Origin of the sequence: Alistipes sp. 56_sp_Nov_56_25, assembly GCF_001915285.1 — a bacterium.
Lineage (GTDB): Bacteria > Bacteroidota > Bacteroidia > Bacteroidales > Rikenellaceae > Alistipes > Alistipes shahii.
The window spans coordinates 1-56,110 of sequence record NZ_MNQF01000008.1; the positions used below are offsets into that span (position 1 = coordinate 1).

Annotated in this window: 55 protein-coding genes, 5 tRNA genes and 1 pseudogene (1 of these 61 cut by a window edge); 40 read left to right on the forward strand and 21 right to left on the reverse strand. The window is 58.2% G+C overall.

All coding sequences use genetic code 11. The features are described from left to right. Positions 1-157: 157 nt before the first annotated feature. The 15 genes from BHV64_RS04045 to hisG all read right to left on the reverse strand — a co-directional run bounded on the left by BHV64_RS04045 (position 158) and on the right by hisG (position 17,407). Entirely contained in the window at positions 158-748 is a 591-nt protein-coding gene (locus tag BHV64_RS04045) for an RNA polymerase sigma-70 factor (RefSeq protein WP_217727730.1), read from the reverse strand. A gap of 153 nt (positions 749-901) precedes the next feature. Next, positions 902-2,488, reverse strand: coding sequence for a PKD-like family lipoprotein (locus tag BHV64_RS04050; protein WP_138266201.1), 1,587 nt, complete (start codon positions 2,486-2,488; stop codon positions 902-904). 13 nt (positions 2,489-2,501) lie between these two features. Further along, entirely contained in the window at positions 2,502-3,299 is a 798-nt protein-coding gene (locus BHV64_RS04055) for a DUF4843 domain-containing protein (protein WP_147620896.1), read from the reverse strand. Positions 3,300-3,324: 25 nt separating this feature from the next. Next, positions 3,325-4,866, reverse strand: coding sequence for a RagB/SusD family nutrient uptake outer membrane protein (locus BHV64_RS04060; RefSeq protein WP_276770345.1), 1,542 nt, complete (start codon positions 4,864-4,866; stop codon positions 3,325-3,327). Between the two features lie 17 nt (positions 4,867-4,883). Continuing rightward, complete coding sequence (locus tag BHV64_RS04065) at positions 4,884-8,270, reverse strand: SusC/RagA family TonB-linked outer membrane protein (protein ID WP_240048045.1); 3,387 nt, start codon at positions 8,268-8,270, stop codon at positions 4,884-4,886. Positions 8,271-8,332: 62 nt separating this feature from the next. Continuing rightward, a complete protein-coding gene (locus BHV64_RS04070) occupies positions 8,333-9,514 on the reverse strand; it encodes a FecR family protein (RefSeq protein ID WP_288115580.1) in 1,182 nt (393 codons plus the stop codon). Positions 9,515-9,751: 237 nt separating this feature from the next. After that, positions 9,752-10,270 (reverse strand): sigma-70 family RNA polymerase sigma factor, encoded by a 519-nt coding sequence (locus tag BHV64_RS04075; RefSeq protein WP_288115581.1) that lies wholly within the window; start codon positions 10,268-10,270, stop codon positions 9,752-9,754. Between the two features lie 131 nt (positions 10,271-10,401). Beyond that, positions 10,402-11,022 carry a bifunctional phosphoribosyl-AMP cyclohydrolase/phosphoribosyl-ATP diphosphatase HisIE gene (gene hisIE / locus BHV64_RS04080; protein ID WP_015548084.1) on the reverse strand — a complete coding sequence of 207 codons (621 nt, stop codon included), beginning with the start codon at positions 11,020-11,022 and terminating at the stop codon, positions 10,402-10,404. 7 nt (positions 11,023-11,029) lie between these two features. After that, positions 11,030-11,782 (reverse strand): imidazole glycerol phosphate synthase subunit HisF, encoded by a 753-nt coding sequence (gene hisF / locus BHV64_RS04085; RefSeq protein WP_015548083.1) that lies wholly within the window; start codon positions 11,780-11,782, stop codon positions 11,030-11,032. Beyond that, a complete protein-coding gene (hisA, locus tag BHV64_RS04090; RefSeq protein WP_147620901.1) occupies positions 11,764-12,492 on the reverse strand; it encodes a 1-(5-phosphoribosyl)-5-[(5-phosphoribosylamino)methylideneamino]imidazole-4-carboxamide isomerase in 729 nt (242 codons plus the stop codon). The genes hisF and hisA overlap by 19 nt, the downstream gene beginning before the upstream one ends. Before the next feature lie 4 nt (positions 12,493-12,496). Further along, positions 12,497-13,093 carry an imidazole glycerol phosphate synthase subunit HisH gene (gene hisH / locus BHV64_RS04095; protein WP_217727728.1) on the reverse strand — a complete coding sequence of 199 codons (597 nt, stop codon included), beginning with the start codon at positions 13,091-13,093 and terminating at the stop codon, positions 12,497-12,499. Beyond that, positions 13,090-14,217 (reverse strand): bifunctional histidinol-phosphatase/imidazoleglycerol-phosphate dehydratase HisB, encoded by a 1,128-nt coding sequence (gene hisB, locus BHV64_RS04100; RefSeq protein WP_149887856.1) that lies wholly within the window; start codon positions 14,215-14,217, stop codon positions 13,090-13,092. Before hisB ends, hisH begins: the two co-directional genes overlap by 4 nt. Next, on the reverse strand, positions 14,214-15,248 hold the full coding sequence (hisC, locus tag BHV64_RS04105) for a histidinol-phosphate transaminase (RefSeq protein WP_217727727.1): 1,035 nt from the start codon (positions 15,246-15,248) through the stop codon (positions 14,214-14,216). The genes hisB and hisC overlap by 4 nt, the downstream gene beginning before the upstream one ends. Further along, a complete protein-coding gene (gene hisD / locus BHV64_RS04110) occupies positions 15,245-16,540 on the reverse strand; it encodes a histidinol dehydrogenase (RefSeq protein ID WP_015548079.1) in 1,296 nt (431 codons plus the stop codon). The genes hisC and hisD overlap by 4 nt, the downstream gene beginning before the upstream one ends. Before the next feature lie 15 nt (positions 16,541-16,555). Beyond that, complete coding sequence (hisG, locus tag BHV64_RS04115; RefSeq protein ID WP_015548078.1) at positions 16,556-17,407, reverse strand: ATP phosphoribosyltransferase; 852 nt, start codon at positions 17,405-17,407, stop codon at positions 16,556-16,558. Positions 17,408-17,927: 520 nt separating this feature from the next. Between hisG and BHV64_RS04120 the strand changes: the two genes are divergently transcribed. From BHV64_RS04120 to BHV64_RS04205, 19 genes are all read left to right on the forward strand, one after another. Then, positions 17,928-18,482 carry a helix-turn-helix domain-containing protein gene (locus BHV64_RS04120; RefSeq protein WP_022061378.1) on the forward strand — a complete coding sequence of 185 codons (555 nt, stop codon included), beginning with the start codon at positions 17,928-17,930 and terminating at the stop codon, positions 18,480-18,482. Positions 18,483-18,489: 7 nt separating this feature from the next. Next, entirely contained in the window at positions 18,490-20,148 is a 1,659-nt protein-coding gene (locus tag BHV64_RS04125) for an AMP-binding protein (protein ID WP_015548077.1), read from the forward strand. 194 nt (positions 20,149-20,342) lie between these two features. Then, a complete protein-coding gene (locus tag BHV64_RS04130) occupies positions 20,343-20,687 on the forward strand; it encodes an RNA polymerase sigma factor (RefSeq protein ID WP_288115582.1) in 345 nt (114 codons plus the stop codon). Next, on the forward strand, positions 20,684-20,941 hold the full coding sequence (locus BHV64_RS04135) for a sigma factor-like helix-turn-helix DNA-binding protein (RefSeq protein WP_022061380.1): 258 nt from the start codon (positions 20,684-20,686) through the stop codon (positions 20,939-20,941). Before BHV64_RS04130 ends, BHV64_RS04135 begins: the two co-directional genes overlap by 4 nt. Before the next feature lie 100 nt (positions 20,942-21,041). Further along, on the forward strand, positions 21,042-21,989 hold the full coding sequence (locus BHV64_RS04140) for a FecR family protein (protein ID WP_217727726.1): 948 nt from the start codon (positions 21,042-21,044) through the stop codon (positions 21,987-21,989). A 42-nt stretch (positions 21,990-22,031) separates the two neighbouring features. Next, the gene (locus BHV64_RS04145; RefSeq protein WP_254886401.1) at positions 22,032-25,373 is read left to right on the forward strand and encodes a SusC/RagA family TonB-linked outer membrane protein; all 3,342 of its coding nucleotides are present in this window, start codon (positions 22,032-22,034) and stop codon (positions 25,371-25,373) included. Between the two features lie 21 nt (positions 25,374-25,394). Further along, entirely contained in the window at positions 25,395-26,936 is a 1,542-nt protein-coding gene (locus BHV64_RS04150) for a RagB/SusD family nutrient uptake outer membrane protein (protein ID WP_288115583.1), read from the forward strand. A gap of 24 nt (positions 26,937-26,960) precedes the next feature. Beyond that, entirely contained in the window at positions 26,961-27,953 is a 993-nt protein-coding gene (locus BHV64_RS04155) for a DUF6528 family protein (RefSeq protein WP_015548073.1), read from the forward strand. Positions 27,954-27,972: 19 nt separating this feature from the next. After that, positions 27,973-29,268 carry an FISUMP domain-containing protein gene (locus tag BHV64_RS04160; RefSeq protein WP_015548072.1) on the forward strand — a complete coding sequence of 432 codons (1,296 nt, stop codon included), beginning with the start codon at positions 27,973-27,975 and terminating at the stop codon, positions 29,266-29,268. 9 nt (positions 29,269-29,277) lie between these two features. Then, positions 29,278-30,129 (forward strand): sugar phosphate isomerase/epimerase family protein, encoded by an 852-nt coding sequence (locus tag BHV64_RS04165; protein WP_015548071.1) that lies wholly within the window; start codon positions 29,278-29,280, stop codon positions 30,127-30,129. Positions 30,130-30,400: 271 nt separating this feature from the next. Further along, positions 30,401-31,621 carry a site-specific integrase gene (locus BHV64_RS04170; protein ID WP_178847104.1) on the forward strand — a complete coding sequence of 407 codons (1,221 nt, stop codon included), beginning with the start codon at positions 30,401-30,403 and terminating at the stop codon, positions 31,619-31,621. Between the two features lie 4 nt (positions 31,622-31,625). Continuing rightward, entirely contained in the window at positions 31,626-32,444 is an 819-nt protein-coding gene (locus BHV64_RS04175; protein WP_147620908.1) for a hypothetical protein, read from the forward strand. 227 nt (positions 32,445-32,671) lie between these two features. Then, positions 32,672-33,049 carry a DNA-binding protein gene (locus BHV64_RS04180; RefSeq protein ID WP_147620909.1) on the forward strand — a complete coding sequence of 126 codons (378 nt, stop codon included), beginning with the start codon at positions 32,672-32,674 and terminating at the stop codon, positions 33,047-33,049. Between the two features lie 10 nt (positions 33,050-33,059). After that, on the forward strand, positions 33,060-33,359 hold the full coding sequence (locus BHV64_RS04185; RefSeq protein WP_147620910.1) for a TrmB family transcriptional regulator: 300 nt from the start codon (positions 33,060-33,062) through the stop codon (positions 33,357-33,359). Further along, positions 33,352-33,588, forward strand: a complete 237-nt coding sequence (locus BHV64_RS13255) for a DUF6291 domain-containing protein (protein ID WP_353744041.1) — start codon at positions 33,352-33,354, stop codon at positions 33,586-33,588. The genes BHV64_RS04185 and BHV64_RS13255 overlap by 8 nt, the downstream gene beginning before the upstream one ends. After that, positions 33,585-34,268 carry a DUF6291 domain-containing protein gene (locus tag BHV64_RS04190; RefSeq protein ID WP_217727724.1) on the forward strand — a complete coding sequence of 228 codons (684 nt, stop codon included), beginning with the start codon at positions 33,585-33,587 and terminating at the stop codon, positions 34,266-34,268. Before BHV64_RS13255 ends, BHV64_RS04190 begins: the two co-directional genes overlap by 4 nt. Next, on the forward strand, positions 34,240-35,649 hold the full coding sequence (locus BHV64_RS04195; protein ID WP_217727723.1) for a replicative DNA helicase: 1,410 nt from the start codon (positions 34,240-34,242) through the stop codon (positions 35,647-35,649). The genes BHV64_RS04190 and BHV64_RS04195 overlap by 29 nt, the downstream gene beginning before the upstream one ends. Positions 35,650-35,872: 223 nt before the next feature. Continuing rightward, a complete protein-coding gene (locus BHV64_RS04200; RefSeq protein WP_288115584.1) occupies positions 35,873-38,146 on the forward strand; it encodes a hypothetical protein in 2,274 nt (757 codons plus the stop codon). A 20-nt stretch (positions 38,147-38,166) separates the two neighbouring features. Then, on the forward strand, positions 38,167-38,655 hold the full coding sequence (locus BHV64_RS04205; RefSeq protein ID WP_147620914.1) for a terminase small subunit: 489 nt from the start codon (positions 38,167-38,169) through the stop codon (positions 38,653-38,655). A gap of 181 nt (positions 38,656-38,836) precedes the next feature. Here the strand turns inward: BHV64_RS04205 and BHV64_RS04210 are convergent, their stop codons facing one another. Genes BHV64_RS04210 through BHV64_RS04225 form a run of 4 tightly spaced genes read right to left on the reverse strand, consistent with a single transcriptional unit; the run spans position 38,837 to position 41,268 of the window. Continuing rightward, on the reverse strand, positions 38,837-39,439 hold the full coding sequence (locus BHV64_RS04210) for an ORF6N domain-containing protein (RefSeq protein WP_147620915.1): 603 nt from the start codon (positions 39,437-39,439) through the stop codon (positions 38,837-38,839). A gap of 19 nt (positions 39,440-39,458) precedes the next feature. Continuing rightward, the gene (gene fic, locus BHV64_RS04215) at positions 39,459-40,013 is read right to left on the reverse strand and encodes a protein adenylyltransferase Fic (protein ID WP_147620916.1); all 555 of its coding nucleotides are present in this window, start codon (positions 40,011-40,013) and stop codon (positions 39,459-39,461) included. Further along, positions 40,010-41,011, reverse strand: a complete 1,002-nt coding sequence (locus tag BHV64_RS04220) for a virulence RhuM family protein (protein ID WP_195285851.1) — start codon at positions 41,009-41,011, stop codon at positions 40,010-40,012. The genes fic and BHV64_RS04220 overlap by 4 nt, the downstream gene beginning before the upstream one ends. 17 nt (positions 41,012-41,028) lie before the next feature. Further along, positions 41,029-41,268, reverse strand: coding sequence for a helix-turn-helix domain-containing protein (locus tag BHV64_RS04225; RefSeq protein WP_147620918.1), 240 nt, complete (start codon positions 41,266-41,268; stop codon positions 41,029-41,031). A 147-nt stretch (positions 41,269-41,415) separates the two neighbouring features. Between BHV64_RS04225 and BHV64_RS04230 the strand changes: the two genes are divergently transcribed. From BHV64_RS04230 to BHV64_RS04255, 6 genes are all read left to right on the forward strand, one after another. Continuing rightward, the gene (locus tag BHV64_RS04230) at positions 41,416-41,664 is read left to right on the forward strand and encodes a hypothetical protein (RefSeq protein WP_217727721.1); all 249 of its coding nucleotides are present in this window, start codon (positions 41,416-41,418) and stop codon (positions 41,662-41,664) included. A gap of 83 nt (positions 41,665-41,747) precedes the next feature. Then, complete coding sequence (locus BHV64_RS04235; protein ID WP_178499424.1) at positions 41,748-41,999, forward strand: hypothetical protein; 252 nt, start codon at positions 41,748-41,750, stop codon at positions 41,997-41,999. Positions 42,000-42,019: 20 nt separating this feature from the next. After that, positions 42,020-42,274 carry a hypothetical protein gene (locus BHV64_RS04240; protein ID WP_178499426.1) on the forward strand — a complete coding sequence of 85 codons (255 nt, stop codon included), beginning with the start codon at positions 42,020-42,022 and terminating at the stop codon, positions 42,272-42,274. Continuing rightward, positions 42,271-42,453 (forward strand): hypothetical protein, encoded by a 183-nt coding sequence (locus BHV64_RS04245; protein ID WP_147620921.1) that lies wholly within the window; start codon positions 42,271-42,273, stop codon positions 42,451-42,453. The genes BHV64_RS04240 and BHV64_RS04245 overlap by 4 nt, the downstream gene beginning before the upstream one ends. 12 nt (positions 42,454-42,465) lie before the next feature. Then, positions 42,466-42,768 (forward strand): hypothetical protein, encoded by a 303-nt coding sequence (locus tag BHV64_RS04250; RefSeq protein WP_147620922.1) that lies wholly within the window; start codon positions 42,466-42,468, stop codon positions 42,766-42,768. Further along, a complete protein-coding gene (locus BHV64_RS04255; RefSeq protein WP_195580089.1) occupies positions 42,765-43,112 on the forward strand; it encodes a hypothetical protein in 348 nt (115 codons plus the stop codon). Before BHV64_RS04250 ends, BHV64_RS04255 begins: the two co-directional genes overlap by 4 nt. A gap of 128 nt (positions 43,113-43,240) precedes the next feature. Here the strand turns inward: BHV64_RS04255 and BHV64_RS04260 are convergent. Further along, positions 43,241-43,314, reverse strand: a tRNA-Ile gene (locus BHV64_RS04260). A 169-nt stretch (positions 43,315-43,483) separates the two neighbouring features. On the opposite strand from BHV64_RS04260, the gene BHV64_RS04265 reads away from it, so the two are divergent. The 3 genes from BHV64_RS04265 (at position 43,484) to BHV64_RS04275 (ending at position 45,863) form a co-directional block, all read left to right on the forward strand. Continuing rightward, positions 43,484-43,750, forward strand: a complete 267-nt coding sequence (locus BHV64_RS04265) for a type B 50S ribosomal protein L31 (protein WP_015548070.1) — start codon at positions 43,484-43,486, stop codon at positions 43,748-43,750. Between the two features lie 176 nt (positions 43,751-43,926). Continuing rightward, positions 43,927-44,799: a hypothetical protein gene (locus BHV64_RS04270; RefSeq protein ID WP_288115585.1), complete on the forward strand. Its 873-nt coding sequence runs from the start codon at positions 43,927-43,929 to the stop codon at positions 44,797-44,799. Positions 44,800-44,948: 149 nt separating this feature from the next. Then, entirely contained in the window at positions 44,949-45,863 is a 915-nt protein-coding gene (locus BHV64_RS04275) for a helix-turn-helix domain-containing protein (RefSeq protein ID WP_022061388.1), read from the forward strand. Positions 45,864-46,034: 171 nt separating this feature from the next. Here the strand turns inward: BHV64_RS04275 and BHV64_RS04280 are convergent, their stop codons facing one another. Further along, complete coding sequence (locus tag BHV64_RS04280; RefSeq protein ID WP_217727858.1) at positions 46,035-46,556, reverse strand: GNAT family N-acetyltransferase; 522 nt, start codon at positions 46,554-46,556, stop codon at positions 46,035-46,037. Between the two features lie 428 nt (positions 46,557-46,984). On the opposite strand from BHV64_RS04280, the gene BHV64_RS04285 reads away from it, so the two are divergent. The 12 genes and pseudogenes from BHV64_RS04285 to rpoB all read left to right on the forward strand — a co-directional run. Then, positions 46,985-47,058 (forward strand) — tRNA-Thr (locus BHV64_RS04285). Between the two features lie 282 nt (positions 47,059-47,340). Then, positions 47,341-47,423 (forward strand) — tRNA-Tyr (locus BHV64_RS04290). A gap of 87 nt (positions 47,424-47,510) precedes the next feature. Beyond that, positions 47,511-47,586: transfer RNA gene (locus tag BHV64_RS04295), tRNA-Gly, on the forward strand. A gap of 130 nt (positions 47,587-47,716) precedes the next feature. Beyond that, on the forward strand, positions 47,717-48,904 hold the full coding sequence (tuf, locus tag BHV64_RS04300) for an elongation factor Tu (protein WP_015548066.1): 1,188 nt from the start codon (positions 47,717-47,719) through the stop codon (positions 48,902-48,904). Positions 48,905-49,035: 131 nt separating this feature from the next. After that, positions 49,036-49,109 (forward strand) — tRNA-Trp (locus tag BHV64_RS04305). Positions 49,110-49,127: 18 nt separating this feature from the next. Continuing rightward, positions 49,128-49,325, forward strand: a complete 198-nt coding sequence (secE, locus tag BHV64_RS04310; RefSeq protein ID WP_015548065.1) for a preprotein translocase subunit SecE — start codon at positions 49,128-49,130, stop codon at positions 49,323-49,325. A gap of 14 nt (positions 49,326-49,339) precedes the next feature. Then, the gene (nusG, locus tag BHV64_RS04315; protein WP_015548064.1) at positions 49,340-49,900 is read left to right on the forward strand and encodes a transcription termination/antitermination protein NusG; all 561 of its coding nucleotides are present in this window, start codon (positions 49,340-49,342) and stop codon (positions 49,898-49,900) included. A 16-nt stretch (positions 49,901-49,916) separates the two neighbouring features. Next, positions 49,917-50,353: pseudogene (gene rplK / locus BHV64_RS04320) on the forward strand (50S ribosomal protein L11). Between the two features lie 11 nt (positions 50,354-50,364). Further along, positions 50,365-51,063 carry a 50S ribosomal protein L1 gene (gene rplA, locus BHV64_RS04325; RefSeq protein ID WP_044054614.1) on the forward strand — a complete coding sequence of 233 codons (699 nt, stop codon included), beginning with the start codon at positions 50,365-50,367 and terminating at the stop codon, positions 51,061-51,063. Between the two features lie 17 nt (positions 51,064-51,080). Beyond that, complete coding sequence (gene rplJ / locus BHV64_RS04330; protein WP_015548062.1) at positions 51,081-51,605, forward strand: 50S ribosomal protein L10; 525 nt, start codon at positions 51,081-51,083, stop codon at positions 51,603-51,605. 43 nt (positions 51,606-51,648) lie between these two features. After that, on the forward strand, positions 51,649-52,026 hold the full coding sequence (gene rplL, locus BHV64_RS04335) for a 50S ribosomal protein L7/L12 (RefSeq protein ID WP_015548061.1): 378 nt from the start codon (positions 51,649-51,651) through the stop codon (positions 52,024-52,026). Between the two features lie 236 nt (positions 52,027-52,262). After that, positions 52,263-56,110: the 5' portion of a DNA-directed RNA polymerase subunit beta gene (gene rpoB / locus BHV64_RS04340; RefSeq protein ID WP_044054613.1), read on the forward strand. Its footprint extends 13 nt past the window's final position; the window shows 3,848 of its 3,861 coding nt (coding positions 1-3,848); the start codon lies at positions 52,263-52,265; its stop codon lies beyond the right edge, outside the window.

Here is a 56,110-nt window from a genome sequence, read left to right on the forward strand (position 1 = left end):
TGGGTCCTTCGAAATAGCGGACGGCGAGTTCTTTCAGGCTTTCGTTCATGGGGTCGGTTGTTGTACGCATACATACATACAACAATCGGGGCGGATTTTACCCCCCCCCGGTTCCGGAAAAAATCGCATATTTTTTGAAATTCGCCTCTGGAAGGCTTCAGGACGGCTGGTTCATCAGCCAGGCGAGGATCAGTATTTGCAGGTAAATGGATTGTTCGCGTTCGAGGGCTTCGGCGAAGATGCGCAGGGCGCGCTGGATGTGCCGCTCGACCGTATGCAGGGAGATGTGGAGCCGTTCGGCTATTTCCCGGTTCTTCAACCCCTGGAACCGGCTGAGCAAAAACACTTCGCGGCAGCGTGCGGGCAGCGAGTCCATGATGCGCTGTATCTGCTGTTCCAACTCCTGGTACAGGTAGGGATGCCCGTTTTCGGCGAAGGAGAAATCGTAGTTGTAAAGACGCTCCTCCCCGATTTTCGCCCGGGCCAGGCAGCTGATCGTGTATTGGTCGACGATGCTTTTGTGCTTCAGGTAATTGAGGCATCGGTTGCGGGTCATGGCGAACAGCAGCATGCGGGCCTCTTCGGGGTCGAGGGGGGCTTGCCGGTCCCACAGCGCCATGAAGCAGTCGTGAACCAGGTCCTGCGCCTCGATGGGGTTGTTGACGAAACGCAGCGCATAGGCCGTCAACCGGGGTTGGCAGTCGATGTAGAGCCGTTCGAAATCATACCGTTTGGATTCGCTGTGCATTTGTCGGGTCCGTCCTGATGCTTTTTTGTTTTGGGCGGTTTCCGCCGCTTTTCGGGGGTGAAACCGAGGCAAATATAATCAAAAAAGTAAAAAAATGCCGCAGACGCTCTGAAAATATCTGCGGCATGGGGCGTGTTTCGACGCCGGTGCGGGCTACTTGTAAAGCCCGGCGACGGTGAAGTCGAGTATCTTGCCGAAGCCGTCGAACACCAGCGCGTTCGGCTGGTCGAGCTGTCCGCTGCCGAAGTTGATCTGCGGCACGACGTGTATCTTGTCGTTCCCGTCGTCCTTCGAGGTGACCACCGTCACCGCGCGGCTGCTCCATGCCAGCGAGGCGTTGCTCGGAAGGGTCGACGAGCCGTCGTAGTTCTCCATGGCGTAGTAGCCTTGCAGGTAGAGGCGGGCCAGGGTGATGTGCTCGCCCGCAGGGGCCGTGAAGACGGGCGCCGGGTCGAAATTGACGCTGCCCGTCGTGAAGATCACCTTGTAGATGGCGCTGCGGGTGGCGATGTAGAGGATCGGGTCGAATCGCGAGAAGACGAAGCTCACGGCTTCGGCGATGAGGGCGTTGGCCTCCGCCGGGATTTCGTAGATCAGCTTGGCGGCGGGTGCGCCGGCCGAAGCGGAGTAGTTGCCGAAGGTGTAGAGCGCATGGTTGCCGTCGGCTTTCCGCATCAGCAGGGTGTGGGTGGCGTTGTCGATGCTGATGCCGCCCGCGATGCACCGCAGGCCGGGGGCGTTCCCCGGGTCGAAGGGCGACGAACCCACGCTGCCGCAGGCGTAGAACGTCTGGTTGTAGCCGTAGCAGAACTTGCCCTGTTCCCGGTCGTAGAAGATCGTGCTGGGTTTGCGGGTGCTGCCCGGAGCGGAGTGGGCCGAAACGACGCCGTTGTCGACGGTCATGGTTTCGGTTCCGCTGACGGGCGTCGAGATCCGGCCGCGGCTGAGCAGCGTTTCGTAAATGTCGCCGTCGTTGAGGATCATCGTGCACTGGTAGGTGTTGAGCAGGCTCCGGATGTCGAGCTTTCCGGGCAGGTAGACGAACGCATCCTCCTTATGGCCCAGGATTTCGTAATAATCGGTCTCCACGCGCATCAGGTCGTCGTCGGTCGACACCCAGAGGATGTTTTTCTTGTCGGTTTTGTCGTAGGTGTAGAGCATGTGGGTGACCGCCGAGGGGAACGGACTGCCGTTGCGCCGGCTGATCAGCTCCTTTTCGACGGTTCCCTGCTCCGCGCCCGAGTAGGTCTCGGTCAGCTGCGGGTGCATGATCAGTCCCAGGTCCGAGGTGGTTCCGTCCCGGGTGTAGGCCACCACAAGCCCTTCGTTGAATTGGGCCGTCACGATGAGCGTCCACTTGTACTGGTACTTCAGGTCGTGGGCGGTGTCGGTGACCGTCAGCAGGAACAGGTAGCCTTTCGAGGAGATCGGCAGGTCGATCACTTCGTGGAACTCGCGCGTCGTGGCGAGCGAAATCGCCTCCGAGTCGTTGTCGGTCTGACTCACCGTCCATTCGTAGGTAAGCTCCTCGGGATTCTCCCGGCCGTCTTTGGTGATGCGGATGCCCGTGATGTCGAGCCGTGCGTTGTGCACCACCGTCAGCTGCGAGGCGATGGCTTCCGGCACTTCGATCTCCACGGGCGGGATATGGGTGGTCTGCAACGTGCTTTTGTCGTCGTAGCACGACGCGGCGAGCAGGCCCCAGCCTGCCAGCAACAGATATAGGGTGTGTTTTCTCATGGTCGTTCGTCGTTTACTTGGTGCGGATCGTTACCTCCCGGCCCTTCATGGAGCCTGATTCGTGGATGCGTTTTTGCCCGGGGTTGGCGGCCTTCCATTCGTCGTACCAGGCCTGTGCCCTGGCGCGCCAGGCGTCGATGTAGTAGCTGTAATCGGGTCCCCAGTCGGGGAACACCTCCCAGCCGAAGATGTCCAGCAGCAGCTGGTGGCCGGCCTGGCTGTAAGCCTCCGTCGACGAGCTGCCCGAAGATGCCTCCGATTCGATGAAGGCGTTGTAGGTGGACCACTGCTTGGTCGTCGCGGGCCGCGGCAGCATGTTGTGCCACGAGACGTTGGCTTTCAGGTAGAGGTCCGGTCCCACCCGGAGGTCGGGCGAATCGGTCAGGCAGAGCGTCAGTTCGCGCTGCTGCGTGTCGAGTTCGGCCGATTTGGCGACCTCGATGCGGATGGCGCCGTAGGTCTTCCCGGCCGGAACCTCCGCGCCGAGGATTTCGTACTGCCCGGGCTGCGCCGTGGTTCCCTCTTCGAGAACGCGGACGCCGATTTTCCGGTCGGAGCCGGAGGCCCCGCCGATGAGTTTCACCGGGACCTCGATCACCGCCTCGGCGACCCCTTCGGGCTGCTGCTTGAAGGTCATCGAGGCGTAGAACGTGCTGTCGGAATTCGAGTATCCGGGATATTCGGCCGTTTCGTTGGGCGCAGCCCCCGGGAAGCAGACCCTTCCCTGCGACATGTCGTAGCGTGTCGGGTCGTCCTTTTCGCAGCCGGCCGCCGTCGCCGCGGCCAGCAGTATGCAGATCAGTTTTTTCATGCTTCTCAACAATTAATCGTTCGACTTACTGTACGCGTCCCGACTGTATTTCGAAATCGGGGTAGGGCAGCATGTAGACGGCGTCGTCGATGACCTTGCTGCCGCTCATCACGTCGCTCTGGCGGGGCAGTTTCTCGTAGCCCAGCCGCTTGTAGAAATAGAAGACCACGCCTTCGCAGATGAACTCCTTGCGGTACTCCTTTTCGAGCTGGGCCATCAGGCCCGCCTCGTCGAGGTCGGCATCCAGTTCTTCGTAGACCGCGCGGGCCTTGCGCACCTCCTGCAACAGGCTGCGGGCTTCGCCGAGGTCCTTGTCCGGACCGGAGATGCGGCACTCGGCGGCGATGTAGTACATCTCCGGCAGGCGGATCAGCGGCATCAGGTCCTTGTGGCGGTAGTCGGCGCCCGTCGAGGTCTGCTGATAGAGCTTCGAAGGGGTCTTGGTCCCCTCGGGCCAGTAGTTGGTGTTGTGGTAGAGCTGTTTGTAGCGGCAGTCGGAGATGCCGGCGCCCTTGATTTCGAAAAGATCGTCGGCGACCGAGTTCTTGATGCACAGCGTGCGGTACTGGCGGTCCTGTTCCGAATATTCGCGGTTGAGGTTGCTTGCGATCTTCTTGGCCATGTCCGTGACGCCGAGCGCGAAGATATGTTCGCTCGGGAAGCACATCTCGGTCGTGGGGGCCTTGGCGGAGTCGGTGAACGTGCGCAGCGTCAGCCCGCCGGCGATTCCGACCGATGCCGGGTCGTCGATCACTTCGAGGGCGGCCAGCAACGCGGTGTGTTTGTTTTCGTCGCTGCCTTCCCACATGCAGACGCGCGCCAGCAGGGCCTTGACGGCGAAGTAGTTCAGGTGCATGTAGCGGTAATCGTAGAATTTGTCGACGTTGGCTTCGGTATAGATGCTTTCGGGATACCTGGCCCGGATGGGGTCGATCTCCAGCAGGCGGGCGGCCTCCGTGAGGTCGGCGATCATGCGGCGGAGCGTCTCGGCGTAGGTCAGCTGCGGCGCCGCGTCCTTGTCGACGCTCGTCAGGTAGGGGACCGTGTGACGGCTCTCCAGGTCGGTGCGTCCGGCCAGGTCGCTGCACCCGAACAGGCGTATCAGGTCGAAGTGGATGTAGGCCCTCACGGCGAGCAGTTCGCCCTTGATGATGCGGTAGTTGACCGAGTCGAGTTCGTCCTTCCGGCGGTCGATGTGGTCGAGGGCGTCGTTGACGTTGGCGATCACCGAGTAGGATTTCTCCCAGACCTTTTCGATCACTTCGGTGGATTTCGTGGTTTTGTAGTTGTAGCGGTCGAGGTCGTAGTCGTCCGCGGCGGTGTTCTTGCGGGCGTCGTACTGGCGGCCCAGTATTTCGACCATGTGCCACGTCAGGTTTTCGCCGTAGAGGTCGGTTTCGCCCATGGCGAGGTAGCAGCCGATGAGCGTCTGCTGGAAGCCTTCGGCCGAGGAGTAGTGGGCCTCGGCGCGGATTTCCGACGGGGGCGTCACGTCGAGCCAGCTCTCGCACGAGACGGCTGCGAGGGCTGCGGCGGACAGAAGGAGGTATTTGATGCTGTTTTTCATGGCTTCGGTGGTTTGTGTTAGAAGGTTCCGGTCAGCTGGAACGACATGCTCCGTGCGAAGGGATAGGTCGTGCCGCGCTCGATGCGGATCGACGAGAGCGTGGCGATGTTGTTCATGTAAAAGGCCAGCTTGAGCCGCTTGAGGCGGATTTTGCTGATCAGCCGCGGGTTGAATTCGTAATAGAGGCTCAGCGACGAGAACGTCAGCTCGTTGTTGTCCTGCACGAAGCGCGTCGTGGCCCGGGTCTTTTCGTCGTGCTGCTTGCCGTTTTCGTCGGTGTAGGAGCCGAGTTTCTTGAACATGGCGTTCTGGCCCGGGGTCTGCCAGCGGCCGTAGAGCACGCGGCGGTCGACGTTGTAGTGGATGTCGACGTTTTCGACCTTGTTGACCAGCGTGGTGTTGTACCGCTGCCCGCCGCCGAGGAAGGTGCAGGTGGCGCTTAACCCGAAGCCCTTGTATTCGGCCGCGAAGCCGAAGTTGCCGCGGTACTTGGGGTCGCTGATGCCGGCCACGACCTGATCCTGCGCGTCGTACTCGTAGGTCAGCGTGCCGTCCTTCCTGACGTAGATTTCCTGACCCGTCGTGGGGTCGATGCCCAGCGACGGCACGGCCCAGATGGCGTTCATCGGCATTCCGTCCTGATAGATCAGCACGGGCGTCGAGTTGCTCTTGTCCTGCGCCTGGGCCATCATCTTTTCGTTGTAGGCCTTGAGGCTTTCGGAGAGGTTGATGATGATGTTCTTGTTATAGGCGATCGAGCCGAAGAGGTTGAAAAAGCCCTGTTTGCCCTGCCAGAGCGTATAGCTCAATTTGGCCTCGATGCCGCGGTTGCGGACCTTGCCCAGGTTGTCCTTCACGGTGTCGAAACCCGTGGAGGTGGGGATTGCCACGTCGGTGAGCATGTTCTCGGTCACCGAGTTGTAGTAGTCGAAGGCGATCGTTGCGCGGTGGACCGTAATGTCGGCGCCCACGTTGTAGTCCATGCGCTGTTCCCATTTGAGGGCGGGGTTGGGCATCTTCGAGAGGTAGGCGCCCGTCTGTCCGTGGTAGGTGGCCCCGGTGTAGTAGAGATAGGTGGCCAGCACTTCGTTGGTGTCGTAGTTCTGGTTGCCCGTCAGTCCGGCCGAGGCGCGGATCTTGAATTGTTTCAAAACGTCCTGATCGCGCAGGAAGGGTTCGTTGTGGAGGTTCCACGCCACGCCGGCGCTCCATGCCGACGACCAGCGGTTGTCGGCGCCGTAGAGCGACGAGGCGCTTTCGCGGAACGTGAGGTCGACGTTGTAGCGGTCGTCGTAGCTGTACGACGCGGTTCCCAGGAAACTGATTTCGCGCGTGATCGACGAGATGCCGACGGGCTTTTTGTCCTGGGCGTACTGCCGGGCGAAGGTGATGTCGGCCGTCTGGCTGTTGGGGAATCCCTCGGCGTAGTGCTGGTAGGCGCTGTACGTGTTTTCGGCGATCCGGCCGCCGGCGTTGACGTAGAGGTAGTGCCTGCCCCAGTTTTTGGCGTAGTTGGCGTAGATTTCGCCCGAAATGTCGCTGCTCTTGCCGTTGTCGAGCTGGTAGGAGCCTTTGCGCAGCTGCATGCTCGTGCTTTCGTAGGCCGAGGTGGCGAATTTCGAATGCTTGGCCGGATAGAATTCGTCGGCGTCGCTGCGCTTTACGGCGATGCCGAGGCGGGCGGTGAGTTTCAGCGCCTCGGTGGCCTGCCATTCGGCGTAGAAGTTGTCCGTCACGCTGGTGTAGGTCTCGCGGTCGAGCGTTCCGAGCGTGGCGTCGTACATCGGGTTGGCCACTTCGTCGTAGGCCCAGCGGGCGATCTGGCCCGTCTGGGGATCGACGGCGCTCCAGTAGGGATTCATCCGGGCGTAGTCCCCGAAATCGCCCCACGGTGAGTTGTCGCTCCTGGTGTTGCTGACGCTCAATATGTTGCGGAACAGGAAGCTTTTCTTGCGGTACGAAACGTTCACGTCGCCCGAGAGCACCGTGCGCTCCGAACCCTTCATCACGCCCGCCACGTTGTTGTACGAGAAGTCGATCATCGCCCGCAGTTTGCGGCTGTCGCCCAGTTCGACCGAGAGGGTGTGTTTGTGGCCGACGCCCGTGCGCAGGGGTTTTGCGAGCCAGTAGGTGTCCAGTCCGCCGAGCACCTGCGCTTTGAGTGCGTTGTAGCGTTTGGTGAGATCCACCTGCGTCTGGGGATTCGCCGAGGTGTAGACGCCCTCGATGCGCTCGGCCTCGAGCTTCTCCCAGGCGTTGCAGAGGTTGTAGCTCGTTAGGTCGGGCATCGACACCTCGATGCTTCCGGTGTAGGTCACCAGCTCCTGATTGCCGGCCAGGCGTTTGGTCTCGATGACGATGACGCCGTTGGCGGCCTTCGAGCCGTAGAGCGCCTTGGCCGCGGCGTCCTTGAGGATGGTGATGCTCTCGATACGGGTCATGTCCATGTCCATCACCTTCTCGGCCGTGGTTTCGAACCCGTCGAGGATGAACAGCGGCTGGTTGGGGCGGTTCTGGTAGTTGCCCTTGATACTGACGCCCGTGGATTCCGAGGGGAAGGTGGTGATACCGCGCAGCTGCATGTCCGGCAGCGTGTTGGGGTCGGAGCCCATCAGCGTGTTGTCCATGATGTAGAGCGATGGCTCGATGTTTTTCAGGCTCTCGAAGACGTTGCGGTTACTCACGCGGGCCAGCTGGCCCGACGTGATGGTCGTGGCCGAACCCGTGTAGCTCTCCTTCTTGCGGGTGAAGATGCCGGTCACCACGACGTTTTCGATCTCCTGTTCGTCCTGCACCAGCCTGACTAGTCTGGTCTGTGCCGAGGGAAGCGTTTGCGAGACGTAGCCGATGTAGGAGAAGATCAGGTTGTCGCGGCCCTCGGGCATGCGGATCGAGAATCCGCCGTCGGACCCCGACACGACTCCCGTGGCGGTCCCCTGGATCAGGATGTTCACGCCCACGAGCGGCGCGCCGGCCGTGTCCGTCACACGTCCGCTGACGACCTTGTCCGGGGCTTTCTGCGGGGCGGAGGCGTTCCCCCCCCCGCTTCGGCCACGGATCACGATCGTGTCGTCGTCGATCGAGTATTCGAGCCGCGTGCCGCGCAGCGCTTCGTCGAGCACTTCGCGCACCGGGGCGTCGGCCTTGCTGAAGGAGATGCCGCCGATTCCCCGCACGGCGTCGCTATTATAGAGGATGTAATATCCCGTCTGCTGTTTGATCCGTTGGAGAACTTCGGCCAGCGACGCGTTGCGGAACGATACGGAGATGCGTTCCCTGCGCTGCTGGTAGGCTTCGCTCGCCGTCGCCTGCCGGGGCGCGCCCCAGACGGAAATCGCCAGCAGCCACATGCACACGGCAAGCCATGGCCTTCGGTGCGATACTGATAGGTAAAGTTTCCTCATAATAGCTGTGTTTTAAGTGACACGAATGCCGCCCCGTCGGGCGGCTTCCCAACTAACCGGCATCAATCGTCGTCACGGTCGATGCAGAGCACGATCTTCCCCTCCTCGACATCGGCGCGTATCTGATCGGTGCGCGCCAGCAGACGGGCCATTTCGGCAAAGGTTTCGTAGCGTTTCACGACGCCCGTGTAGCGCACCTTGTCGGCGTCGACGCCCCGCGGGACGATCTCCACGCCGTACCAGCGCGAGAGTTTGCGGCATATCGAGGCGATCGTCTCGTCGTTGAAGGTGAACAGTCCCCGGGTCCAGGCGGCGTAATCTTCGGCGGCGACCTGCCGCACGTCGAAGATAGCCCCTTCGCGCCCCACGCGGGCCTGCTGGCCCGGCTGGAGCATTGCGCGGCGGTGTCCGCTCCGCACCTCGACGCTGCCCCTCACGAGCGTGGTCTCGATCGCGCCCTCGTCGGCGTAGGACGAGATGTTGAACGCCGTGCCGTAGACGCTTACGGAAACCGTGTCGGCGTGGACCACGAACCGCCGCGAGGCGTCGTGCGCCACGTCGAAGTAGGCTTCGCCCGTCACGGTCACCTCGCGCGGCCCGTCGCCGAAGCGGACCGGGAAGACGAGGCTCGACTCGGAGTTGAGCCATACCTGCGTGCCGTCCGAGAGGCGGAGCGAGAACTCCTTGCCGCGCGGTACGGTGACGGTGTTCGTCATCGGAATCTCCTGCTCGGCCTCCACCTTGTGGTAGGCCAGCTCCTCGCCGGCGATCTCGAGGCGCGTGCCGTCCTGTTCGACGAGCATCCGCCGCCCGCCCGCTTCGAGCGCGACGTTCTCGCCCGACGAAAGGGTCAGCACGGCGCCCCGCACCCCGGGCGTCAGCTGCTCGATGTAAGCCTGCCGTGCGAGCCGTTCGGCCCGGCGGCCGAGCGTCCACCAGCCGCCGCCGGCCAGCAGCGCCGCCATGGCGGCGACCGCCGCGTATTTCCGGGCCGTGGCAGCCAGCATGCGCATCCGGCGCTTGCGGGCCGCCTTGCGGATGTTGCCCCATACGCGCTGTTCGTCGTAGCCGTATATCCGGCCCAGCAGCGGAAGGTTCTCCGCCGACTCCTCCAGCAGTTCCGCCAACTCCCGGTTCTGCGGCGAGCGGTCGAGCCACTCCCGGAGGATCGCCAGTTCCTCTTCGGTGGCGGTTCCCTCGAGGCGGGCTTTGAGTATTTCTTTGATCTGGTTTTCGAAACTCATGTCGTTTTCCGTGTTTTCAGGTTGGTCGGTGTGGCCGGAAACAACGTTTCCTATGGAATAGACCGAAAAAACGAACGCCGGACATACAATGCCGGCGTTTTTTTGTGAAAAATTTGCAGGTGGGTTACGGATTGTAACACAAAAGCGGAATTGGGATTTCGTCCTTTCGGTGCGGTGGGGCGAAATCGGGTCGGATTAAAATCGGATTCGGGGGGGCGGACTCCGGCTGTCCGGGACCTAAAAAAGCGTGAGGAAGAACATCGATATTTTGCGCAGGGCTTTGAACGAGCGCGACATGTGGGTCTTCACGGTGTGGAGCGAGAGCGAAAGCAGGCGGGCCGTCTCGACGTAGCTTTTGTGCTCGATGCAGATCATCTTGAAGATGCGGCGTCCCTGTTCGGGCAGCGCTTCGATCCGGTGGTAGATGGCCGCAATCTGCTCGATCATAGCCTGTTCGTCGCCGGGGGCGTTCTCTTCGGCGGCCAGGCGCACCGTCTCCTTCGAGTTGATGTCGTAGAAGCGGTTCTTCATCCGGGCGTGCAGGTGGTCGAGCGCCGCGTTGCGCACGCAGCGGTAGAGATAGCTCTCCTTCTGGCGGATCTGGCTGAAATCGACGTCGAGCAGCGCGATGAAGACCTCCTGCACGATGTCCTCGGCTTCGTGGGCCGAACCGACGATGCGTTCGGCATAGAGTGTCGCCAGCCGGAAATGTTGGCGGAACAGGACTTCGTATTCGGATGTGATTACGGTTTTCATGCAGTCTTTGACGCTGATGCTGACGGTGTTCGATTGCAAAAATAAGCGCTTCGGGCGAAAAAAGCAAACAATTCGTTACATTCTTTCGCCCGAAGCGGCTTTTCCGGGTGTCGGAACGCTTCCGGGAGGGGTCAGGAGTGCCTGCGCGCCAACTCTTTTTCGAGGTCGGCGATCGAGCATCCGGTGGCTTCGAGCAGCACGAGCAGGTGGTAGACGAGGTCCGAAGCCTCGTAGATCATCGCCTCGCGGTTCTGGGCCACGGCCTCGATGACGGTCTCCACAGCCTCCTCGCCGACCTTCTGCGCGATCTTGTTCACGCCGCGGTTGAAGAGCTTCGAGGTGTAGGAGCCTTCGGGCATCTCGGCGTGACGTCCCCGGATGACGCTTTGCAGGTAGCGGATGAAACCTTCGGTTTCGGGCACGGCCTCTCCGAAGCAGGTTTTCGACCCCGTGTGGCAGGTCGGGCCGTGGGGGATGACGCGGATGAGCAGCGTGTCGCAGTCGCAGTCGGCGGCCACCGACACGATGTCGAGCCAGTTGCCGCTGGTCTCGCCCTTGGTCCAGAGACGCTGGCGCGAGCGGCTGTAAAACGTGACGCGGCCTTCGGCGAGGCTTTTTTCATAGGCTTCGCGGTTCATGTAGCCCAGCATGAGGACCTGGAGGGTGCGGTCGTCCTGAATGACGGCGGGGACGAGTCCGCCGGGGAGTTTTGCGGCGTCGAACGCCGAAAACGGTTTTCCTTCGATTTTCATAGTGGTTTTATAATCTGACGTTTATGTTGCGTTTCTTCAACTCCCGCTTCAATACGGGTATCGGAATCTCGTTGTAATGGAAGATGCTGGCGGCCAACGCCGCGTCGGCACGGCCGAGGGTCAGCACGTCGGCGATGTGGTCCGCCGTGCCCGCGCCGCCCGAGGCGATGATCGGGACGGGCAGTTCCGCCAGCCGCGCGAAGGTGTCGCACGGGTAGCCGTTCTTCGTGCCGTCGTGGTCCATCGAGGTGAAGAGGATTTCGCCCGCGCCGCGGTCGGCGGCCTCGGCGGCCCAGGCGAAGAGTTCGCGCTGGGTGGGGCGTCGGCCTCCGTGGGTCGTGACGACCCAGCGGCCGTCGACGGTCCGGGCGTCGATGGCCGCGACGACGAACTGCGAGCCGTATCTGGCGGCGATGGCGTCGATCAGCGCGGGGTTGGCCACGGCGGCGCTGTTGAGGGTGATCTTGTCGGCTCCGGCGTCGAGCAGCCTGGAGGCGTCGTCGACCGACGAAATGCCGCCTCCGACGGTGAACGGGATGTCGATGCGCGCGGCGATGCGCGCGACCAGCTCCGTGAAGGTGCGGCGTCCCTCCTCCGAGGCGCTGATGTCGAGGTAGACCAGTTCGTCGGCCCCTTCGGCGGCGTATTTCGCACCCAGCTCCACGGGGTCGCCGACCTGGCGCAGTCCCACGAAGTTGATGCCCTTGACGGTCTGTCCGTCGCGGATGTCGAGGCAGGGGATTATGCGTTTGGCAAGCATCGCGCGAGGTCTTTGAGGGTGATGCGCCCTTCGTAGAGGGCTTTGCCGACGATGACGCTCCGCAGGCCCTGCCGGTCTAACTCTTCGATGTCGGACATCGAAGAGATGCCGCCGCTGACGGTGATCTCCACCGTCGGGAAGCGGCCTTGCAGGTCGGCGTAGAAGGCTGCCGAGGGGCCGCAGAGCATGCCGTCGCGGGAGATGTCGGTGCAGATAACCTGCGTAAGCCCCTGCGGAATGAATCGCCCGATCAGCTCGGGGGCCGAGAGCGTCGAACTTTCCAGCCAGCCCTCGATGGCCACCGCGCCGTTGCGGACGTCGGCCCCGAGGATCAGCCGCCCGGGGTCGAACTCCGCGAGCCATGCGGCGAAAAGGTCGGGCCGGCGGACGGCGACGCTGCCGCAGATGGCGCGGCGCGCTCCGGCGTCGAAGACGCTGTGCAGGGCCTCGCGGCTCTTGATGCCTCCGCCGTACTGCACTTCGAGCGAGGTCCGCGCGGCGATGCGTTCCAGCACGGCGAGGTTGCGCGGCTCCGAGGCCTTCGCGCCGTCGAGGTCGACCATGTGCAGGCGGCGGATGCCCGCCTCCTCGAAGCGGAACGCCGCTTCGAGCGGGTCGCGGTAGTAGGTCTTCCGGCTGGCGTAGTCGCCCTGCGTGAGGCGCACGCACTGGCCGCCGATGATGTCCGTTGCGGGTATGATTTCGATCATGGTGTCAGAGGTTTAGAAAATTGAGTAAAATCCGCGCGCCCGCCGCACCGCTTTTTTCGGGGTGGAACTGCGTGCCGAAGAAGTTGCCGCTCCCGAGCGCCGCGCTGAACGGGCGACCGTAGTCGGTCGTGGCGATGGTTGCGGCGCAGGGTTCGGCGGCGAAGGAGTGGACGTAATATACATAGGTCTCCCCGGCCGTTTCGTCGAACAGCGGCGAGCGGAGCGAGGTGATCGTGTTCCAGCCCACGTGGGGGACTTTGAGCCGCGCGCCGTCGGCCGCCGTGGCCGGAAGCCGCAGGACCCGGGCCGGGAAGATGCCCATGCAGCGGGCGTCGCCCTCCTCGCTCGAAAGGCACATCAGCTGCATGCCGATGCAGATGCCCAGGACGGGCTGCGTGAGCGAGGGGATCACCGTGTCGAGTCCCCGCTCGCGGAGCTGCGACATGGCCGACGAGGCCTCGCCGACTCCCGGGAGGATCACTTTGTCGGCCCCGCGCAGCAGGGCGGGATCGGCCGTGAGCGTGAATTCGGCCCCTGCGCGGCGAAGGGCGTCGGCAACCGACCGCAGGTTGCCCGTGGCGTAATCGACGACGGCTATCATAGGACTCCTTTGCTGCTGGGGACGGTGTAATCGAACGGGATGTGCGCCACGGCCATGCGCAGGGCGCGGGCGAAGGCCTTGAAGACGGCCTCGGCCTTGTGGTGGTCGTTGTCGCCGCGGGCCGAGATTTGGAGGTTGCACCGCGCGGCGCATGCGAACGAGTGGAAGAAGTGGCGGAACATTTCGGTCGGAACGTCGCCAACCCGCTCGCGGCGGAACGAGGCGTCCCACTCGAAGTCGATGCGGCCCCCGAAGTCGAGCAGCGTCAGCGCCCGGCAGTCGTCCATCGGCAGGGCGAAGCCGTAGCGGGCGATCCCGGCCTTCGCGCCCAGCGCGCGGTCGACGGCCTCGCCCAGCGTGATGGCCACGTCCTCCATCGTGTGGTGTTCGTCGATGTCCAGATCGCCCCGCGCGTCGACGGCCAGCGCGACGCCGCCGTGGTGGGCGATCTGCGCGAGCATGTGGTCCAGAAAGCGCAGGCCCGTGGAGATTTGGCCGTTGAAATCCCCGCGGCCGTCGAGGTCGAGGCGGACGGTGATCTGCGTCTCGCGGGTCTCGCGCCGGATTTCGGCCCGGCGTTCGCCGCGGCGGATGAATTCGGCGATTTCGCTCCACGAGTCGGTGATCAGCGCACAGGCGTCGGCGGCGCCGGCTTCCTCCAGCGTCCGCAGCCCTTCGGCGGGGGGAGCGAGCAGGATGCCCCGCGCCCCGAGGTTGCGGGCCAGCAGGATGTCGGTCGCGCGGTCGCCGATGACGTAGCTCGCCGCGAGGTCGTATTCGCCGCCCGTGTAGCGGCCGAACATCCCTGTCCGGGGTTTGCGCGTGGGGGCGGCGTCGGCCTCGAACGTGCGGTCGATCAGCTGGTCGTCGAACGCGACGCCCTCGCCGCCGAGCGTCGCGAGCATTTTGTTATGCGCCGGCCAAAAGGTATCCTCGGGGAAGGACGGGGTGCCGAGCCCGTCCTGGTTGGTGGCCAGCACGAGGTCGAACCCGAGGCCCGTGAGCGCCTTCAGGGCGGAGATGGCTCCGGGTACGAACGCGAGTTTTTCGAGGCTGTCGATCTGTTCGTCGGCGGGTTCGGCGATGATCGTGCCGTCGCGGTCGATGAAGAGGGCTTTTTTCATAATCGGAAGTTTTTGACGGTTTCTATCATCCGGGCGTTCTCCGCGGGGGTTCCGACGGTGATGCGCAGGCATCCTTCGCAGCCCGGGATGCGCGAGCGGTTGCGGACGATGACCCCGGCCGAGATCAGCGCGTCGTACATGCGGTCGGGATCGGGGGTGCGGACCAGGATGAAATTGGCATCCGAAGGGTAGACCCGCTCGATGGCGGGGCAGGCCGCGAGCTGCGGCGCGAGCCGGTCGCGCTCGGCGCGGATTTCGGCCACCTGCGGGGCGATGTCTTCGGTGAGCCGTTCGGCGACGGCCTGCTGCGCGAGGCTGTTGATGTTGTAGGGATATTTCACGCGTGCGAAAAGTCCGGCGACGGCTTCCGACGCGAATGCCAGTCCGAGGCGAAGCCCCGCCATGCCCCACGCCTTCGAGAGGGTTTGCAGGACGATGAGGTTCCCGAATTCGCCGAGGCGTGCGAGGAATCCCGGCCCGGCGGCGAAGTCGATGTAGGCTTCGTCGAGGACGACCATGCCGTCGAATTCGCGGAGCAGCCGTTCGATGCCGGCCGCCGGGAAGGCGTTGCCCGTGGGGTTGTTCGGGGAGCAGAGCCACAGCAGACGGGTGCGCTCGTCGGCGGCCGCCAGCAGGGCGTCGGCCGGAAGCGAGAAGTCCGCGCCGAGCGCGACCTCGCGCATCTCGACGTCGTTGATGTCGGCGGCGACGCGGTACATGCCGTAGGTCGGGGCGATCGAAACGGCGTTGTCGACGCCCGGACGGCAGAAGATGCGGTAGCAGAGGTCGATGGCCTCGTCGCTGCCGTTGCCGATGAAGACCTGCTCTTCGCGCACGCCTTTCAGCGCGGCGATCTTCTGTTTGAGGAGCTTCTGATGCGGGTCGGGGTAGCGGTTGACACCGTTGTCGTAGGGGTTTTCGTTGGCGTCGAGCCACGTCGTGATCTCTCCGCCGGAAAACTCGTCGCGGGCCGTGGAGTAGGGTTTCAACGCCCGGATGTTGGGGCGCACCAGTTCTTCGAGCGGTTTCACAGCACACCTCCTTTCATGCGGACGCGCACGGCGGCGGCGTGCGCCCCGAGACCCTCGGCCTCGGCCATGGCGATGACGGTCGGGGAGAGGGTCGCAAGCCCCTTGCGCGAGAGTTCCTGATAGGTGATCTTGCGCAGGAACGAGTCGGTGTTCACGCCGCTGTAAGCCCGCGCCCAGCCGCCCGTGGGCAGCGTGTGGTTGGTTCCCGAGGCGTAATCCCCGGCGCTTTCGGGCGACCAGGGGCCGATGAAGACGCTTCCGGCGGCGGTGATCTGCGCCGCGACGTCCCAGGCGTCGCGCATCGAGATGATCAGGTGCTCGGGGGCGTAGGCGTTGGCGAAGCCGATCATCTTTTCGCGGCTGTCGAGGACCACGATGCGGCTCTGGCGCAGTGCCTCGCGGATGGTCTCGCCGCGGCGCAGTTGGAGCAGCTGTTCGCCGACGGCCCGCTGGGTGTCGCGGGCGAACTCCACCGACGGGCAGACCAGCACCGCCTGGCTGTCGCCTCCGTGTTCGGCCTGCGACAGCAGGTCGGCGGCGGCGAAGGCGGGCGACGCTTCGTCGTCGGCCAGCACCAGCACCTCCGAGGGCCCGGCGGGCAGGTCGACGGCCACGTCGTTGGCGCCGACCAGTTGCTTGGCCTTGGTGACATAGCGGTTGCCGGGACCGAAAATCTTGTCGACGCGCGGGATGCTCTCCGTGCCGTAGGCCATGGCCGCCACGGCCTGCGCCCCGCCGACGGAGAATATGCGGTCGACGCCGCACAGATCGGCGGCATAGAGGATTTCGGGGGCTATCGTGCCGTCGGGGCGCGCGGGGGTGCAGAGGATGACCTCCCCGCAGCCGGCGACGCGGGCCGGGACGGCCAGCATCAGCACCGTGGAGAAGAGCGGCGCCTTGCCGCCCGGGATGTAAAGGCCCACGCGGCGGATCGGCACGGCGCGCTGCACGCACCGGACGCCCGGCATCGTCTCGATGTCGACCTCGGGCGGCAGCTGGGCGCGGTGGAAGGTCTCGATGTTCGCTTTCGCGGCGGCGAGGGCCTCTTTCAGCGCGGCGGGGATGAGCGCGGCGGCTGCGGCGCGCACGTCGGCCGGAATTTCGAACGTCCGGGGATCGCGCCCCTCGACGCGGCGGGTGACTTCGCGCAGCGAGCGGTCGCCGCCGGATTTTACGTCGGCGAGGATTTCGGTCACCTGTCGCGTGATCTCCTCCTCTTCCCGGGTGAAGCGCTCGGTGAGGGCGGCCCACTCGGCGCGTTCGGGATTGTTGTGGATTTTCAGAATTTCCATGACGGTTCCGGATTTTTAGCGGATCATGTTTTCGAGTGCCAGGATCAGGATGCCTTCGGCCCCGATCTCCTTGAGCCGTTCGATGCGCTCCCACAACTGGTCCTGGGAGATGACGGCGTGGATCGAGCACCACCCCTCCTGCGCCAGCGGCAGCACCGTCGGGCTGCGCATGCCGGGGAGTATCCGGATGGCGTCGCCGAGCCGCTCCTTGGGGAGGTTCATCAGCACGTATTTCATGCCGCGGCTGTCGAGGATCGAGTTGAGGCGGAAGGTCAGCTGCTCCGTTTCGCGGCGCTTGTCGCTGTCAAGCCCCGGGCAGGCGATGAGCACCGCCTCGGAAAAGAGGACCTTCTCGACCTCGACCAGCCCGTTGGAGATGAGCGTGCCGCCCGAGGAGACGATGTCGAAGATGCCGTCGGCCATGCCTACCGCCGGGGCGATCTCCACGGAGCCTTCGATGGTGTGGATCTCGGCCTCGATCCCCTTCTCGGCGAAGTAGCGGGCGAGGATGTTGGGGTAGGAGGTGGCGACGCGCCGGCCGCGGAAGAACGCGAGGCCTTCGTAGGCGGTCGTTTTGGGTACGGCCAGCGAGAGGCGGCAGCCTCCGAACCCGAGGTCCATGATCTGCTCGACGGGGAAACCCTTCTCGGCGACCTCGTTCAGCCCCACGATGCCCAGGTCGGCGACCCCCATCGAGACGGCCTGCGGGATGTCGTCGTCGCGCAGGTAGAGGACTTCCAGCGGAAACCCTTCCGCGCGGGAGATGAGTTTGCGCTTGCTCTCGGCAACGCGGATGCCTGCTTCGGAAAGCAGGTCGATGCTCTGTTCGTTCAGTCGGCCCTTGGCCTGGATGGCTATTCGTAACATATTCGGTGTGTGTTTGATTGTTTGCTTCTTTCGGACACCCACCTGCGGTTCGGCACGCAAAAAAGCCCACCCGCAGGGGGTGAGCTTCATGTATTCTATAATAACCTCTTACATATACATAATCGACCTACCCCTCGGTAAAGTGGTGATGGTGATGATGGATATGGTTGAAAATCGTCATTCGTCCGGTTGTTGGAGGCAAATATAGGGTTTCTGCGGGAAAAAACAAAATCCGGCCCGGATTTTTTTGCATCCGGCGGAAAAACGGCGGTCGGGGAGGATGGCCGCCGCTCTCGTTTGGCGAAACGCTCCGCCGCCGGATTGATTACAGCCGCCGCAGGCGCGCGGAAGGGAAACGGAGCGCGAAGTTGCGGTTTTTAAGAGTTTTTAGTATATTTACGGCCTGCATCCAGTGAAAACGGCCCGTGCGGTGCGCAGGGGCCGTACGGGCGGCCTTCCGGATTGTAATCTGTTCGTCCGGGACCCGCAGCGCGGACCTTTCATTTAAAACGAAAAGACAATGTGTGACCCTATTCAGTCGATTGCGACCCGTTTGCGCGGGCTGCGCGAAGCGCTTGAACTGACCCAGGAGGAGGTGGCTGCGAGCTGCAACCTTCCGGTCGGACAGTACAGGGAGATGGAGAGCGGCACGGCCGATTTTTCGGTGAACGTGCTGCAAACCATATCCCGCCATTACGGGATCAGCCTCGATGTGCTGATGTTCGGCGAGGAGCCGAAGATGAACGCCTATTTCATCACCCGCGCCGGAAAGGGCGTGTCGGTCGAACGGCAGAAGGCCTACAAGTACGAGGCGTTGGCGGCGGGATTCCGCGACCGGAAGATCGACCCCTTCATCGTGACGGTCGAGCCGGCTGCGGACGACGCCCCGATGCACCTGAACTGCCATCCCGGGCAGGAGATGAACTACGTGCTGGAGGGCCGCCTGCTGATCGGGCTGAACGGCAAGGAGATCGTACTGAACACGGGCGACAGCCTCTATTTCGATTCGGGTCTGCCGCACGGGATGAAAGCCCTCGACGGCAAAACGGTGCGGTTTCTGGCCATAATAATGTAACGGCAGCATGGTAGAGCGATTTTTATCCCAGACCTCCTTCGTCTCGCAGGAGGATTACCGGAAGAACCTGCACATACGGGTTCCGGAGAATTTCAATTTCGGCTACGACGTGGTGGACGCATACGCCGCCGAGCAGCCCGGCAAGGAGGCGCTGCTGTGGACCGACGACCAGGGCGCCGAAATCCGGTTCACCTTTGCCGACATCAAGCGCGAAAGCGACCGCACGGCCTCGTATTTCCAGAGCCTCGGCATCGGAAAGGGCGATGTGGTGATGCTGATCCTCAAGCGCCGCTACGAGTTCTGGTTCTCGATTCTGGCGCTGCACAAACTGGGCGCGGTGGTGATCCCGGCAACCCACCTGCTGACCAAAAAGGACGTAGTCTACCGCTGCAATACGGCCGGGATCAAGGCCATCGTCGCGGCGGGCGAGCGGGTGATCACCGATCACATCGCGGCGGCCATGCCCGAAAGCCCCACGACCGAACTGCTCGTCAGCGTGGGGCCCGAGGTCCCCGAAGGGTTTCTCGATTTCCACGCCGGCATCGAAAAGGCGGCTCCTTTCGTGCGCCCGGAGCGGGTGAACGCCAACGACGACGTGATGATGATGTATTTCACCTCGGGGACGACCGGCGAGCCGAAGATGGTGGCCCACGACTTCACTTATCCGCTGGGGCATATCACCACGGGGCTGCTGTGGCACAACCTCCACGAAGGCAGCCTGCACCTGACGATCGCCGACACGGGGTGGGCCAAGGCCGCGTGGGGCAAACTCTACGGGCAGTGGCTGGCCGGGGCCTGCCTGTTCGTCTACGACCACGAGAAGTTCACGCCCGCGGACATGCTGCGCAAGATCGAGCAGTACCGCATCACGTCGCTGTGCGCGCCTCCGACGGTCTACCGCTTCCTGATTCGCGAGGATCTCACCAAATACGACCTCTCGTCGCTGGAGTACTGCACCACGGCGGGCGAGGCGCTGAACGGAGCCGTGTACGACACCTTCCTGCGTCTGACGGGCATCCGCCTGATGGAGGGCTTCGGGCAGACCGAGACGACGCTGACGCTGGCCACGTTCCCGTGGATGAAGTCCAAACCCGGGAGCATGGGCGTCCCCAATCCCCAGTACCGGATCGACCTGGTGACCCCCGACGGCCGTTCGGCCGAGGACGGCGAGCAGGGGCAGATCGTGATCCGCACCGACGGGGGCAAGCCCCTCGGTCTGTTCAAGGGTTACTACCTGAACGATGAGCTGACCCGCGAGGCGTGGCACGACGGGGTGTATTATACGGGTGACGTGGCGTGGCGCGACGAGGACGGCTACTACTGGTTCGTGGGGCGTGCCGACGACGTGATCAAGAGTTCGGGCTACCGCATCGGTCCGTTCGAGGTGGAGAGCGCCCTGATGACCCACCCGGCGGTGGTGGAGTGCGCCATTACGGGCGTTCCCGACGAGATCCGCGGCCAGGTCGTCAAGGCGACGATCGTGCTCGCCGAGGCCTACCGCGGGCAGGCCGGGGAGGCGTTGGTCAGGGAGTTGCAGGACCATGTGAAGCGCATCACGGCTCCTTATAAATACCCGCGCGTGATCGAGTTCGTGGAGTCGCTGCCCAAGACCATCAGCGGCAAGATCCGCCGCAAGGAGATCCGCAGCGGCGACGAAGGGAAATAATCCGGCCGCAGGCCGGCGGGGAGAGGGACCGTGCGGAGGGCGCGGTCCCTCTCTCTCTTTGCGGCTGCCGCTCCGGGGCCGCGTCGCGGGATTTTAACGGAACCGTATATTGCGGTTCTGAAAAAGTTTCCTAATTTTGTCTTGTGAAAGCCTGAACATGCCCGGACGTGGAGAAGAAAAAAGAACTTGAGAATTTGCTTGTTTCCGTAAGCGAGAACGACGATTACGCTTTCCGGGTTTTCTATGATCTCTATTACCGGAGCGTTTTCCGGTTCGCCTACTATTTTCTGCGCAACAGGGAGGCCTGCGGCGAGGTCGTGAGCAACGTCTTCGTCGCCGTCTGGAAGTCCCGCGTCGCGCTGCGGAGGATCGAAAACATCGACGCCTACCTCTACGTCGTCGCGCGCAACGAGGCGAACCGGTATCTGAAGGAGTCCCGTACGCGCCGCCGCTGCCTCTCGTTCGAGGAGATTCCCATCTCGCTGATCGACCGAAATTCCCCCCCCCCCACAGCGAAGACGCTCCCGATAGCCGGTTGATAGAGGCCGAAGTCGAGGAGCTGGTGCGCCGTCTCATAAACGATTTGCCCGAACGCTGCCGCACGGTGTTCCTGCTCAACCGGCAGGAGGGGCTGTCGTCGCGCGAGATCGCCGAGGCGCTGTCGCTCTCCGAGAGCACGGTGCGGGTCCAGATCAAGATCGCCGTCGACAGGATCGTGGCCGGCATACGCACGCATTATCCCGACCTGAAGCTGGTTTCCCTGCTGCTGTTCCTCTTCACGGCGCGTTTCTGACGCCTGCCGGAATGAAAAAAACGAAAAAAAGCCGCGGTTCCCTTAAACGGAACCGCGGCTTTCGCACTCTATATGTGTATACGACCAAAAAGGAGAAATCATGCAATATCAGCATACGAAGAGGGAGCCGGAGATGGCGGAACTGATCGAAGGTTCGGAGCGCGACCGCCGCAGGCTGGCGGAGCTGCTGGACGGCATCCGGGTGGGACCCGGAGTCGACGCCATGGCCGACGGAATGCGGGAGGCGGTGTGGGCCGACGTGCGCTCGCGCATCCGCCGCCGGGGAATCCGGATGCGGATCGTCCGCTACGCCGCGGCTGCGGCCGTGATGGCGGGCGTCGTCTGCAGCAGCTGGTTCATGGGCGGACGCCGGACCGAAAGCCGTCTGGTCGCCGCGGCGCAGCCGGTGAGCGTCTCGACGCCTCTGGGCGTGAAGTCCGACGTGGTGCTGCCCGACGGTTCGCGGGTGCGGCTCAACGGCGGCACGCGCATCGTCTATCCCGCGCTGTTCGGCGACGAACGCCGCGTGGAGGTCGACGGCGAGGCCTATTTCGAGGTCGAGCACGACGCCCGCAGGCCCTTCGTCGTCGTCACGGGACAGGTCGTCTCGACGGTGCTCGGAACGACTTTCAACGTGCACGCCTATTCCGAGGACGAGAATTACCAGATCACGCTGGCGACGGGCAGCCTGCTGGTGGACGGCGGTCCCGAGTCGCGGAGCGTGCGGCTGCGTCCCGGCGAGCAGGGATTCTTCGAGAGGACCTCCGGGCTGCTGTCGCTGCGCAGGGTGAACGTCGAGCAGGTGCTCTCGTGGCAGGAGGACAGGCTCTACTTCCGGGCCGAACCCCTGGCGTCGATCGCCCGGAGCCTCGAAAGGCAGTTCAACGTCGACATCACGATCCCCGACGAACGGCTGCGCAGGATCTGTTTCACGGGTGAGTTCGTCGACGGCGAGAACATCCACGAAATCATGCGGATCATCTCGGCCGACAGCCGCATCCTCTGCCGCAGCCGCAAGAACCATTTCGAGCTTTACAGAAACCGATAGAGATTCACGATTTTTTTCACTACAACCTAAATTTCAATCCTTATGAGTAACAATTCTACCAGCAGAAGGTCCTTCCGGGACCTTTTCGGCCAGCGGATGCTGTGCAGACTGAGCGGATTGCTGACCCTGTGTTGGTTCACGGTGGCGGCCCAGGCTCTTTACGCGCAGAATCCCGTGATTTCGTTGACGCTGAAGAACGCCACCGTGCGCGAGGTGATCGAAGCGGTCAAGACGCAGAGCGGCTACTCGTTCTGGTATCGGGAGAGCGAGATCGACCTCCGGAAGCGCGTTTCGGTCGAGGCGCACGATCAGAACGTCCTGAAACTGCTCGACGGCGTGCTCGCCGACCAGGGAATTCTGGCCAAACTCGAAGGCCGCCACATCGTGCTTTACAAATCCGACCCGGCAGGCCGGGGCCGGGAATACCAGCTGAAGGGCCGCGTCGAGACCGAGGCCGGCGATCCGATCGTGGGGGCGAACGTGCTGGTCGAGGGCACGACGAACGGCATGGTGACCAATTCGAAGGGCGAATTCGCCCTGAACGTGACTGCAGGCGCGCGGCTCAGCGTGTCGTTCATCGGTTACGACGCGGCGCAGGTCGAAGTGGGCAACCGGACGCATCTGACCGTGGTGCTGAAGGAGAATAACCAGCTCCTCGACGACGTGGTGGTGATCGGATACGGCGTGCAGAAGAAGGTCAACCTGACCGGCTCGATCGCCGTGCGCCAGATGTCGGAGATCGAGAACCAGCCCATGACGCACGCCTCGCAGGCGCTCTATTCGATGCCCGGCGTCTACATCAACCAGGCTTCGTCGAAGCCCGGCAGCGACGGCGCGACGATCCGCATACGCGGCGTCGGCACGATGAGCAGTTCCAGCCCCATGGTGCTGGTCGACGGCATGGAGTATTCGCTCAACGAGCTGAATCCCGGCGACATCGAGACGATCTCGGTGCTGAAGGACGCTTCGGCCTCGATCTACGGTTCCAAGGCCGCCAACGGCGTCATCCTCATCACCACGAAGCAGGCCAAGAAGGGCGCGCCGGTGGTGAAGCTGAGCGCCAACTTCGGCATTCAGTCGGCGACCTACGTGCCCGACGTGGTGACCGACCCGATTCAGTATATGAACATGCGCAACCAGGCCGAACTGAACGAAGGCAAGCTGACGGTGACCTACAACCGCGACGACATCCTCGAATACGAGGAGGGCATGAAGCACGACAAGTACATCTATCCCGCCTCCGACTGGTACGACCTCTGCTACCAGAACGGTTTTCTCCAGCAGTACAACGCCCGCGTTTCGGGCGGCACGGACAAGATCTCCTACTCGCTGGGCGGCGGTTACATGAACCAGCGCGGCATCATGGTCGCCAACGACGACGCGGAACGCTTCTCGTGGGACATGAAGATCAACGCGCAGGTGACCAAGCGCCTGAAGGTGGGCGTCAGCCTGCTGGGCAACCTGCGCTACAACACCGACCCGATCTACGGCGTATCGACGACGGTCAACGTCATCAACCGCGCCCTGCCGATCTTCGGCACGCAGCTGCCCGACGGCAAGTGGCTCTCGACGTGGCTCTCGACCCCCGGGCGCAACAACCCCGAGAATCCGCTCATGGAGCTGCACGAGGGCAACACCAAACGTCAGCTTCACCGCATTCTGGGGCGCATCAACATCGGCTACGACCTGCCGTGGGGCATCAAGTACAACGCCAACCTGGGCTACGTGAAGGTCGACCACTATTCGAAGGATTTCAAGCACGCGATGTACACCTACAATCCCAAAACCCTCGAGCGGAAGGACTTCAGCGCCTACGTCTCGGCCAAGGACTGGGACAACAACGCGATCAACTACACTTTCTACAACACCCTTTCGTGGGGCAAGAGCTTCGGCGGCAACCACAACTTCAACGTGATGGTCGGCACGGAGTACAAGCGTTACGACGGCAAGAACTTCCAGGCCAAGAAACGCGACTACTTCAACAACCAGCTCACCGCCCTGTCGGTCGGCGCCACGATGGAGGATATTTCGGGCGGATCGTCGCTCGAACTGCTCTTCTCCTACTTCGGGCGAATCACCTACGACTACAAGGAGAAATACCTGATCGACGTGACGGCGCGTTACGACGGCTCGTCGAAATTCGCCAAGGGCAACCGATGGGCCTTCTTCCCCGCCGTGTCGGTCGGGTGGCGCATCGACAAGGAGAATTTCATGCAGAACGTCCGGGCGGTCGACGTGCTCAAGCTCCGCGGCTCGGTCGGCGAGATGGGCAACCAGGCCATCGGCAACTACGAGTACCTGATGGCCGTGCTGGCGAACAAGAGCTACAATTACAGCTTCGGCGACGTGCTGTCGGGCGGCGCGGCGATCAAGGATTTCGTCGACGAGAACATCTCGTGGGAGACCACCCGCACCTACAACCTCGGACTGGATTTCGAGGCCTTCGACCACCGCCTGCTGTTCAGCGTCGACCTCTATAAGAAACGCACCGAAGGCATCCTGCGCGACGTGAAGATTTCGGCGCAGATCGGCAACCTGAACGGCCCGAAGCAGAACATCGGCGTGGTGGCCAACGACGGCGTCGAGCTGAACCTCCAGTGGCGGAGCGCGGTCAAGAATTTCCATTACAGCCTCGGCGGCAACTTCTGCTACAACAAGAACATCGTCGTCGACCTCGACGGGCAGGAGTACATCAAGACCTTCAACATCATCCGCGAGGGCGAACCCATCGACGCGTGGTATCTCTACCAGGCCGACGGCTTCTACAACAGTTATGAGGAGATCGCCAATTCGGTGACCGTCGGCAGCGGCGTGAAGCCCGGGTACATCCGCTACAAGAATCTCAACAACGACGACAAGATCGACGACGACGACCGCGCCGTCTGCGGCAACCTCACGCCGAGCATCACCTACGCCTTCAACTTCTCGCTGGGATGGAAGGGACTCGAACTTTCGGCGCAGTTCCAGGGCGTCGCCGACGTGAAGACCTATCTTTCGGGCAACCTCGCAGCCCCGTTCTGGAACGGAGCGGGCGTGCTGAAGGAGTGGGCGACCGACGCGTGGACCCCCGAGAACCACAACTCCCGCCTGCCGATCCTCCACACCGCCACGGGCGCGCCCGAGATGCACGACTACAAGAACACGCAGTGGCTCTACGATGCGTCGTACCTGCGCTGCAAGCAGCTGCAACTCTCGTACACCCTCCCCAAGAGGTGGATTTCGAAGCTCGGAATGAGCCAGTGCCAGATCTTCGTCAACGGCGAGAACCTCTTCACGATCTCCCCGCTGAAGATGTTCGACCCCGAGATCGACCTTTCGTCGACCAACCTGATGCAGTATCCTTCGCTGCGGACGATCAACTTCGGCTTCAACATTACTTTCTAATCGCTTCAAATACGGAAAAACATGAAAAAAACAGTAATCGGATTGATGCTTTGCGGTGCGGCGGCGCTGGCCTCCTGCAACCTCGACACCATTCCCACCGACAAATATACGGTCGAGACGTTCTGGGAAACCGAAGAAGGAACCGAGGCCGCCATGACCGGCTGTTACAACATACTGACCAACAGTGCGCTGTTCGGAGACTCGGCGCCGCTGCTCGAAGAGACCTGCACGCCCAACGCCTATAATTACAACAACGCGGGCGGATACAACGTCATCGCCCAGGGGACCCACACGGCCAACAGCTCGGGCATCATCGCCAACCGCTGGAAAAAGTGCTACGAGGGCATCGGACGCTGCAACACCCATCTCAACCGCCTGCTTGCCGCCGCCGTGGCCGACGACCGCAGGGTGCAGATGGAGGGCGAGGCCAAGTTCCTCCGCGCGCTCTATTACTACATGCTGGTGACCTATTACAACGGCGTGCCGCTGATCCTCGAAGAGCCTGTCTATGCGCACGGTTCGCTGCCCCGCGCCTCGCGCGAGGAGGTGGTGCGGGCGATTCTCGACGATCTGAACGACATCATCGACCGCGAACTGCTCGACTGGCAGTGGACCAAAGCCGCCGACCAGGGGCGCGCCACGCGCGGCGCGGCGATGGCCCTCAAGGCCCGTCTGCTGCTTTTCGAGGCCAGCAAGCTGGTCAACCCCTCGAACGACGCCGCGAAATGGCAGGCTGCGGCCGATGCGGCCAAAGCCGTGATCGAAAAGGAGGCCCAGGCGGGCTACGACCTGTTCGGCGACTACCGGAAACTCTTCCTGCCGGCGAACGAGCACAGCTGCGAGTGCGTCTTCAACATCGAATTTTCGAAGACCAAGAACACGGCCGTCAATTCGTTCAACGTTTACAGCGTCCAGTACCGCAACAACGCACCGTTGCTCGATCTGGTGATGGACTACCGGACGACGACCGACGGTGCGGCCACGATGGGCAAGTACGACAACCTCGACCCGCGTTTCGCGGCGACGAATTTCTATCCCGGGAGCACGTTCCTCGGCAAGGCCAACTGCCCGGCCGGGGAGGTGTGCCAGTTCACGGGCTTCGCACACAGGAAACTCACGATCTACGACGCGCAGAAGCGCGATTCGGACGACAGCAACGGCGAGACCAACTACATGTTCATCCGCTACGCCGACGTGCTGCTGATGTTCGCCGAGGCGCAGAACGAGGTCGACGCCACGCCCTCCGATGCCGTTTACGACGCCGTGAACCGCGTGCGCGGCCGCGTCGGCATGCCCACCTACGCCTACGGTTCGAAGAGCCAGTCCGAGATGCGCGAGATCATCCGCCACGAGCGCCGCGTCGAATTCGCCGGTGAGGGGCTTTATTACAACGACATCCGCCGCTGGATGACCGCCGAGCTGGTGATGAACGCCGTGATTCAGGACTATGCGGGCACGGACATCGCCGTCCGGGCGTTCGACCCCGACCGCGACTACTGGTGGCCCGTTCCGGCGGACCAGATCCTGCTGAACAAGAAACTCGAACAAAATCCCAATTATTAATCCGACAACCGCTAACTGGCAATTATGAAAAAATATCTGTGGATACTGGCCGCCGCATTCCTCCTTCAGGCTTGCAGCAAAGACGAGGAGGAGGGACCTTACGTTCCCTGGCGGCCGGGCGACGACAAGGAGGAGACGATCGACCTGGACAAGGCCACGAAGGTGATGATTCTGACCGAGCAGGCCAAGAACCGGATCGTGATGATCGACCAGCCGACGGGAAAGGTCGCCTGGGAGTGGACGGCCGCCGACAGCGGGCTTTCGGCTGCGGAACAGGCGTGGTTCGATCTGCCCGACGAGGCCAAACCGGTCTACAACCGTACGTGCGTGCTCGTCACGGCTTCGGGCGGCGGCGTGGCGCTGATCCGCATTGCGGACAAGAAGGCGATGTTCTACGCCAAGCCGGGCGGAAACCCCCACTCGGCCGAGGTGCTGCCCGACGGGAATGTCGTCGTGGCGTCGAGCACGGGCAACCTGTTGAGCGTCTACGTGTACAATGGCGCCGACAGCTACGTTTCCAGACCCGCCTTCACCATGCCGGTCCATTCGGCCCACAACGTGGTCTGGGACCGGAAGCGCGGCTGCCTCTGGACGGCGACGGGCGCCCAGCTGCTCAAGCTCGCCTACAACGGGAAGCGTACGGCTCCGGAACTGACGCAGGTGCGCTCTTACGATATGGCGGCGGGGAATACCGATGCCCACGACCTGGCGCCCGTCTGCGGGGAGGATGCGATGTATGTATCGACGAATCAGCATGTCTACAAGTTCGACTGTGCGGCGGAGAAGTTCCTCGACGTGGAGATCTTCCAGCAGAACACCATCAAGAGCATTTCGACGGGGCCGGAGGGGTATTCCACGATCGTCATGCGCCCCACGTCGGGCGGGAGCAACTGGTGGTCGGCCGAGGTGTGCGACATGAAGGGCAACCGGCTGTTCAACCGCGCGGGCTACCAGATTTACAAGGCCCGCTGGTATGTGGAGAATCCGTTCGGGTATCCCGAGGTTCACACTTTGTAAAACTTAAAATGCAAAAACGATGAAAAACATCCGAAAATACATGATGGCCGCGGCATGCATGACCGCCGCTGCGGCGCTGGTCGCCTGCACCGAGGCCGTGAAACGCGACACCGAGGAGGAAATCCAGGAGATGACCGTTCCCAAGAAACCCGGGCCGATCACGAAGGTGCCGGCAACGCTCACCTGCAACGGCGGCGAAGAGTTCACCTTCTCGGTTTCGAAGGTTCAGTGGGCCGAGACCTACGAATGGACGATCGCCGAGCAGGAGAAGTCGAAAATCTCGATCATCGACGGTCAGGGAACCAACGTCATCACCGTCAGGGTGGTCAACGACGACGTGGTGATTCCCGCCCAGTCGGTGTCGGTGGTGGCCAAAAACGAACTGGGTGCGAGCAAGGTGCGCGAGTATTTCGCGGCGATCACCGTGTCGGTCCCCATCGAGCTGCCGGGCTATACGATCAAGAAGTACGGCAAACGCTGGTGGATGACCGAGAACTGCCACGAAGCGGGCGAGGACGGCAACCTGGGCGTTGCGCCCGACCTGACGGCTTTCTCGGTTGCGGGGTTGGAGGCGTCGCATTTGCAGCGGTTGAACGACGCAAAGGGCCGTTACTACACCTGGTATGAGGCGATGACCGGCATATCGGGCTGTACGGCGGAGCAGTGTCCCTATGTGCAGAATTACGAAGGGGTGGACGACGTGGGCAACGCCTTCAAACTCGACGGTACGGAGGAGGGCGAGTTCGGCGTCCAGATACGCGGCTGCTGTCCCGAAGGCTGGCACGTGGCCAACGCCAACGACTGGTGGGACATGCTGATGGCTATCAAAAGCGAGTATGCCATTCCCGACGATTTCGCGCAGGGCGGATACACCTTCTCCGGCGGCCACGACGGGAAACCCGAGAATGCCATTACGAAGGCCGGATTCTACAAGTCGGGCTGCACGGTCAAGAATACGGGCAACGTCGGCGCATGGCTGCGCGGCGGCAACGGCCGTATCGTTGACGGCGGTATTTGGAATCAGGCGAATATGACGCTCACGGACGCCGGGGAACCCCTCCTGCAATTCGTCGACGGGGCCGAAAGCATCGGTTTCGGCTGGTATCCGCTGGGCTATCAGAAGGCCGACGGCAGTTTCAACAGCGGCGCGCTGGGCAAATGGGGCTACGTGTGGTTCATCGGGCAGACCAACGCCTCGACGGCCCGTTCGCTGGTCATCAGCGGTACGAGTCTGAACCTTCAGACCAAGACCAATCAGGAGGCGGCCAAGGATATTTATCTGAACGTCCGCTGCGTGAAAAACTACACCAAATAACCGGAAGCGATGAAAAAAAGAATTCTGTTTACGGCAGCGGCGCTGGTGTGCGCCGCCAACCTGACGGCCCAGTGTCTCGGCGTCGGAAGCTCGACCAGCAGCATGAGCCCCGAGGAGATGGCCGCCGCCGCGAAGGCCGGCGTGGAGTATGTCGAAATCGGCATCAGCGGCCGCGGGACCGTGGCTGAAATCCGCGAGAAGGCGCTGCACGCCAAACGCATGGCCGACGAGGCCGGTCTGAAGGTCTGGTCGTGCCACCTCCCGTTCTCCCGCAAGCTGGACATCTCGGTGCTGAACGACAGCGCCCGCATGGCCAACCTCGAATTCCTGACCGAAATGATCGCGATCTGCGGCGAAGTGGGACCGGAGAAACTGGTGCTGCATCCCAGTTCCGAACCGATTGCGGACGGGGAGCGCGAGCAGCGTATCCGGAACAGCATCGCTTCGATCGGCATATTGCGCAGGGAGGCGGCGCGGATCGGCGCGCAGCTGTGCATCGAGGATCTGCCCCGCACGTGCCTCGGGCGGAACTCGGCCGAGTTGCTGCGCATCATCGCCCCTTATCCCGAGGTGAAAATCTGTTTCGACACGAACCACCTGCTTTCGGAGGACCTGCTGCACTTCGTCGAGGCGTGCGGCGACCGGATTGCGACCGTCCATGTCTCGGATTACGACATGGTCGATGAACGCCATTGGCTTCCGGGCAAGGGCAAGATCGACTGGCCCGCGCTGTACGGGGCGCTGATGAAGGCCGGTTACAAGGGCGTCTTCATGTACGAGCTGAAACGCGGCGAGGGATCGTTCGGCGAAATGGTCGCCATCTACGAAAAGCTGGCCTCCGACGCGGCGAAGCTGGAATAACGCCGCTCCCGAAGAGTGCGAAAAAAGAGGTTACGGCAATTCGTAACCTCTTTTTCTGTGGGCCCAGAGGGGCATGATCCCACGACCTTCGGATTATGAGTCGTAATTTGTCGATTTTTAGCTGTTTTTGGTAATTTCTATATTGTTTTGTAAATGCTTGTATTTCAATGGCAAATATAGCTATTTTATTTCACTTGGTTTTTGTTGGTTTCGATTAAATCCGTATATTTGTGTCTAAATTGTGTGTCTAAAATCAAAATTTATACACAAAATGAACTACTCGAAAGACGGTGTGACGGTGGCCGCAATGTTCGATTCAGCCCATCCGAAAAAGTCCGGGAAGTGCTCCGTAAAAATCCGTGTTACCTACAATCGAGTGCGTCACTATTATCCGACCGGGAAAGATTTGATGCCGGCGGAGTGGGACGCCCTGCCAACAACAAAAGCCCGTGCACTTGTGGAGATACGCAAGGACATCGAAAGCAGCTACCAGATAGTGCGGACGGCTGTTGAGGACTTATTAATGCGCGGTATCTTTTCATTGGAAAATCTTAACAATCGACTAAAACGAGCTGGTGGCGATACGCTTAATATTGCTTTTGAGGGTAAAATAGCCGAAATGAAAGCACAGGAACGCATCGGGAATATGATGGCCTATCGGGTTGTTATGAAGGGGATAGAACGATTTGCCGGACCTCGTGTTCCTTTGTCGGGTGTTTCGGTGGATTGGATTCGTCGTTACGAAAAGTTCCTGCTTAAAGAGGGTAAAAGCCGTACTACCGTCGGAATACATATGCGACATATACGGGCAATACTCAACGACATGAAGCGGTGCGGAAAGATTTTAGAGGCGCAATACCCATTCGGCCGGGGGCGGTATGAGATACAAGCCGGAGAGGGCCGCAAATTGGCCCTCACGCTGGAGCAAATAGGGCAGATAGCCAATTATGAGGACGGAACCGAGGCAACGGCCAAATACCGCGATTATTGGCTGTTCCTCTACTTGTGCAACGGGATCAACGTTGCCGATTTCGTAAAGTTGAGGTATCGGGACATCGTGAACGGTGAAATATGCTTTGTCCGGCAAAAGACCGAGCGGACGACCAAGACCCGCAAGGAAATCCGGGTCGTTGTCACGGAGCGGATGCAGGCAATAATTAACCGATGGGGCAACCCCTCCCGGCCCGACAGCTTCATTTTTCCGATTCTCGACGGACAGGAGGATGCAATGCGGCGGAAGTGTAAAACGATGTATTTCACCCGTGCGATCAATAAGCGTATGAAGGAGGTGGGCGAACAGCTCGGGATCGGCAATATCTCGACCTATACGGCCCGGCATTCGTTCGCTACGGTGTTGAAGCGGGCAGGAGCGAATATCGCCTATATCTCGGAATCGCTGGGGCATCAGGACCTCAAAACAACGGAAAATTACCTGGCCAGCTTCGAACGGGAGGAACGGCAGAAGAATGCGGAATTATTAACGAAATTTTAGGGATATGGATAAGCTGCAACAGTATTATGAATCGTTACCTCTATGCACGGGCAATACCCCGGGAAACGTGATGTTTAGTGTTTATAACGACATCGACAATTTAGACAGTCTTACGCGGTGGTTTGATTTGCCCGATGATGAAGCGTATAATAAAGTCCCTAATTTGACATTCCAAAGGACCGGACTCCCCGACGCATTCGCGGGGTATCCGTGTATTGCCGTCCTGTTTTTCGAAAATAGGGCGGGCGATGATCCATTTTTCAGAGAGCACCGGGCAACGTTCCGGCAAATGTATTTAGACGGCTATGCACAAGGGGAGGCGGAGGGCAGGCAGTTTTTGGACCGGATGGCCGCATACGGAACACAATCCATTGCAGACCGACGGGCAGGGCTGCTAAAAATGTTCGGAAAATGCCGGGCAAAATATAGAAATACGGCCATATTCGACGCGTCACTTTTGCTCAAAATGGGACACTATGCGGGTTATATGTTTACAATCGCCGACGCGTTGGTGGCTATGGCTCTACTTATTAAACCGGGGAATAAGGCCGGACGGAAAAAAGCGAGTATTTCGGAGATAATAGCCGGAGATAGTGCGGCTGTGATTAGTCGTGTACGGGCCGCAATTAATGCGGCATCGGGGGATAAAGCGCAGGCGGTCGTGGATGAGATACGCCAAATGCAGCGTGACGGGCTTATAATCGACGGCAGTTTGGACAAAAAGGTGAAATCGCTATATGATTTCTTAAAAGCAGCAATCAATAATATGCCCGCATATAGCAACGTTATTGATCGTTTTTTGCTCAAGGACCAAAAGGGTTAAATTCATAATCGCCACCATACGAAAGCATGCTTTACGGCATTCTTTTTTTTGTTTTGTGTGTGAAAGACTATGCGTTGTAAGTGTTTGGTAATCAATGTTGCAAAATATGAATAAATATGAATAAATAATTATTTCATAACAATAGGCCCCCGCATTTCCCACCTTTGCAATGCGGTTACGGAATAGTCCGGACGCAACATTTTTTTAACAATTAAATTATTCTTGTTATGATGCAAGAGACAGTAACAGCGGGAACGAGCAAAATTATTTTGACGTCCCGCGAAGAATTGGAGGGGTGCATTTACGCAGCGGTGCGCACCATTATCCCGGAGCTGGCGAACTATAAAGCCCCGGCGGAGGAAGCGGCGGACGCACTAACGCTCGAAGCTGCAATTAATTTCTTGGAGGGGCTGGGATACCCTACTACGCCCAGTAATCTGTATAATTTGGCCTATTACAAACGAATTCCTTATCGGAAAGTGCGGCGGCGTCTGTTGTTCAGCCGTAAAGAGTTGACGGTTTGGGTTCAGAACCAAATCGAGGACCCGGCCAAACGTCACCGCGAAGCCGCCGAGGCTATCGCCGAGAGTGCCAACCGTAAATAGTTCCGGAGGTATGAATCAGAAACAGCACGCCCCCGGCGCTCAAGGCAAGCACGCAGGGGCATTCTATCAAGTCCTGTACAAAGGTAGGGAATTTTATCTAAACAACAACGAATTTCGGGTCTTTTCGCTGCTGGTCTGCGGCGGTCAATGGGCAACGTTCGACATCGCCGAGCGGCTGAATATCCCCGACCCGCGCAGTACGATCCGCTATATCCGCAAAATGGGGATCGATGTTGCCGATGTCTGGGTGCATGAAAACAAGATGCGGTTTAAGCGCTATTACATTCACGGAGGGCACGGCGATGAGTAGGCGTAATAGTTTTGTTTTTTACCGTTCCTTTCGGGCTGCGATGGAGGGGCTTTTACCCAACGAATACCAGCTGTTTATGAATGCGATAGTAATGTATGGACTTGATCGTACATTGCCGGATTTACCGCCCGATCTATCCCGCATTTTCTATGATTATTGCTACCCTCAACTTGAGGCGGATTGGGTTAAATGGGAGCGTAGGCAATCTCGGAAAGGAGGTACCCGATGAGCCGCGATACGATGGTCTATTACCGTTCATTCCGTGAATCTTTACGCGAATTGCCGCCGGACTTGTACAAGGTCGTATCGGAGACGATATTCGATTACGCCTTTGAAGGCATTGCGCCTGGTCCGGATAGCAATGCGGTTGCAAAAGCGCTATTTATTGCGATTAAGCCTGTAATTGATAATGCGCATAACCGATACGATGCTTGTGTGGAGAATGGGCGAAAAGGTGGAGCGCCCAAAGGAAGCCGGAACAATCCAAGCGGAAAAGCTATCCAACCTAACCAAAGACCTAACCAGTACCCTAACCAAGAACCTAACCTTTATAAGGATAAGGATGTAGATAAGGATAAAGATATAGAGAGTAAAGGGGGTGCAGGGGGAAGCGGAAAATCGAATGTCGGTAACACCCCCAAAGGTACCAGCGCGGACAAGCCGCGCAAAGTCGCAGCCAAACGCGCGGCGTTTGTTGCTCCCTCTCTCCAAGAGGTCAAAAATTATATTTCCGAAAAGGGATATACGGTCGATGCTCAACGCTTCATCGATTTCTATGAGGCGAAAGGCTGGATGATTGGTAAAAACAAGATGAAAGATTGGCGGGCAGCTGTTCGAACGTGGATGCGCCGACCAGACGAACCCCAAAAACAAACTACCTATGAGATGCGAACAACAAATTTCCTATAACCGCCTGGAGGCCGTTGAGGTGCTCCCGGAATCGCCCGAACTCGAAAAGGCTGTTTTGGGTGCTTTGATTCTTGAACCGGACCAACTGGCCGATGTTGCAGAGATCGCCGAAATTTCGGCATTCCAGACCCCGATACACGGCAAAATCTACGGCATGATGCTCTCGATGCTCGCGGAAGGCGTCAAAATCGACCTCTACACGCTTACGCAGCGCTGTAAAACCGTTGAGGGGTTAGGCAACCCGGCGGCCTACCTGGCAAAGCTCACGCAGGCCGTCGGCTCGGGGGTAAATGTCCTCGACCACGCCCGGCAGCTCAAAGACACGGAGACCCGCCGCCGGTTGTGTCTATTCGGCCATGAACTCGCAGTACGGGCGGCCTCCGATCCCTCGGGCGTTTTGGATTGGGCGACAACAGAAATAACCGCCATAGCCGCCGCAACGGTCCACGCCAACGATATTACGCCATTGTCGGATGTCGTGCGGGCCACCCTCGACGACTTGGAACGACGCCAACAGGCCCGACAAGTGGGCGAGTGCATCGGCATTCCTACGGGCTTACAACGGCTCGACGTGCTGACGGGCGGCTGGAGGGGCGGCCAGCTCGTGGTATTGGCTGGCCGTCCAGGGATGGGCAAAAGTGCCGCAATGCTACATTTTGCCCGGACCGCCGCCGTTGCTGGGGTTCCGGTGTGCGTGTTTTCGCTGGAGATGCCCGATACACAGTTGGCCGGGCGAATGTTGGTAGGAGGTTCGGGAGTTAACTCCGGATCGTTCCGAACGGGCGATATAGACGCCGACAGCTGGCGCAGGCTCGAACAAGCCGCCGCGGAACTTTCCGCGCTGCCTGTCTACTTCAGTGATTGTGCTAATATTACGATGGGGACTATACGCTCGCAATGTAAGGCTATGGCCCGCCGGGGGCGGTGCGGGATGGTCATTATCGACTATCTGCAACTGCTCGACACGGCAAGCCGGAACACGAACAGCACCCGCGAGCGGGAGATCGCCGCCGCCAGCCGTTCGGCCAAACTGCTCGCGAAGGAACTCGATGTGCCCGTCATTTTGTTGTCGCAGTTGTCGCGCAAAATAGAGGAACGAACCGATAAAACCCCGATGCTTTCGGACCTCCGGGAATCTGGCGCCATCGAGCAGGACGCCGATATGGTGCTATTTATCGACCGCCCGGCAATGTACGGCCGGGCCGAGATAGACGCGGGGCGATACGGGACCATTCCGGCCGAGGGCGTCGGGCTGCTGCATATCGCCAAGAACCGGGAGGGGGCGACAGGGTGCGTGATTTTCCGGCACAACGAAAGTATTACACGGATTGCGGACTATGAAAGCACGGCGAACCCCTCAACGGACGGCGAACCGTTTTAAGAGTGTTTGCGATTTAAGCGCATGAAAATACCTAAAGAAAAACGAAGGGGTGGCCAGCGGGACGACAGCACGCTGACAGTAGGATTGAATAAGAAAGAACTTGTAGAGTTGCTGGAGCGTACCCGGCGCAGGTGCGAAGAGTACGAACGGAAGCAAGAGGAGCTAATACTTAAACGCTCCGGAATTTTAATTGTTAAATCAAATATTAGAAAAATAACTACATATGACGACCTACGAACTTTATATCAATGATATTTTGTGCGACCTGTCGAGTGACGAAGTCGTAACCCTGCTCTATCAAAGCCCAATATTTTCGAGCCTCGACAGCATCCAGTCGAACCGTTCCTACAATATTGCGCTGCCGCCTACGCCTGCCAATATGCGGGCTATAGGTCAGGCAGCCCGCCCGGATGCGGATGCTGACGCTCCGTATGTACGACTTCCGGCGGCGTTGTATCAGGACGGGGTGCCGCTGTTCACGCAGGGTTTCGCCGTGGTTACGGATATTGCGGATACGATCAATGTAACGCTTACGTGGGGCAATGCGGATAACTTTCAGCCTCTGTTTGACGCGAACCTGCGGGATTTGGGGGCGCAGTTGGAGGAAGCCGGAGCGGACCACATTGATTGGAACGAAAACACGACCATTTTAGAAGGAAATACGACCAATGAATACCCCGGTGTAGCGTTTTGGGGCGTGAATTTCGGAATGGGACTGTCGAACCCCAAGTATTTGCACCCGTCCGTGCAGGTGAAAACAATTCTTTCGGCTATCGAAAAGTATAACGGGATCACTATCGACGGCAAGGAGCGGCTGGCGTACAGCAAAAACCTCGGACCTATTATTCCGCTTGTATCAAAAAATGGGGATGAAATATCGAATGAGGCAGAAGCATTGCGATTTACGGCTAATAGCACAAATTTTAAGAATCAAATATACGGTGTATTAGGCCGGGGTAATATAATCAAAGACCCGCATGAGATAGCATATGGATCTTGTACTACAAAATTTAATAAAACGGATTTATCAGTACATATTACGATTAAACCGAGTAATGGAACAGGAGCATATGGATATTTTACACATAGGCCGCCAGAATGGGGAGATCCCAAGGAGATGCATATAATGCTTACTGAATTGGATGGTAATTCCGAAATAGTAAAATCCACAATATTAGGTACATCATACAATGTAGAACTGGTTGGCTCTACTGGTGATGGAGTTAATGTATATAGATTCAATTTTGTGCCGCTTGATATAACTTATCCGTTAATAGAAAACACCGAAATTTTACTTCATTATGAAGATCCAGCAGGTGAAATATATATATCAAACCCATATTCAACTCCATTAACAGTAAATATTTGGGCAAATTGGACCGATTGTGCGTTCCCTACAAGATTCCCCGTCGCCCCCAATCTCCCCGACATTTCCCAGGGCGATTTTATCCTCGCCCTGATGTCCATGAACGGTCTGTTCGCCTATGCGGACAAGGACAGCCCTAACACGATCAAGCTGATAAGCATCGATGACATAATCGCCAATGTTCAGAATAACGACATCATCGACTGGAGCGACCGGGTAATACTGAACGATTTTCACCGGGTGGATATGCCCGACGCATCGATTTTCACCATCGATGACCTCGCCCAAAGCAACATCCTCGACTACGACAACGACGACGATGTAAAGACCGACACATACGGAACCATCACGATCCGAAACGAGAACATCGAGAAAGAAACGGAACTTGTGTCGCTGCCTTTCTCGGCGTCGGAGAACGCAACTACAAACGAGGTGAATTGTGCATTGGTGCCGATCTACGAGGATCACAGTACAGAAGACAAGGAGAATATCACTTATTCGGAGTGTTCGCCACGGATATTATCGGGGCGTGGAGCGTTTATGTCGGGCATTGCCCGCTGCATCGGGGTATTCGATCCGTGGATGAGGTTCGGCGGCGAGGAAGGTATCGTAAAGACCCGATATTCGTCCTATCAGAAAGTCGTTGACCGCCTGCGAATCATCACCATTCGGGCAAAACTCACGGCTCTCGATCTCTACAACCTCGACTACACGAAGCCGGTGTATATAGCCCAATTCGGGCAGATATTCGCCATATATTCGGTAGAAACAGGCGAAAACGACATCTGCGACTGCCAACTGCTGAAACTGAAAGTGGACGGAGTGGTGGCAGCAACGTATTATCTGCGCTTGGACGGCAAGAATGAAGACAGCCAATGGGTTGCAGAAGCGGACGGCATTAACGGCACAGCGTATGCCATAACATCGAACGGAACGCCCTATATCGTCGATTACGATTCCCGCCTTTATGTCGATCTGTACGAGGAGGACGGCGATCTGTATCTGTCTATCTACGCCCCCGAAAACGCCGGAACAGAGGAAATTAATTACAACCCTGTCATTCTGGGAATTCAGGAGAACGACGCCGTGCGCCGGCAGGTGGCAGTATCCCAGAAAGCAAAGTCGGCCTAATTTATTAACCATTAATCTATATGAAGAATGAAATAAAGCGTACGGGAACAGCCCGCAAAGTGGGCCGCCCTCGTGCATATACCCCCGAAGCCCTTGAAGCCAAGTTTGAGGAATACGTCGAATGGGTGAAAGCGAATCCGGTTTACATCAACAAGGTTTCAGCAGGGGAAATAATTCCCGTTCCAACACAGCGTCCCCTGACATTGGTGGGATTCTGCCAATTTGCGAAGATCAGCAGGCAAAATTTCTATGAATATGAGTCAAGGGAGGAATTTTCTGACATCCTTACGTGCGTGCGCGAGGCTATCGAGGCGGACCAGCTGGAGGGCGCATTATGTGGACAGTACGATTCGGGAATCGTTGCCCGGGTTCTGCATCTTGCCGACCGTCAGGATGTGACCACCAACGGCAAGGAGATAACGACCGCAACGCAGCCTATTTCCGTGGTCCTCGACCCCGAAGCGGCCAAGATCATCCAGTCCATCGGCAGGCGGACAGTAAAGGAATGACGGGGCACGCTGCGTGTGATGATGCACGCCACCGAATAACGACGAAATGACGAGAGCCGGGAATTACTCCGGCTCTCTTTGTCTTTTATCGAGCGTATTTGCGTTCTGGAATGCCTAAATTTCGACGATCTCCTAACGGGTGAAGCATATACCCTCCAAAGAGCAAGCGTCGCCAAATCGGCTATTTCTTTGTTGTCGGCTTGAACCCTATCGGCTGGGAGGGCTTGCGGGCTTGTGGCACTTTGATCGACAATGCTGCGATAGCCTGATAGATATTGTCGAGTTCCTGGCGCATATCCTCCGACAGATCGCTGACCGCTTCGGCATTGTCTGCATCAGCCCGCTCCAGTAGTGCCAGTTTTGCCCGAATTTCGGCCAATTCTGCCGTGATTTGGGTTGTGGTGGTAATGTAGTTGCGCATTGCTACAAAAGCCCGCATAATGGCCCTATTTACCCGTATAGCCGTCTCGCTACGCAGGACGCTCGAAAGCATTGCGACACCCATTTCCGTAAAAGCAAATGGCATATAGCGACGACCACCCCAATTTGAGGACGCATTTTGTGATGTTAGACTTGAGGTCGCAATTTGCGTCCTCAAAATTTCATATTCTTTTTCCGAGAGTACAAACATAAAATCGTCGCCCTCGAAACGCTCGATATTGCGCCTTACGGCCTCTTTCAGCCGCTTTGTCTCCACTTGGTAGAGTTCGGCCAGGTCGAAGTCCAGCATTACCCGCTGGCCTCGTATTTCGTAAATCTTGCTTTGGATGGGTTGCAGTTCCATAAGTCGGTATTGTTAAGATTTATCCCTCGTATCCTTCGTAATAGTACGACTGTTCGATTCCCTTGAAAATAACTTCCCGATCATCCGTGCGGTCGGTTAATGCCTGGCCGAGCAGGGCCCGTAATTCCAGATCATTGATCGGGCTGCGTTCCATAGCCTGCAAATACAAATCCTTATCCACCTTCCGCCAATCCACAACCTGCTGGAGGCGCTTTTTCAGCATCATGTCGAGCCAGATGCGAGTGGCCCGACCGTTGCCCTCCATGAACGGGTGTGCGATGTTCATTTCGACATATTTTGCGATGATCTCCTCGAAGGTCGTTTCCGGCATCTGCTCGATCACCGGGAGGATCGCACCCAGATAAAGGCAATTTGCAAAGCGAAAGCCCCCCTTTGCGATGTTCAGCGTCCGAATCTTTCCGGCAAAGTCATACAACCCACCGAACAGATAGCGGTGAATCTCACAAAGCCCGGCCACGGTTCCGACCTCTATACGGTCGATGTCCCCCGATTCGAAAAGGGCGTGCGCTTGTTTGAGGCTTTGGGCGTCTATTTGATAGGTTTTAGAATTCATATAGGACGGTTTTTTATTTCGTTTTCCAGTTCTTTCAGTTGTTCCATATCCTCACGGTCTGCCTCAATAGCTTCTTTGCGTTTGCGGCGTGCATTGAATTCTTCGTAAACCTGATAAGCGAATTTGTCTTTGTGCTCTTTACGGACCATTCCAGCGTTAGATAACAAGCGTTGGTCGTTGGAAAGCAGAATTTTATCGACGTTTTCACGCCAAAAATTCATTGTGAGGTCTTTTCGGTTTTTGGCTCTGAATTCAGCTGTTTCTAAGAAGATAACGACTAGTCGATTCAAAGAATCCAATTCGTCGTGTGTCAAATAATTTTTGGCAATAATGACATCTTGTTTGCGCACTACCGCCCCTTTCCAAGAAGTCAGCCCCATATTCGGAGCATCTGCATCGGCTCGTGTCATTACGATCTCCGCGGATGTCTGACCCGTTACAGCATACAATAGTTTGTTTTGGGTTTCGGCATAAAACATTTGCGTCGCTTTGTCTGTTTTGTCATAGTCATTACTCAGGGCAAACAGGTCGCGCACCTTTTGATAAAATCGCTTTTCCGAGGCTCGAATATCGCGAATACGGGCGAGAAGTTCGTCGAAATGATCCGGGCGGCCGTCGGGATTTTTCAATCGCTCATCGTCAATTACGAACCCTTTACGCAGGTATTCGGCAAGATTGCGGTTTGCCCATTGGCGGAACTGCACGCCGCGGATAGATCGAACGCGAAACCCTACCGCTAAAATCATTTCCAATGAATAGAATTTAACTTGGTAGGGCTTGCCATCTGTGGCAGTTGTTAAGTAATTCTTAATAACTGAATCGGCGGTTAATTCTTTGTCTTTTAGTATGTTGTTTATGTGCTGGCTAATGTTGGGGACCGAGGTGGCAAAAAGTTCGGCCAACTGCATTTGATTGAGCCAGACCGATCCGTCGCGGGCCAGTAATGAAACACTACTTTTTCCGTCGGCTGAATTGTATAGTATCAATTCTTGTTCCATGATGCAGATGTTTGAGGTTATTCCCCTTTTTCTACTTTGATAAGTTTGCCGCAATGCGGGCAGGTGATTGTGTTTGTCGGTTGAGGGGCGAAAAAATCACCCACGTTACAACCAATAGCGGCGGCAATACGCTCAAGCACTTCTACACTTGGATTCCCATTAATATGCTGGCTAAGTCCGACGGGCGTAATTCCCATTTTTTCGGCCACTTCTTTAACAGTTAGGCCGTTAGCCTTTATTGTTCTCTTTATATCCATAGCTTTAAATCTTTGGTACTGGTACAAATGTAGCTATAACTTTATTTTTCTGCAAAAATAATAGTAAAAACTTTATTTTTTATTTGCATAATTAAATTTATAGCTTTATATTTGCATCAAGAAATAAAACCAATAACTATAAATGTTATGACAACCACCCGCACCCGCTACAACAAATCGAAGATCATGCGCAACGCCTGGTATCTGAAACGTGCCAACGCTTCGATGACCTTTTCGGCCTGCCTGCGCAAGGCTTGGCGTAACGAGAAGCTGGCGGTCATGACGGCGATAATCGAGAACCGCCTGATGGAGGAATCGAAGGTTGCGGAATGGCATCCGCTGGCAAATGTTCCGGCCGACTACTACGGCAACAGCAGAACGTATTACGGAGACTAACGATAACCGGGGGCGTACCGCCCCTCAACACCTATTACGGAAATTGAAAAATAGCGAGATTCTCGCAAAACCTCGATAAAACAATGAATGAACAATTAACCCGGTCCGACATTCGGACAATGGCCCGCAAGGCGGCCGATTACATCACCTTCAACTGCGACGGCGTAAGCGAAGGTTTCGAAATTACCCACAAGGGGTACACGATATTCGTTGACTATTCGGCCCGGTTGTGCAACGACGAGATGAGCGAATTTACAGAAGTCCCCGCCGTATGGGACCGGGCGGGCCGGGAGTGTCCGGAGATCGCCGAAGCCTTGCAATTAATGTTGAACTAACCGATTAAAACTATAAAATCATGACTATCGAAGATTTGAAAAACGTAAAATTAAGCCCGATGACCGCCGGATACCTGGCTATCTATATCAAATTATCGGACCTCTGCGGCGAGGCGGCGGAAGTTACCGAAATGGATTACGGCGGCTCGGCGGTCAATGAGGTGAACAGTGAATTTGACAGCGCATTAGGCAAAGCGCAAGACGAGGTAATGAAGTTGGCCGTGATGTCCATGACGGAAAATTTATGTACGTTGTCCAACAATACCGAACTATGATCTACGAACTGACATACGGCGGCTATCGGTTGGGGACATTCCCCACCGAGGCCGAGGCTGTCCGCCGGGCAGGGTATCTTCCGAAGGGGCGCTATACCGTCCGGGAATGGGAAAAGGATGGCGAATTTTCGACGTTCGACCCTTCGATGAATAAATGCTACTGTTTCACCAATAAATAAAATTTTAACGCTATGGACTACAACAGACAGACAATTGCAAACGAAATCGCCAGCTTCAAATACACGATGAAGCAAACAAACGACGATATATCCCCCGCCGAAATAATTGACGGGCTTATGCAGTGGGTAGAGCAATACACAAACGTGCTGCACGAAATATCCGTCGCCGAGACCCTCGACGATTTGAAAGAGTTGAAACAAAACGCAGCGTGCCCCGACATCCGCCCCGATGTTGCGATATGGGCGTTGCGCAGGATTGTGCGGGTAATAATGGCTGCGGATTGTTTGTATCAGCGCCTATGCCGGGAATCTTGAAGCACAAAATAACCTTCGATTGCGAGACCTCTCAACTTCATTCGGGAACGATTATTTGCCCCAGCCGTCAATCCGGGCGGCTGGGTTTGCTGTTGCTGGCCCTGCTGGCCTTTTGGAGGCACAACGGTATTATCGACATTGCGCCGTATTATCCCGCTACGAGGAATTTTCCGACATCCTTACGTGCGTGCGTGAACAACCGGCGGAAATTCCCGTCCGTTGAATACAAAGCCGGGCCGCAGTTTGCCTATGTATTAACTCAGCAAGGCGAATTTTTGCGCGTCTATACGCGCGTGCGAGGTTGCCGGGAGTTTTTCGCCGTCTGTGCGCGCGTAAACGCGTAAAGCCAAACCTTTCGGATGGGGTCAATCGAGGTTTAACAGCATTAAAAATCGGCAAAGTTGTGTATAAATTGTGTGTAAATGAAAAACAAATCAGCCATCTACCTGTGTGTAAATGGCTGATTTTCAAGTGGGCCCAGAGGGGCATGATCCCACGACCTTCGGATTATGAGTCCGCTGCTCTGACCAACTGAGCTATGGGCCCGGTCCTGCGCCCCGGGGGCGCTTTCGTGGCGCAAAGATAGAAAAAGTATTCAGATTGCGCAACCCCGAGGTGCTTCGGGTGCGAAAAAATTTGCACGCGGGCTTGTTTGTTGCGAATTAATTCGTACCTTTGTCGCGCTTAAGCATTAATTAAAAACAAAAACAACGAAATGAAAAAGGGTATTCATCCGGAGAATTATCGTTTGGTGGCGTTCAAGGACATGTCCAACGACGTCGTGTTTTTGTGTCGGTCCGCCGTTTCGACAAAAGAGACCATCGAAGTGAACGGCGAAACCTATCCCGTGTATAAGATGGAAATTTCCAACACCTCGCACCCGTTCTACACGGGTAAGATGAAGTTGGTTGACACCGCTGGTCGCGTCGATAAGTTTATGAGCCGTTACGCAAAACGCTACGATAAGAAGAATGCGAAGTAAAACTGCTTGCGCATTTACGAAATAACGGGCTGCAACCGAGGGTTGCGGCCCGTTGTTTTTCATTCCCCGCAGGGAATTTCCGGTCTTTGTGAAAAAATCCGTACAAGATTTTATTTTTATGCATATATTTGCGCCTGAAGGCAAACAAGACCGTAAACCCTTAAAGAGTCGGAGCCATGAAAAACAAGATGAAGCATATAGCAACCGCCGCGGCGCTGGGCGTCGTTGCACTCCTTGCCTCCTGCGTGAGCAGGCAGGTTGCCGTCGAGGTCGAGAGCCGGAGCGATTCGCTGGAGTTGGTCGTCAGCGCGAAGGACTCGCTGATCAATGCCGTGTTCGCGGACATCAACGCCATCTCGGAGAACCTCGCGCTGATCAAGTCGCGCGAGAACCTGATCACCGTGGCCGGGGAGTCGGAGGGAGGCCGCCGTCCCGTCGAGGAGATCGACAACGACATCAAGGCCATCGACCGGCTGCTGCGGGAGAACCGCGCGAAGATCGAGTCGCTGCAACGTTCGGCGGCCCAGCTGCGCAAGGCCAATCTGCGTATCGACGGTCTGGAGAAGATGATCGCCGACATGAACAGGCAGCTGGCGGAGAAGAAGGCCGAGGTGGAGCAGCTGCGCGAGAGCCTCGTCCGGATGGGCGACGAGGTGAAGAGCCTGACCGAGGAGGTGGCTGTCCGCAGCGCCGAGGTCGAGAACCTGAGCGGCGAGAAGGTCGAGTTGCAGAACCAGCTCAACACGGTCTATTACATCGTGGGGGCCGAGAAGGAGTTGCGCGACGCGCAGATCATCAACAAGCAGGGATTCATCGGACGGACGCTGACCGTCGGACGGAACAGTAATTTCGACAGCTTCACGATGGCCGATTCGCGCCTGCTGTCGGAGGTCCCCGTCGGACAGAAGAAGGCGACGCTCGTCACTTCGCATCCCGAGGGGTCGTACGAACTGGTGACCGACGCGAACAAGGTCGTCGAGAAACTGATCATCACCGATCCCGTGCGGTTCTGGGAGTCTTCGAAAATTCTGATCATTAGTTACAAATAGGCGGTTCGTCCGCCGTTACAACGCTTTTCAGGGTCCCCGCCGGTCGCGGCGGGGACTTTTTTTGACATCATGGGAGCTGATTTGTTTGCTTTTCCTGATTTTTTTGTATATTTGTTCGTAAAATCACGTTACACAGATCAAATAAGTTTATGGATTATCAACCCCAACCGCAGTTTGAGGAGTCGGCATTGAAGGAGAGTTGTTCTGCGGATTGTAGTAGTTGTCCTACGTTCCCGGCGCCGTTCCGCCGCATCGGCGATTCGACCTATTGTCGGTTTTCACAGCTTACGTTTGCAGCCGGAGAAGGGGTGACGTTCCCCGCAGACCGCATGGTGCGCATCCTTTTCGTGATGTCGGGATCGTTGAGGCTGGAACACGGAAACGACACGGTGCGTCTGGTTACGTCGAAACAGTGCGTGTGTCTCGCCCGCAGCGAACGCTTCGTGGTGACGGCTCAGGACGACGAGACGCATGTGGTCGTGCTGTCGCTCATCCACCGGATCGAATTCTGCGAGCAGGACATTTTCGACAAGGTGATGCCCTACGACTCGGTCGTTCCGACCGAATCGGTCCCCATGCTTTCGATGCATCCGGCGATAGAACGCCTTTTGAGCACATTCTTTACGATCCGCCAGATGTTCAACTGCGTCCGCTACCACCGGATGAAGGCCACCGAGCTTTTTATGATGATCAAGGTGCTCTACACGCCGACCGAACATGCCTACTTCTTCCAGTCGATGATTCAGCCGCAGGACAATTTCCGCGTCTTCGTCTGCAACAATTACGACAAGGCACAGGGCGTCGCCGAGCTGGCTTCGCTGGCGGGCATGAGCCTCTCGGTCTTCAAACGCCGCTTCGCCGAGCATTTCAACGACAGCGTTTACCACTGGATGATGCGCCAGAAGGCGCTGAAGGTCTTCACCGACATCCGCGACGGCGAGGACAGCACCAAGGCGCTGATGAACAAGTACGGGTTCCGTCACTACACGCAGTTCAGCCGTTTCTGCAAGAATTACCTTCAGGCGACGCCCGCGCAGCTGATCAACTCGATCAAGAAGAAATAGGGCCGCCGGCCGCCACGGATAAAAAGGATGAAAAGGAGACCTCCCCGCAGGTCTCCTTTTTTCGATGCGACGCCGGATGAACCGCGCACGGCGTCATCGGGCCGGTCGCGGCGTAGGGCATCGGGCCGGATCGGATTTGCGGGTGACGCCGGGGCGGATGCCATCTGGTTTTCAGCGTTCCAGCACGTAGACGTTCAGGTCGATCCACTCTCCGTCGGAGAGCTGTTCGCCCTGTGCCTCGACATGGCTGCGGAGGAAGCCGAGACGCTGCGGAATGCGGTTGCTCGGGAGGTTGCCCGTGCCGCAGCGGATCTCGACACGCCGCATGCCCATCTCCCCGAACGCAAGGTCGCAGAGCGTCCGCACGGCGGCCGCCATGATCCCCTTGCCCTGCTGTTCCTCGCGCAGCCAGTAGCCGATCTCGACGCTGCGCCTGGCGGCGTCGGCCGATTTGAAGCCGATCAGTCCCGCAAAGGCGTTGCCGCTGCGGAGCGTGAAGACCGGATTGGCCGTGTCGGCGAGCATTCCGGCCACCACCTGCCGGGTCTGCTCGATCCGGTGCGTGTCGGCCACGAACGGGAGCCAGCGGCCCAGGTGGCGGCGTTGGGTGTCGATCGAGGCGAAGATGTCCGGCGCGTCCTCCGTGCGGAGCCGCCGGAGCGCGTAAGGGCCGAAGAGGGGGATGGTTTCCATAGTGCGTGAATTCGTAGCGGTAAAGATACGAAAAAGCGGGACGGTTTCAAAGCCGGATGGCGCTCGATTCGGCAAAACGCGCCGAACGATAAAGGCGGCAGGCCCTTGGCGCCGAAGATCGGGAAAAAGCGCGCATTCGGGTTTGCATATAAAAATAGGTGTCGAAGGCCCGGGATCCTGCCGCCCGGGAGCTGCCGGGACGCCGTCCGGGTGGCGGGGTGACATAGTTGGCCCGGGGAGGTAATATTTTTTGCGGTAGCTGTTGCGTTATCCAAAACTTTTCCTATCTTTGCACCCGATTTCGCCCCTGAAGTCAGGACGATCGGGCGCGGTTCTTTGAGAAGAGTGAAAAAGTAGAAAATTTATTCCGAATAATTTGCGCGATAAATTTTTTATGCCTACTTTTGCAATCCAAAACGGTGAATACTGCCGATGTAGCTCAGTTGGCCAGAGCAGCTGATTTGTAATCAGCTGGTCGGGGGTTCGAATCCCTCCATCGGCTCGGAAAGCCGACGCGAGGGAAGCGAAATGAAGTTACAAAACCGCGTTAGCGGCACAGATGAAAAAGATTGGCGGCACAGGCTTGCCTGACGCAGACAAGGTTTTTCAGATGTGAGGTTTCGAAGAAACTTTTGTAACGGAAGCAGCGACCGGGCGCCGGTAGAACGAAAGCCTCCCCAAAGCGGGATCGGCGAAGTGGAACGAGGCGCAGCCGAGTGAAACGAGCCAATTCCTCCGGGAAAGACGAGCGAAGCGAATTCCTCACGGGAGAGGAGCAAAACAAGGGAAGTTACCAGAGTGGCCAAATGGGGCAGACTGTAAATCTGCTGGCGTACGCCTTCGGTGGTTCGAATCCATCACTTCCCACAAAAAAGAGTGCCGGTTGGAGTTGCAGGCCCGGCGCCGTCGAGAGACGGTGTGAGGGAGGGGATAACTCTGATACGGTCTGTTTTTGCGGAAGTAGCTCAGTTGATAGAGCATCAGCCTTCCAAGCTGAGGGTCGCGAGTTTGAGCCTCGTCTTCCGCTCCAATGCGCAGCAGCGTGTGATACGAACGCCTCCGTTCAGCGATGATGGGGAGTTTGTGTCGCTCGCTTGTTCTGCGAAATGAATTTTAAAACTTTGGGACAATTTTTAACAATACTTTAAATACTTAATACTATGGCAAAAGAAAAATTCGACCGGTCGAAACCGCACGTAAACATCGGTACCATCGGTCACGTTGACCACGGTAAGACCACCCTTACCGCTGCTATCACGACTGTTTTGGCAAAGAACGGTCTGTCGGAACTCCGTTCGTTCGACTCGATCGACAACGCTCCCGAGGAGAAAGAGCGTGGTATCACGATCAACACCTCGCACGTTGAGTACCAGACGGCCAACCGCCACTACGCTCACGTAGACTGCCCGGGCCACGCCGACTATGTGAAGAACATGGTTACCGGTGCCGCTCAGATGGACGGCGCCATTCTGGTCGTTGCCGCTACGGACGGTCCGATGCCCCAGACCAACGAGCACGTGCTGCTCGCCCGTCAGGTGAACGTACCGCGCATCGTCGTTTTCCTGAACAAGTGCGACATGGTGGACGATCCCGAAATGCTCGACCTGGTCGAGATGGAGGTTCGCGACCTGCTTTCCAAGTATGAGTACGATGGCGACAACGCTCCCATCATCCGCGGTTCCGCACTCGGCGGCCTGAACGGCGAGCCGAAGTGGGAGGAGAAGATCATGGAGCTGATGGCTGCCGTTGACGAATATATCCCCGTTCCTCCGCGTGAGAACGAGAAGCCGTTCCTGATGCCTGTCGAGGACGTGTTCTCGATCACCGGCCGCGGTACCGTCGTAACGGGCCGTATCGAAACCGGTGTCATCCACGTAGGCGATCCCGTCGAGATCGTAGGTCTTGAGGAGAAGACCCTCACGTCGACCTGCACGGGCGTCGAGATGTTCCGCAAGCTGCTCGACGAGGGCGAGGCCGGCGACAACGTAGGTCTGCTGCTCCGCGGTATCGACAAGAAGGAGGTTAAGCGCGGTATGGTAGTCGCCAAGCCGGGTTCGATCACTCCGCACACCGAGTTCGAGGCCGAGGTCTACATCTTGAAGAAAGAGGAGGGTGGCCGTCACACGCCGTTCCACAACAACTATCGTCCCCAGTTCTACCTGCGTACGATGGACGTAACGGGTGAGGTTCACCTGCCCGCAGGCGTCGACATGGTTATGCCGGGCGACCACGTGACCATCACCGTGAAGCTGATCTACCCCGTAGCTATCAACGAAGGTCTGCGTTTCGCAATCCGCGAGGGTGGCCGTACGGTAGGTGCAGGTCAGATCCTGAAGATCGTGAAGTAGTTCAGGCGCGAGAGCCATCGGAAGGTTGCTTGCGAATGGCCGAGCGACGCCGACTACTGTCGCCTGCGGTTTTCGGGCGACGAAATAATAGACAGAAAGCAGTACGGGTTACTGTACTCTTTCTGTCACCTAGGAGCATAGTTCAAGGGTAGAATAGCGGTCTCCAAAACCGTTGATGGGAGTTCGAATCTCTCTGCTCCTGCCAAGAGTAAAAGACGAAGATATGTTCAAATACGTTAAAGAATCTTACAACGAGCTTGTAAACAAGGTAACGTGGCCTACGTTTCCGCAGCTCCAGAGTTCTACGATCGTCGTGATGGTGGCTTCGGTCATCTTTGCCGTGGTCGTTCTGGCGATGGACGTGACGTTCGAGAACGTGATGGCAGGCATTTACAAGACCCTGGGCGGTCTTGGCCGTTAATTGTTTGCTGAACGATGAGCGAGATTAAGAAACAGTGGTATGTCGTCCGCGCAATCGGTGGCAAGGAGGGGAAGGTCAAAGAGTATATCGAGGCTGAAATCCGCCACAACCACCTTGAGGACTACATTTCCCAGGTGCTGATCCCTACCGAAAAAGTCTATACCATCCGCAACGGAAAGAAGGTCTCCAAGGAGAAGGTCTCTTATCCGGGCTACGTGCTGGTGGAGGCTGCGTTCGTAGGGCAGATTCCGATTATAATTCGCAATACCCCCAACGTGCTGGGTTTCCTCGGCGACACCAAAGAGGACAGCCGCAAGATGAACGCCACGCCTCTGCGTCCGCAGGAGGTAGCGCGTATTCTCGGCCGCGTCGACGAACTGAACGCACAGGAGGAGGAGAACGAAATACCCTTCTTTGTCGGCGAGACCGTCAAGGTTACGGACGGTCCTTTCTCGAGCTTCCAAGGTACTATCGAGGCAGTCGACAACGAGCGCAAGAAACTCACGGTATCGGTGAAGATATTCGGGCGCAAAACTCCTATGGAGTTGAGTTTCACCCAAGTAGAAAAAGAATAATTAACCAAGGAAAACTATGGCAAAAGAGGTTGCTGCATTTATTAAATTGCAGATCAAAGGTGGTGCCGCCAATCCTTCGCCGTTGGTCCCGCATTGGGTTCTAAGGGAGTCAATATCATGGACTTCTGCAAGCAATTCAATGCTCGTACGCAGGACAAGGCGGGAAAGGTTCTTCCGGTCATCATCACGGTTTACAGCGATAAGTCGTTCGACTTTGTTGTAAAACAGCCGCCCGTAGCTATCCAGCTCAAGGAAGCAGCTAAAGTGCAGAAAGGTTCCGCGCAGCCCAACCGCGACAAGGTCGGTCAGGTGACGTGGGATCAGATCCGCGAAATCGCGCAGGACAAAATGCCCGATATGAACTGCTTCACGCTGGAATCCGCTATGCGCATGGTTGCCGGTACTGCCCGCAGTATGGGTATCAGTGTCGTCGGAGAATTTCCTAATATGTAATTGCGAAGAAGATGAGTAAGTTGACAAAAAATCAAAAGATCGCCTACGCTAAGGTGGAAGCCGGTAAGGCTTACAAGCTCTCGGAGGCTGCCGCTCTTCTGAAGGAAATTACGTTCACGAAATTCGACGCTTCGGTGGATATCGACGTGCGTCTGGGAGTCGATCCCCGCAAGGCGAACCAGATGGTCCGCGGCGTGGTGACGCTTCCCCACGGAACCGGTAAGACGGTGCGCGTGCTGGTGCTGTGTACTCCCGAGAAGGAGGCCGAGGCACAGGCTGCAGGCGCGGACTATGTAGGTCTGGACGAGTATGTTGACAAGATCAAGGCCGGCTGGACCGACGTTGACGTGATCATCTGTACTCCCAATGTGATGGGTAAAGTCGGTGCGCTGGGCCGTATTCTGGGTCCCCGCGGACTGATGCCGAACCCCAAGACCGGTACGGTTACGATGGAAGTCGGCAAGGCCGTCCAGGAGGTGAAAGCCGGTAAGATCGACTTCAAGGTCGACAAATTCGGTATCATCCACACGACGGTAGGCAAGGTTTCGTTCTCGGCAGATCAGATCGTGGACAACGCGAAAGAGGTGCTGAATATGATTCTCAAGCTGAAACCGGCTGCTGCCAAAGGTTCTTACGTGAAGAGTATTTATCTCTCGACCACCATGAGCCCCGGCGTGCAGATTGATTCCAAATCAGTAGAAACCAAATAAGAAGGAGGAGAGAAGAGATGACTAAGGAAGAAAAACTGGTTGTAATTGACAGCCTTGCCGAGCAGCTCCAGGCTTATCCTCACTTCTATATCGCCGACATCGAGTCGCTGAACGCAGAGCAGACCGCTGCCCTGCGCCGCAAGTGCTTCGAGAGCGACGTGAAGCTGGTGGTCGTTAAGAACACCCTCTTGGGCAAAGCCCTTGAGAAGGTGGAGAAGGCCGATGCTGATCTGGTAAAAGTATTGGAGGGTCCTACCTCGATTATGTTCACCAACGTTGCGAAAGCTCCCGCTGTTTTGATCAAGGAGTTCCGCAAGAAGTCGGAGAAGCCCGTCCTGAAGGCGGCTTTCGCCGAAGGATGCGTTTACGTGGGTGACGATCAGCTGGACGCTCTGTGTAACATCAAGTCGAAGGAAGAGCTTATCGCCGACATCGTCGCACTGCTCCAGTCCCCGGCCAAGAATGTTATCTCTGCATTGCAGGCTAATGCAGGCCAAAAGATTGCGGGCCTCGTGAAGACGCTCGAATCGAGAAACAACTAATTTCACAAACAAGAATCAAAAACAAATTAATAAGCTTACAACTATGGCAGACGTAAAGAAACTTGCTGAAGAACTGGTAAACCTGAAGGTTACCGAGGTAAACGAACTCGCACAGATCCTCAAGGAGGAGTATGGCATTGAGCCGGCTGCTGCCGCTGTTGCCGTTGCAGCTCCCGCTGCAGGCGCAGGCGAGGCTGCTGCCGCCGAGAAGACGTCGTTCGACGTTATCCTGAAGGCTGCAGGTCAGGCCAAGCTCCAGGTTATCAAGGTAGTGAAGGACATCGCAGGTCTTTCGCTGGGCGATGCTAAGGCACTTGTTGACGGTGCTCCCAAGGCCGTTAAGGAGGGTGTTTCCAAGGAGGAGGCTGAGCAGATCAAAGGCCAGCTCGAGGAAGCAGGTGCTGAAGTTGAGCTCAAGTAGCATTGCTGCTTAAGCGTCAATAGAAGACGAACAGGTATAGGGCTTACCGGTGTGTAAGCTCTATGCCTTTTCTTGGTCTAAAGACCGGAAGTGCCGATCAGGAGCTGTGTCCGGTTTTTGGAATATAGGATGCTCCCGGGGCCTGCAAGGCCTTCATACGGGAGCATTGCCGGGATAATGACCCGCACATTTTGGGGAGCGTAACCCATTACACTTCAACTAATTTGGATTTTACGATGTCCGCAGCAAAAACACAACAAAGAATTAGCTTTTCGACAGTAAAAAACCGGGTTCCGTACCCGGATTTGCTGGAGGTACAGCTTAAATCATTCCGGGACTTTTTCCAGATGGACACCACGGCCGAAAACCGTAAGAACGAGGGCCTCTACAAGGTCTTCCAGGAAAATTTCCCCATCACGGATACCCGGAACAATTTCGTTCTGGAGTTTATCGACTACTATATCGACCCGCCCCGTTACTCGATCGAGGAGTGCCTGGAGCGCGGTTTGACGTACAGCGTTCCGCTGAAAGCCAAGCTGAAGCTCTACTGCACGGACGACGAACACGAAGATTTCGGTGTTGTCGTTCAGGACGTGTACTTCGGTACGATCCCCTATATGACCGAACGCGGTACGTTCGTCATCAACGGTGCGGAGCGTGTCATCGTATCCCAGCTGCACCGTTCGCCCGGCGTGTTCTTCGGACAGAGCATGCACACGAACGGCACCAAGCTCTACTCGGCGCGAATCATTCCTTTCAAGGGTTCGTGGATCGAGTTCGCTACGGACATCAACAACGTGATGTATGCGTACATCGACCGTAAGAAGAAACTGCCCGTCACGACGCTGCTGCGCGCCATCGGCTACGAGGCCGACCAGCAGATCCTGGAAATCTTCGACCTGGCGGACGAGGTGAAGGTCAACAAGGCCAACCTCAAGAAGGCCGTGGGCCGCAAGCTGGCCGCGAGGGTGCTCTCGACGTGGGTCGAGGACTTCGTGGACGAGGACACGGGCGAGGTGGTTTCCATCGAACGAAACAACGTGATCGTGGACCGCGAGACGGTTCTCGAGGAGGAGCATGTGGACCAAATCCTCGAAAGCGGCGCCAAGACGATTCTGCTGCACAAGGAGAACCTCTCGGGCATCGACTTCTCGATCATCTACAATACGCTGCAAAAAGACCCGTGCAACTCCGAGAAGGAGGCCGTGGTTTATATTTACAGGCAGCTGCGCGCTTCGGAGCCGCCCGATGAGGCTACGGCGCGCGACGTCATCGAGAAGCTGTTCTTCTCGGACAAACGCTATGACCTGGGCGATGTGGGCCGTTACCGCATCAACAAGAAGCTGGATCTGGACACCGATCCGGCCATCCGCACGCTGACGCGCGAGGACATCATCGCCATCATCAAATACCTGATCCAGCTGATCAACTCGAAGGCCGACGTCGACGACATCGACCACCTGTCGAACCGCCGCGTCCGCACGGTGGGCGAGCAGCTGTCGAATCAGTTCTCGGTCGGTTTCGTGCGCATGGCGCGTACGATCCGCGAGCGCATGAACGTGCGTGACAACGAGGTGTTCACGCCGGTGGACCTGATCAACGCCAAGACCCTTTCGTCGGTGATCAACTCCTTCTTCGGAACCTCGCAGCTCTCGCAGTTCATGGACCAGATCAACCCGCTGGCCGAAATCACGCACAAACGCCGTCTGTCGGCCCTCGGTCCCGGCGGTCTGTCGCGTGACCGCGCCGGTTTCGAGGTGCGAGACGTGCACTACACGCACTACGGACGCCTTTGCCCGATCGAGTCGCCGGAAGGCCCGAACATCGGTCTGATCTCGTCGCTGTGCGTCTATGCGAAGATCTCCCCGATGGGCTTCATCGAGACGCCTTACCGCCGCGTGGAGAACGGCAAGGTCGATATGGACAATTCGCACATCCACTACTATTCGGCCGAGGAGGAGGAAGACCTGGTCGCCGCACAGGCGAACACCCCGATCGACGGGGAGGGCAATTTCCTGGAGCCGGATCGCATCAAGGCGCGTGAAGGCGCCGATTTCCCCGTGGTCACGGCCAGCGAAGTGGACCTGATGGACGTGGCTCCGAACCAGATCGCCTCGATCGCCGCGAGCCTTATCCCGTTCCTGGAGCACGACGACGCCAACCGTGCGCTGATGGGTTCGAACATGATGCGCCAGGCCGTGCCCCTGGTGACTTCGGAAGCCCCGATCGTCGGCACGGGTATCGAGAAGGACATGATCTCCGACAGCCGCATCCAGATCGTTGCCGAGGGCGACGGCGAGGTGGTTTTCGCCGATGCGACGAAGATTCAGATCAAATACGAGCGTACGGAGGACGAGATCCTCGCGTCGTTCGCTCCGGAGGTGACGACCTACACGCTGCCGCGCTACCGTCGCACCAACCAGAATACCTCGGTGACGCTGAAGCCCATCGTGCTGACGGGCGACAAGGTGACGAAGGGGCAGATTCTGACCGAAGGCTACTCGACGCAGCACGGCGAGCTGGCCCTGGGCCGCAACCTCAAGGTGGCGTTCATGCCCTGGAAGGGTTACAACTTCGAGGACGCCATCGTGATCTCGGAGCGTATCCAGCGTGAGGACATCTTCACCTCGGTGCACGTCGACGAATATATCATGGAGGTCCGCGACACCAAGCGCGGTGTCGAGGAGCTTACGTCGGACATTCCCAACGTCTCGGAGGACGCCACGAAGGACCTCGACGCCAACGGTATCGTCCGTGTCGGCGCCAACATCCACCCGGGCGACATCCTGATCGGCAAGATCACCCCGAAGGGCGAGAGCGATCCGTCGCCCGAGGAGAAGCTGCTCCGCGCGATCTTCGGCGACAAGGCCGGCGACGTGAAGGACGCCTCTTTGAAGGCCCAGCCGTCGCTGCACGGCGTGGTGATCGACACCCGTCTTTACAGCCGCGCCAACAAGGAGGGTAAAAAGAGCAAGAGCGCCGAGAAGGCCCAGCTGGACAAGCTCGACGAGAAGTTCGCAGCCGAAATCGCGGAACTTACGAAGCGTCTGGTCGGCAAACTGTGGACGCTGCTTCAGGGCAAGACCTCCACGGGCGTTACGGACTACTTCGGGGTGGAACTCTATCCCGCGGGGACGAAATTCTCGCAGAAGATGCTGGAGGAGATCGCCCGCAAGTCGACGGACGAGAAGACCGGCGTGGTGATGGGGTATCTGAACCTCGGGTCGTGCAACTGGACGGGCGACGCCCACACCGATGCGCTCATCGAGGCCACCATCAACAATTACACCATCGAGTGGAAGAAGGCCGACGCCGCCATCAAGCGCGAGAAGTACAACATCACCAACGGCGACGAGCTTCCGCAGACGGGCGTCATCCAGATGGCCAAGGTCTACATCGCCAAGAAGCGTAAGCTGAAGGTGGGCGACAAGATGGCCGGACGCCACGGTAACAAGGGTATCGTGGCCCGTATCGTGCGCGACGAGGACATGCCGTTCCTCGAGGACGGAACGATCGTCGACATCTGCCTGAACCCGCTGGGCGTGCCTTCGCGAATGAACCTCGGCCAGATTTACGAGACCGTGCTCGGATGGGCCGGCCGCGAGCTGGGCTTGAAGTTCGCCACGCCGATTTTCGACGGCGCTTCGCTCGACCAGATCAACGAATACACCGCGCAGGCGGGTATCCCGCACAGCGGCCGTACGTACCTCTACGACGGCGGCACGGGCGAGATGTTCGACCAGCCGGCTACGGTGGGCGTGATCTACATGCTCAAGCTGGGCCACATGATCGACGACAAGATGCACGCGCGTTCGATCGGTCCCTACTCGCTCATCACGCAGCAGCCGCTCGGCGGTAAGGCGCAGTTCGGCGGTCAGCGTTTCGGTGAGATGGAGGTCTGGGCGCTCGAAGGCTTCGGCGCCGCCAACATCCTGCAGGAGATTCTGACGATCAAGTCCGACGACGTGATGGGCCGCGCCAAGGCGTACGAGGCCATCGTCAAGGGCGAGAATCTGCCCAAACCGGGTATTCCCGAGGCGATGAACGTGCTGCTGCACGAGCTTCGCGGTCTGGCTCTGTCGGT

What these genes read in the sequence shown, in the direction of transcription:
- BHV64_RS04045 (WP_217727730.1), bottom strand. Translation starts at nt 748, where the DNA reads ATGCACAGCGAATCCAAACGGTATGATTTCGAACGGCTCTACATCGAC.
- BHV64_RS04050 (WP_138266201.1), bottom strand. Translation starts at nt 2,488, where the DNA reads ATGAGAAAACACACCCTATATCTGTTGCTGGCAGGCTGGGGCCTGCTC.
- BHV64_RS04055 (WP_147620896.1), bottom strand. Translation starts at nt 3,299, where the DNA reads ATGAAAAAACTGATCTGCATACTGCTGGCCGCGGCGACGGCGGCCGGC.
- BHV64_RS04060 (WP_276770345.1), bottom strand. Translation starts at nt 4,866, where the DNA reads ATGAAAAACAGCATCAAATACCTCCTTCTGTCCGCCGCAGCCCTCGCA.
- BHV64_RS04065 (WP_240048045.1), bottom strand. Translation starts at nt 8,270, where the DNA reads ATGAGGAAACTTTACCTATCAGTATCGCACCGAAGGCCATGGCTTGCC.
- BHV64_RS04070 (WP_288115580.1), bottom strand. Translation starts at nt 9,514, where the DNA reads ATGAGTTTCGAAAACCAGATCAAAGAAATACTCAAAGCCCGCCTCGAG.
- BHV64_RS04075 (WP_288115581.1), bottom strand. Translation starts at nt 10,270, where the DNA reads ATGAAAACCGTAATCACATCCGAATACGAAGTCCTGTTCCGCCAACAT.
- hisIE (WP_015548084.1), bottom strand. Translation starts at nt 11,022, where the DNA reads ATGAAAATCGAAGGAAAACCGTTTTCGGCGTTCGACGCCGCAAAACTC.
- hisF (WP_015548083.1), bottom strand. Translation starts at nt 11,782, where the DNA reads ATGCTTGCCAAACGCATAATCCCCTGCCTCGACATCCGCGACGGACAG.
- hisA (WP_147620901.1), bottom strand. Translation starts at nt 12,492, where the DNA reads ATGATCGAAATCATACCCGCAACGGACATCATCGGCGGCCAGTGCGTG.
- hisH (WP_217727728.1), bottom strand. Translation starts at nt 13,093, where the DNA reads ATGATAGCCGTCGTCGATTACGCCACGGGCAACCTGCGGTCGGTTGCC.
- hisB (WP_149887856.1), bottom strand. Translation starts at nt 14,217, where the DNA reads ATGAAAAAAGCCCTCTTCATCGACCGCGACGGCACGATCATCGCCGAA.
- hisD (WP_015548079.1), bottom strand. Translation starts at nt 16,540, where the DNA reads ATGGAAATTCTGAAAATCCACAACAATCCCGAACGCGCCGAGTGGGCC.
- hisG (WP_015548078.1), bottom strand. Translation starts at nt 17,407, where the DNA reads ATGTTACGAATAGCCATCCAGGCCAAGGGCCGACTGAACGAACAGAGC.
- BHV64_RS04120 (WP_022061378.1), top strand. Translation starts at nt 17,928, where the DNA reads ATGTGTGACCCTATTCAGTCGATTGCGACCCGTTTGCGCGGGCTGCGC.
- BHV64_RS04125 (WP_015548077.1), top strand. Translation starts at nt 18,490, where the DNA reads ATGGTAGAGCGATTTTTATCCCAGACCTCCTTCGTCTCGCAGGAGGAT.
- BHV64_RS04140 (WP_217727726.1), top strand. Translation starts at nt 21,042, where the DNA reads ATGCAATATCAGCATACGAAGAGGGAGCCGGAGATGGCGGAACTGATC.
- BHV64_RS04145 (WP_254886401.1), top strand. Translation starts at nt 22,032, where the DNA reads ATGAGTAACAATTCTACCAGCAGAAGGTCCTTCCGGGACCTTTTCGGC.
- BHV64_RS04150 (WP_288115583.1), top strand. Translation starts at nt 25,395, where the DNA reads ATGAAAAAAACAGTAATCGGATTGATGCTTTGCGGTGCGGCGGCGCTG.
- BHV64_RS04155 (WP_015548073.1), top strand. Translation starts at nt 26,961, where the DNA reads ATGAAAAAATATCTGTGGATACTGGCCGCCGCATTCCTCCTTCAGGCT.
- BHV64_RS04160 (WP_015548072.1), top strand. Translation starts at nt 27,973, where the DNA reads ATGAAAAACATCCGAAAATACATGATGGCCGCGGCATGCATGACCGCC.
- BHV64_RS04165 (WP_015548071.1), top strand. Translation starts at nt 29,278, where the DNA reads ATGAAAAAAAGAATTCTGTTTACGGCAGCGGCGCTGGTGTGCGCCGCC.
- BHV64_RS04170 (WP_178847104.1), top strand. Translation starts at nt 30,401, where the DNA reads ATGAACTACTCGAAAGACGGTGTGACGGTGGCCGCAATGTTCGATTCA.
- BHV64_RS04175 (WP_147620908.1), top strand. Translation starts at nt 31,626, where the DNA reads ATGGATAAGCTGCAACAGTATTATGAATCGTTACCTCTATGCACGGGC.
- BHV64_RS04180 (WP_147620909.1), top strand. Translation starts at nt 32,672, where the DNA reads ATGATGCAAGAGACAGTAACAGCGGGAACGAGCAAAATTATTTTGACG.
- BHV64_RS04185 (WP_147620910.1), top strand. Translation starts at nt 33,060, where the DNA reads ATGAATCAGAAACAGCACGCCCCCGGCGCTCAAGGCAAGCACGCAGGG.
- BHV64_RS13255 (WP_353744041.1), top strand. Translation starts at nt 33,352, where the DNA reads ATGAGTAGGCGTAATAGTTTTGTTTTTTACCGTTCCTTTCGGGCTGCG.
- BHV64_RS04190 (WP_217727724.1), top strand. Translation starts at nt 33,585, where the DNA reads ATGAGCCGCGATACGATGGTCTATTACCGTTCATTCCGTGAATCTTTA.
- BHV64_RS04195 (WP_217727723.1), top strand. Translation starts at nt 34,240, where the DNA reads ATGAGATGCGAACAACAAATTTCCTATAACCGCCTGGAGGCCGTTGAG.
- BHV64_RS04200 (WP_288115584.1), top strand. Translation starts at nt 35,873, where the DNA reads ATGACGACCTACGAACTTTATATCAATGATATTTTGTGCGACCTGTCG.
- BHV64_RS04205 (WP_147620914.1), top strand. Translation starts at nt 38,167, where the DNA reads ATGAAGAATGAAATAAAGCGTACGGGAACAGCCCGCAAAGTGGGCCGC.
- BHV64_RS04210 (WP_147620915.1), bottom strand. Translation starts at nt 39,439, where the DNA reads ATGGAACTGCAACCCATCCAAAGCAAGATTTACGAAATACGAGGCCAG.
- fic (WP_147620916.1), bottom strand. Translation starts at nt 40,013, where the DNA reads ATGAATTCTAAAACCTATCAAATAGACGCCCAAAGCCTCAAACAAGCG.
- BHV64_RS04220 (WP_195285851.1), bottom strand. Translation starts at nt 41,011, where the DNA reads ATGGAACAAGAATTGATACTATACAATTCAGCCGACGGAAAAAGTAGT.
- BHV64_RS04225 (WP_147620918.1), bottom strand. Translation starts at nt 41,268, where the DNA reads ATGGATATAAAGAGAACAATAAAGGCTAACGGCCTAACTGTTAAAGAA.
- BHV64_RS04230 (WP_217727721.1), top strand. Translation starts at nt 41,416, where the DNA reads ATGACAACCACCCGCACCCGCTACAACAAATCGAAGATCATGCGCAAC.
- BHV64_RS04235 (WP_178499424.1), top strand. Translation starts at nt 41,748, where the DNA reads ATGAATGAACAATTAACCCGGTCCGACATTCGGACAATGGCCCGCAAG.
- BHV64_RS04240 (WP_178499426.1), top strand. Translation starts at nt 42,020, where the DNA reads ATGACTATCGAAGATTTGAAAAACGTAAAATTAAGCCCGATGACCGCC.
- BHV64_RS04245 (WP_147620921.1), top strand. Translation starts at nt 42,271, where the DNA reads ATGATCTACGAACTGACATACGGCGGCTATCGGTTGGGGACATTCCCC.
- BHV64_RS04250 (WP_147620922.1), top strand. Translation starts at nt 42,466, where the DNA reads ATGGACTACAACAGACAGACAATTGCAAACGAAATCGCCAGCTTCAAA.
- BHV64_RS04265 (WP_015548070.1), top strand. Translation starts at nt 43,484, where the DNA reads ATGAAAAAGGGTATTCATCCGGAGAATTATCGTTTGGTGGCGTTCAAG.
- BHV64_RS04270 (WP_288115585.1), top strand. Translation starts at nt 43,927, where the DNA reads ATGAAAAACAAGATGAAGCATATAGCAACCGCCGCGGCGCTGGGCGTC.
- BHV64_RS04275 (WP_022061388.1), top strand. Translation starts at nt 44,949, where the DNA reads ATGGATTATCAACCCCAACCGCAGTTTGAGGAGTCGGCATTGAAGGAG.
- BHV64_RS04280 (WP_217727858.1), bottom strand. Translation starts at nt 46,556, where the DNA reads ATGGAAACCATCCCCCTCTTCGGCCCTTACGCGCTCCGGCGGCTCCGC.
- tuf (WP_015548066.1), top strand. Translation starts at nt 47,717, where the DNA reads ATGGCAAAAGAAAAATTCGACCGGTCGAAACCGCACGTAAACATCGGT.
- secE (WP_015548065.1), top strand. Translation starts at nt 49,128, where the DNA reads ATGTTCAAATACGTTAAAGAATCTTACAACGAGCTTGTAAACAAGGTA.
- nusG (WP_015548064.1), top strand. Translation starts at nt 49,340, where the DNA reads ATGAGCGAGATTAAGAAACAGTGGTATGTCGTCCGCGCAATCGGTGGC.
- rplA (WP_044054614.1), top strand. Translation starts at nt 50,365, where the DNA reads ATGAGTAAGTTGACAAAAAATCAAAAGATCGCCTACGCTAAGGTGGAA.
- rplJ (WP_015548062.1), top strand. Translation starts at nt 51,081, where the DNA reads ATGACTAAGGAAGAAAAACTGGTTGTAATTGACAGCCTTGCCGAGCAG.
- rplL (WP_015548061.1), top strand. Translation starts at nt 51,649, where the DNA reads ATGGCAGACGTAAAGAAACTTGCTGAAGAACTGGTAAACCTGAAGGTT.